This window comes from Caulobacter sp. UNC279MFTsu5.1 (genome assembly GCF_900114015.1).
Taxonomy (GTDB): Bacteria; Pseudomonadota; Alphaproteobacteria; order Caulobacterales; family Caulobacteraceae; genus Caulobacter.
The window spans coordinates 163,258-210,093 of record NZ_FORN01000005.1 but is presented as its reverse complement, the minus strand read 5'-3'; the positions used below and the strand labels follow the sequence as shown (position 1 = coordinate 210,093).

General features: G+C 69.4%; 42 protein-coding genes, 1 tRNA gene and 3 pseudogenes (1 of these 46 only partly in view). 19 read left to right on the top strand and 27 right to left on the bottom strand.

Annotated elements, in window-relative coordinates:
- Positions 1–901 precede the first annotated feature (901 nt).
- Both BM066_RS04665 and BM066_RS04660 read right to left on the bottom strand, forming a co-directional pair.
- Positions 902–1,495 (bottom strand): dihydrofolate reductase family protein, encoded by a 594-nt coding sequence (locus BM066_RS04665; RefSeq protein WP_089924633.1) that lies wholly within the window; start codon positions 1,493–1,495, stop codon positions 902–904.
- A gap of 94 nt (positions 1,496–1,589) precedes the next feature.
- Complete coding sequence (locus BM066_RS04660) at positions 1,590–3,494, bottom strand: hybrid sensor histidine kinase/response regulator (RefSeq protein WP_018061372.1); 1,905 nt, start codon at positions 3,492–3,494, stop codon at positions 1,590–1,592.
- A gap of 188 nt (positions 3,495–3,682) precedes the next feature.
- On the opposite strand from BM066_RS04660, the gene BM066_RS04655 reads away from it, so the two are divergent.
- Complete coding sequence (locus BM066_RS04655) at positions 3,683–6,607, top strand: M16 family metallopeptidase (protein ID WP_018061373.1); 2,925 nt, start codon at positions 3,683–3,685, stop codon at positions 6,605–6,607.
- A 50-nt stretch (positions 6,608–6,657) separates the two neighbouring features.
- Here BM066_RS04655 and BM066_RS26345 read toward each other — a convergent pair whose 3' ends face one another.
- Complete coding sequence (locus tag BM066_RS26345; RefSeq protein ID WP_018061374.1) at positions 6,658–6,795, bottom strand: hypothetical protein; 138 nt, start codon at positions 6,793–6,795, stop codon at positions 6,658–6,660.
- Positions 6,796–6,866: 71 nt separating this feature from the next.
- On the opposite strand from BM066_RS26345, the gene BM066_RS04650 reads away from it, so the two are divergent.
- Complete coding sequence (locus BM066_RS04650; RefSeq protein WP_089924630.1) at positions 6,867–7,838, top strand: LysR substrate-binding domain-containing protein; 972 nt, start codon at positions 6,867–6,869, stop codon at positions 7,836–7,838.
- Between the two features lie 51 nt (positions 7,839–7,889).
- A complete protein-coding gene (locus BM066_RS04645) occupies positions 7,890–8,099 on the top strand; it encodes a DUF3126 family protein (RefSeq protein ID WP_089924627.1) in 210 nt (69 codons plus the stop codon).
- 151 nt (positions 8,100–8,250) lie between these two features.
- Here BM066_RS04645 and BM066_RS04640 read toward each other — a convergent pair whose 3' ends face one another.
- On the bottom strand, positions 8,251–9,519 hold the full coding sequence (locus tag BM066_RS04640; protein WP_089924624.1) for an MFS transporter: 1,269 nt from the start codon (positions 9,517–9,519) through the stop codon (positions 8,251–8,253).
- Positions 9,520–9,588: 69 nt separating this feature from the next.
- Between BM066_RS04640 and BM066_RS04635 the strand changes: the two genes are divergently transcribed.
- Positions 9,589–10,203 (top strand): TetR/AcrR family transcriptional regulator, encoded by a 615-nt coding sequence (locus BM066_RS04635; protein WP_089924621.1) that lies wholly within the window; start codon positions 9,589–9,591, stop codon positions 10,201–10,203.
- The gene (locus BM066_RS04630; RefSeq protein ID WP_089924618.1) at positions 10,200–10,883 is read left to right on the top strand and encodes a GNAT family N-acetyltransferase; all 684 of its coding nucleotides are present in this window, start codon (positions 10,200–10,202) and stop codon (positions 10,881–10,883) included. The genes BM066_RS04635 and BM066_RS04630 overlap by 4 nt, the downstream gene beginning before the upstream one ends.
- A gap of 201 nt (positions 10,884–11,084) precedes the next feature.
- Here the strand turns inward: BM066_RS04630 and BM066_RS04625 are convergent, their stop codons facing one another.
- The 4 genes from BM066_RS04625 to BM066_RS04610 form a co-directional block, all read right to left on the bottom strand.
- Positions 11,085–13,073, bottom strand: coding sequence for an OPT family oligopeptide transporter (locus tag BM066_RS04625; protein ID WP_089924615.1), 1,989 nt, complete (start codon positions 13,071–13,073; stop codon positions 11,085–11,087).
- Positions 13,074–13,178: 105 nt separating this feature from the next.
- The gene (locus tag BM066_RS04620; RefSeq protein ID WP_143093650.1) at positions 13,179–13,487 is read right to left on the bottom strand and encodes a hypothetical protein; all 309 of its coding nucleotides are present in this window, start codon (positions 13,485–13,487) and stop codon (positions 13,179–13,181) included.
- An 86-nt stretch (positions 13,488–13,573) separates the two neighbouring features.
- On the bottom strand, positions 13,574–13,900 hold the full coding sequence (locus BM066_RS25830) for a hypothetical protein (protein WP_143093649.1): 327 nt from the start codon (positions 13,898–13,900) through the stop codon (positions 13,574–13,576).
- A gap of 114 nt (positions 13,901–14,014) precedes the next feature.
- The gene (locus tag BM066_RS04610) at positions 14,015–14,800 is read right to left on the bottom strand and encodes a PhoH family protein (RefSeq protein ID WP_089924606.1); all 786 of its coding nucleotides are present in this window, start codon (positions 14,798–14,800) and stop codon (positions 14,015–14,017) included.
- A 315-nt stretch (positions 14,801–15,115) separates the two neighbouring features.
- Here BM066_RS04610 and BM066_RS04605 point away from each other — a divergent pair, with 315 nt between their 5' ends.
- Positions 15,116–15,646: a gamma carbonic anhydrase family protein gene (locus BM066_RS04605; RefSeq protein ID WP_089924603.1), complete on the top strand. Its 531-nt coding sequence runs from the start codon at positions 15,116–15,118 to the stop codon at positions 15,644–15,646.
- A 69-nt stretch (positions 15,647–15,715) separates the two neighbouring features.
- Positions 15,716–17,812, top strand: a complete 2,097-nt coding sequence (locus BM066_RS04600) for an ATP-binding protein (protein WP_089924600.1) — start codon at positions 15,716–15,718, stop codon at positions 17,810–17,812.
- Between the two features lie 98 nt (positions 17,813–17,910).
- On the opposite strand, the gene BM066_RS04595 is transcribed toward BM066_RS04600, so the two are convergent.
- Positions 17,911–19,539 carry an ABC-F family ATP-binding cassette domain-containing protein gene (locus BM066_RS04595; RefSeq protein WP_018061166.1) on the bottom strand — a complete coding sequence of 543 codons (1,629 nt, stop codon included), beginning with the start codon at positions 19,537–19,539 and terminating at the stop codon, positions 17,911–17,913.
- Between the two features lie 156 nt (positions 19,540–19,695).
- Here BM066_RS04595 and BM066_RS04590 point away from each other — a divergent pair, with 156 nt between their 5' ends.
- Positions 19,696–21,360: a choline dehydrogenase gene (locus tag BM066_RS04590; RefSeq protein ID WP_089924597.1), complete on the top strand. Its 1,665-nt coding sequence runs from the start codon at positions 19,696–19,698 to the stop codon at positions 21,358–21,360.
- 121 nt (positions 21,361–21,481) lie between these two features.
- Here BM066_RS04590 and BM066_RS04585 read toward each other — a convergent pair whose 3' ends face one another.
- On the bottom strand, positions 21,482–22,030 hold the full coding sequence (locus BM066_RS04585) for a PAS domain-containing protein (RefSeq protein WP_089924594.1): 549 nt from the start codon (positions 22,028–22,030) through the stop codon (positions 21,482–21,484).
- 185 nt (positions 22,031–22,215) lie between these two features.
- On the opposite strand from BM066_RS04585, the gene BM066_RS04580 reads away from it, so the two are divergent.
- Together BM066_RS04580 and BM066_RS04575 are read left to right on the top strand one after the other, a co-directional pair.
- Entirely contained in the window at positions 22,216–23,169 is a 954-nt protein-coding gene (locus BM066_RS04580) for a hypothetical protein (RefSeq protein WP_089924592.1), read from the top strand.
- 163 nt (positions 23,170–23,332) lie between these two features.
- Complete coding sequence (locus tag BM066_RS04575; RefSeq protein WP_018061106.1) at positions 23,333–23,857, top strand: hypothetical protein; 525 nt, start codon at positions 23,333–23,335, stop codon at positions 23,855–23,857.
- Positions 23,858–23,895: 38 nt separating this feature from the next.
- Here BM066_RS04575 and cysE read toward each other — a convergent pair whose 3' ends face one another.
- Together cysE and BM066_RS04565 are read right to left on the bottom strand one after the other, a co-directional pair.
- Positions 23,896–24,726 (bottom strand): serine O-acetyltransferase, encoded by an 831-nt coding sequence (gene cysE, locus BM066_RS04570; protein ID WP_018061107.1) that lies wholly within the window; start codon positions 24,724–24,726, stop codon positions 23,896–23,898.
- A 109-nt stretch (positions 24,727–24,835) separates the two neighbouring features.
- Positions 24,836–25,584: pseudogene (locus tag BM066_RS04565) on the bottom strand (NUDIX domain-containing protein).
- On the opposite strand from BM066_RS04565, the gene BM066_RS04560 reads away from it, so the two are divergent.
- Both BM066_RS04560 and BM066_RS04555 read left to right on the top strand, forming a co-directional pair.
- The gene (locus BM066_RS04560; RefSeq protein ID WP_089924587.1) at positions 25,535–26,152 is read left to right on the top strand and encodes a nitroreductase family protein; all 618 of its coding nucleotides are present in this window, start codon (positions 25,535–25,537) and stop codon (positions 26,150–26,152) included. The pseudogene BM066_RS04565 and the gene BM066_RS04560 overlap by 50 nt on opposite strands.
- Before the next feature lie 303 nt (positions 26,153–26,455).
- Positions 26,456–29,296: a TonB-dependent receptor gene (locus tag BM066_RS04555; protein ID WP_177218375.1), complete on the top strand. Its 2,841-nt coding sequence runs from the start codon at positions 26,456–26,458 to the stop codon at positions 29,294–29,296.
- 67 nt (positions 29,297–29,363) lie between these two features.
- Here BM066_RS04555 and queF read toward each other — a convergent pair whose 3' ends face one another.
- Complete coding sequence (queF, locus tag BM066_RS04550) at positions 29,364–29,819, bottom strand: preQ(1) synthase (protein WP_019848146.1); 456 nt, start codon at positions 29,817–29,819, stop codon at positions 29,364–29,366.
- A gap of 90 nt (positions 29,820–29,909) precedes the next feature.
- On the opposite strand from queF, the gene BM066_RS04545 reads away from it, so the two are divergent.
- Positions 29,910–30,713 carry an SDR family NAD(P)-dependent oxidoreductase gene (locus BM066_RS04545; RefSeq protein ID WP_089924584.1) on the top strand — a complete coding sequence of 268 codons (804 nt, stop codon included), beginning with the start codon at positions 29,910–29,912 and terminating at the stop codon, positions 30,711–30,713.
- Between the two features lie 255 nt (positions 30,714–30,968).
- On the top strand, positions 30,969–31,682 hold the full coding sequence (locus tag BM066_RS04540; protein ID WP_089924581.1) for a TorF family putative porin: 714 nt from the start codon (positions 30,969–30,971) through the stop codon (positions 31,680–31,682).
- 67 nt (positions 31,683–31,749) lie between these two features.
- Here BM066_RS04540 and BM066_RS04535 read toward each other — a convergent pair whose 3' ends face one another.
- Both BM066_RS04535 and BM066_RS04530 read right to left on the bottom strand, forming a co-directional pair.
- Positions 31,750–33,018 carry an MFS transporter gene (locus tag BM066_RS04535; protein ID WP_089924578.1) on the bottom strand — a complete coding sequence of 423 codons (1,269 nt, stop codon included), beginning with the start codon at positions 33,016–33,018 and terminating at the stop codon, positions 31,750–31,752.
- Between the two features lie 163 nt (positions 33,019–33,181).
- A complete protein-coding gene (locus tag BM066_RS04530; protein WP_089924576.1) occupies positions 33,182–35,596 on the bottom strand; it encodes a TonB-dependent siderophore receptor in 2,415 nt (804 codons plus the stop codon).
- Positions 35,597–35,720: 124 nt separating this feature from the next.
- Here BM066_RS04530 and BM066_RS26860 point away from each other — a divergent pair.
- A pseudogene (locus BM066_RS26860) lies at positions 35,721–35,819 on the top strand (hypothetical protein); the annotation flags it as partial.
- A 44-nt stretch (positions 35,820–35,863) separates the two neighbouring features.
- On the opposite strand, the gene BM066_RS04525 reads toward BM066_RS26860, so the two are convergent.
- Positions 35,864–36,595 (bottom strand): GntR family transcriptional regulator, encoded by a 732-nt coding sequence (locus BM066_RS04525; protein ID WP_369823222.1) that lies wholly within the window; start codon positions 36,593–36,595, stop codon positions 35,864–35,866.
- Between the two features lie 195 nt (positions 36,596–36,790).
- Here BM066_RS04525 and BM066_RS04520 point away from each other — a divergent pair, with 195 nt between their 5' ends.
- Complete coding sequence (locus BM066_RS04520) at positions 36,791–37,285, top strand: pyridoxamine 5'-phosphate oxidase family protein (RefSeq protein ID WP_018061069.1); 495 nt, start codon at positions 36,791–36,793, stop codon at positions 37,283–37,285.
- Between the two features lie 5 nt (positions 37,286–37,290).
- Here the strand turns inward: BM066_RS04520 and BM066_RS04515 are convergent, their stop codons facing one another.
- A complete protein-coding gene (locus BM066_RS04515) occupies positions 37,291–38,094 on the bottom strand; it encodes a MetQ/NlpA family ABC transporter substrate-binding protein (RefSeq protein WP_089924573.1) in 804 nt (267 codons plus the stop codon).
- Positions 38,095–38,244: 150 nt separating this feature from the next.
- Between BM066_RS04515 and BM066_RS04510 the strand changes: the two genes are divergently transcribed.
- Complete coding sequence (locus tag BM066_RS04510) at positions 38,245–38,493, top strand: hypothetical protein (protein ID WP_019848154.1); 249 nt, start codon at positions 38,245–38,247, stop codon at positions 38,491–38,493.
- A gap of 25 nt (positions 38,494–38,518) precedes the next feature.
- Here the strand turns inward: BM066_RS04510 and BM066_RS04505 are convergent, their stop codons facing one another.
- The 5 genes from BM066_RS04505 to BM066_RS04485 form a co-directional block, all read right to left on the bottom strand.
- Positions 38,519–38,887: a hypothetical protein gene (locus BM066_RS04505; protein ID WP_089924570.1), complete on the bottom strand. Its 369-nt coding sequence runs from the start codon at positions 38,885–38,887 to the stop codon at positions 38,519–38,521.
- 153 nt (positions 38,888–39,040) lie between these two features.
- The gene (locus tag BM066_RS04500) at positions 39,041–39,706 is read right to left on the bottom strand and encodes a methionine ABC transporter permease (RefSeq protein ID WP_018061041.1); all 666 of its coding nucleotides are present in this window, start codon (positions 39,704–39,706) and stop codon (positions 39,041–39,043) included.
- Complete coding sequence (locus BM066_RS04495) at positions 39,703–40,716, bottom strand: methionine ABC transporter ATP-binding protein (protein WP_089924567.1); 1,014 nt, start codon at positions 40,714–40,716, stop codon at positions 39,703–39,705. Before BM066_RS04495 ends, BM066_RS04500 begins: the two co-directional genes overlap by 4 nt.
- A 95-nt stretch (positions 40,717–40,811) precedes the next feature.
- The gene (locus BM066_RS04490) at positions 40,812–42,923 is read right to left on the bottom strand and encodes an ATP-binding protein (protein WP_089924643.1); all 2,112 of its coding nucleotides are present in this window, start codon (positions 42,921–42,923) and stop codon (positions 40,812–40,814) included.
- A gap of 211 nt (positions 42,924–43,134) precedes the next feature.
- Positions 43,135–44,424 (bottom strand): Xaa-Pro dipeptidase, encoded by a 1,290-nt coding sequence (locus tag BM066_RS04485; protein WP_089924563.1) that lies wholly within the window; start codon positions 44,422–44,424, stop codon positions 43,135–43,137.
- Positions 44,425–44,604: 180 nt separating this feature from the next.
- Here BM066_RS04485 and BM066_RS04480 point away from each other — a divergent pair.
- Positions 44,605–44,691, top strand: a tRNA-Leu gene (locus BM066_RS04480).
- 5 nt (positions 44,692–44,696) lie between these two features.
- On the opposite strand, the gene BM066_RS04475 is transcribed toward BM066_RS04480, so the two are convergent.
- The 5 genes and pseudogenes from BM066_RS04475 to BM066_RS27320 all read right to left on the bottom strand — a co-directional run.
- Positions 44,697–45,146, bottom strand: a complete 450-nt coding sequence (locus tag BM066_RS04475; protein ID WP_089924560.1) for a hypothetical protein — start codon at positions 45,144–45,146, stop codon at positions 44,697–44,699.
- A gap of 68 nt (positions 45,147–45,214) precedes the next feature.
- On the bottom strand, positions 45,215–45,559 hold the full coding sequence (locus BM066_RS04470) for a hypothetical protein (RefSeq protein WP_089924558.1): 345 nt from the start codon (positions 45,557–45,559) through the stop codon (positions 45,215–45,217).
- An 80-nt stretch (positions 45,560–45,639) separates the two neighbouring features.
- Entirely contained in the window at positions 45,640–45,798 is a 159-nt protein-coding gene (locus BM066_RS26340; protein WP_177218370.1) for a hypothetical protein, read from the bottom strand.
- Entirely contained in the window at positions 45,759–46,124 is a 366-nt protein-coding gene (locus BM066_RS04465; protein ID WP_018061035.1) for a hypothetical protein, read from the bottom strand. Before BM066_RS04465 ends, BM066_RS26340 begins: the two co-directional genes overlap by 40 nt.
- Before the next feature lie 181 nt (positions 46,125–46,305).
- A pseudogene (locus tag BM066_RS27320) lies at positions 46,306–46,497 on the bottom strand (LuxR C-terminal-related transcriptional regulator); the annotation flags it as partial.
- Positions 46,498–46,652: 155 nt separating this feature from the next.
- On the opposite strand from BM066_RS27320, the gene BM066_RS04455 reads away from it, so the two are divergent.
- Positions 46,653–46,836 carry the 5' portion of a helix-turn-helix domain-containing protein gene (locus BM066_RS04455; protein ID WP_255367470.1) on the top strand. 167 nt of this gene lie beyond the right edge of the window, so only the first 184 of its 351 coding nucleotides appear in the window; it begins with the start codon at positions 46,653–46,655; its stop codon lies off the right edge, out of view.

The following is a 46,836-nucleotide window of genomic DNA, read 5'->3' as shown; positions in this document are numbered from 1 at the left end:
CGACCCTGTGCGGACACTGACCGGCTATCTTCTTTTGCGGCCAAGAGCGCGGGCTTCCGCAAGGAAGGGGGTAGCCGAGCTAGCCAGATAGACCCGCGACACATGGAATTCGCGTGGGTCTTGAGGAGACGGCGATGGATTGACCCAACCAAACACGAGGTAGGAGGCGCTCAAGCTGAGGCGTCTGGCTCTGACCCCACATTCGAAATCGTTTGAGACGGCAACATGCCGTGCAAACAGTGAAAATGCTGGCCAAACGTCAAATGGCTCAGGGGGCGGTCCATTGCGAACGTCGAAAAGCGCGGATTTTTCCACCCAGGTTCGCTTTGGCGGACCTTTAATGACTTCTGAAACTGTAAACCGGACCGACGACGAAGGGTTGCAGGACCCATTTAATAGTGCGGCGGCGTTTTGTTTCTTCCGATAATCCTCAAGCGCCTTACCACTGCTTGTTCCAGGCGCCAATGGAGGCGGCGGTGCGCGAAGATAGTCGCACGGCATGGCCCAACCTCGGGGAGGTCCAGGTTCAGACACTCGGACGAGATATACAGCATTCGCATTTTGGAATTCGGATCGAAACTCGGCTGTCCATCCTTCTCGGATAGCTAGGGGGCCAATCTCGACGCACTTCCGGGCGGATGCCGTTCCGTAGCTGATCGACAGCACGGCCAGACTTGCCAAGGCTATGCCAAGGGCTCTCAAGATCATAACTCCGGTCGGTGCGTCCCAGCTTTGGTTAGCACCTATGCCACGCGATGTCCGACATCCACCCCGAACAGACCATCGACATGTCCGATTTCAGCGCCAGCGACCGGGGCTTGCCGGTATCCGTGCATCCCCCTCATTTCAGGGCGAGAATGACGGACTCGTTTGGGGGCCCGGCTGAAGGGCGGCGACGGGGTCAGGCCGGCCGATAGGTCTGGGCCACCGCGCCCCCTGGAAAGGCCTTCGAGCTCACCAGCTTGAGCGGCGCCGGCGCGGCGAGGTCGGAGAACAGCGGCAGGCCCTTGCCCAGCGCCACGGGGGCCACGAGCAGGACGAACTGGTCGACCAGGCCTTCCGCGACCAGGCTGCGGGCGAAACGGACCCCGCCGTGGGCGATGATCGGCTTGCCCTCCTGGGCCTTCAACTTGGCGACTTCCTCGGCCAGGTCGCCGCTCGCCACAGAGGCCTCCGTCCAGCTTTCCGCGCCGGGCTGAAGCTCCGCGGACGGTGGGCTCTTCACCTTCTCCAGGATCGCCGGCCCCTGCCGGGAGAAGACGACCTTGGGAATCTGGTTCATCGGCGGCGCGAAGCGGTCGGTGGAGATCGGCCAGTAGCCGGCCATGGTCTCGAAGCTGCGGCCGCCCATGATGTGCAGGCCGGCGGTCCCGATGAACGCCACGCTCCAGGCCTTCGCCTCCTGGTCGGCGCCGAACATCCAGGTGTTTCGGCCCTCCAGGTCGCTGACGAAGCCGTCGACCGAGATGGACATCTTCAGGATCAGGTCTCTCACGGTTGCCTCCTCTTGGCGGTTCCAGCTCGAGGACGTACCGGATCGACCACTTTCGACAACGCGCGATCGATTTTTCCGCGCGGACCCGCGCCCGTCAGCCTTCCCGCCCCGCCGCGCCCCACAGCGCCACCTTGCCCAGCAGTTCGCCAGCGGCGATCGGCTTGGCGATGTGATCGTTCATGCCGCAGGCGCGGTAGGTCTGGACCTGCTGGGCCAGGACATTGGCGCTGAGCGCGATGATCGGCACGTCGGCGGCGGGTCCGGGCAGACCGCGGATGGCCCGGGTGGCGCTGACCCCGTCCTGGACCGGCATCTGCACGTCCATCAGCACTAGGTCGTGCTCGCCGCGCGCCGCCCGCGCCACGGCCTCCGCGCCGTTGACGGCCAGCTCGACCTGGTGGCCCGCCGACCGCAGGATCGTCCCCACCAGCTCGCGGTTGGCCTCGTTGTCATCGGCCAGCAGGATGCGCACGCCGCGCGCCTGCGCCTCGGGGACCGCCGCCTCCGGCGCCGGTTCGGCGTCGGCGGCGGCCGGCAAGGGCAGCACGCACCAGAACCGCGAGCCCTCACCCAGCCGGCTGGAGACCCCGACCTCGCCGCCCATCGCCCGGGCCAGGCAACGGGTGATCGACAGGCCCAGGCCGGTGCCGCCGAACCGGCGGGCGACGGCGGCGTCGGCCTGGGTGAAGCGTTCGAAGACGCGGTCGATCACGTGCTCGGCCATGCCGACGCCGGTGTCGGTGACCGACAGCTCGATCCGCGCCGCGGCCTCCTCCCCCCCGTCGGGTCCCTCCGGGGGATCCAGGCGCCGGACGGCCAGGGTCACCGAGCCCTCGGTCGTGAACTTCACCGCGTTGCCCAGCAGGTTCAGCAGGATCTGCCGCAGGCGTTCGGGATCGCCGATCACGAAGCGGGGCGCGGCCGCGTCGACCTCCTTGACCAGCGCCAGGCCCTTGCGCCCGGCCTGGACCTCGACGATGCCCAGGGCCTGGTCCAGCACGGCCTCCAGCGCGAACGGCCGACGGTCCAGCTCGACCCCGCCGGCGTCCAGCTTCGACAGGTCCAGCACGTCGTTCAGCGTCGACATCAGGGCCTGGCTGGCGTCCTCGATGCGGCCCAGATGGCGCCGCTGCTCGGGACCGAGGGCCGCGCCGCGCAGCAGGCCGGCGAAGCCGATCACGCTGGTCAGGGGCGTGCGCAGCTCGTGGCTCATATTGGCCAGGAACTCTTCCTTGGCGCGGGCCGCGGCCTCGGCTCGGGCGTGGGCCACGGCCAGCTCGCGGCGGGCCTCGATCTCGTCGGTCATGTCGACCTGGTTGACCAGCACGCTGACCGCGCCGGTCGCCGGATCCAGGGTCCGGCGGGCGTCCAGGCCGTGCCACAGAGCCCGGCCGCCGACCGCCACCTGGCAGGAGCCGACCCAGGAGCCCTGCTCCAGGGCCGCCTTCCAGGGGCCGGCGGCCTCGCGCGGATCGACGAACATCTGGTCGAAGGCCGTCTGCTCCGGAAAGGCGGCCAGGCAGCTGGGATTGGCGAACAGTCGGCGGCCCTTGGCGTCGAACAGCCCCACCAGCACCGGCGTGTGGCGCAGAGCCTCGGCGGCGCGCTGCTCGTCGGGCGAGCGGTCGTCGCACACCGCCTCGCACAGCATGGCCTCGCCGCCGTCGCTCAGGGTGATGGCCGAGATCGTCGCCTGCACCGAGACGGGCTGGCCCAGCGGGTAGAAGGTCCAGCGCTCGGTCACGGCCTCGCCGGCGTCCACCCGCCGGGCCAGGGCGTCCATGCGCGCGCGAACGGCCGGGGACTGAACCGAGAAGTCGCGGGCCAGCAGGGCCTCCAGGCTGTCGGCGCCCCACAGCGCCACCGCCGCGGGGTTGGCGTAGACCTTGCGCTTGCGCAGGTGGTCGAACACCCAGACCGGCCGGCGCAGACGGTCCAGCCCCGCCGTGTCGAACGGCAGGCCGGGCGCGGGTACGGGCGTGGGACTGGCGAAGGACATGACCCGATGGTCTTACACAGGGTCTGCAAGCTAGCCCATCCGCGCGACGATTTGACGGGCGTTCGCGCGGACCTAATGTCGCATGGCCGATATCGAAGCGTGACCGTTCCGCCCCACCCACGCCTTGCTTGCGCCACGCGCTTTGGCCAAGGTGCCCGACCTTCCAACGCTCTGCTTCAAGGTCGCACATGATCCGCGTTTCGCGCCTGGCGCTCGTTCTCTCGGCCGGGCTCAGCCTTTCCGCCTGCGCGACCCTGTCCCACCTCAAGCCCGGCGGCGGCGACAAGGCCTCCGCGCCGTCGTCGGCGCCCAAGGCTCCAACGGCCCCCGCCAAGGCTTCCGGCGCCCCGACGATCGACCTGGTCAAGGCCGGCCAGTGGCCGCAGGCGGTGTCGGACGTCGCGCCCGATCCGCGCGTGCGGTTCGGCGTACTGCCCAACGGCATGCGTTACGCGATCCAGAAGAACGCCACCCCGCCCGGCCAGGCCGCCCTGCGCCTGTGGTTCGACGCCGGTTCGCTGGACGAGACCGACGAGCAGCAGGGCCTGGCCCATTTCCTCGAGCACATGGCGTTCAACGGCAGCAAGAACGTGCCCGAAGGCGAGATGACCAAGATCCTCGAGCGCCATGGCCTGGCGTTCGGCGCCGACACCAACGCCTCGACCAATTTCAGCGAGACCACCTACCAGCTGGACCTCCCCAAGACCGACGACGACACGGTCGACACCTCGCTGATGCTGCTGCGCGAAGCGGCCGGCGAGCTGACCATCGCCCCCGACGCCGTCGACCGCGAGCGCGGCGTGGTGCTGTCGGAGGAGCGCACCCGCGACAGCCCCGGCTATCGCACCTTCGTCAACACCTTCGGCTTCCAGCTGCAGGGCCAACGGCCGCCCCAGCGCCTGCCGATCGGCAAGACCGAGATCCTCAGGACCGCCCCGGCCCAGCGCATCCGCGACTTCTACCAGGCCTGGTACCGGCCCGAGAACGCCGTGGTGGTGGCCGTGGGCGACTTCGACGTCGACGCCATGGAGGCCAAGATCAAGGCCAAGTTCGGCGACTGGAAGGGCCAGGGCCAGCCCGGGGTGAAGCCCGACCTAGGCCCCGTGGCCAAGCGCGGCCTGACCGCCAAGGTGCTGGTCGAGCCCGGCGCCCAGACCTCGGTCCAGATGGCCTGGGTCCTGCCGCCGGACCTGGAGCTGGAGACCCGGGCCAAGGACAAGGAAGAGCTGGTCAAGGCCCTGGGCTTCGCGGTGCTGAACCGCCGGCTGCAGGTGCTGACCCGTTCGGAGGCCCCGCCGTTCATCGTCGCCGTGGCCATGCAGAACGACCAGGAGCACGCCGCCGACATCACCACCCTGGCCGCCACCGTCCAGCCGGGCCGCTGGAACGAGGCCCTGACCGCCCTGGAGCAGGAACAGCGCCGCATCGTCCAGTACGGCGTGCGCCAGGACGAGCTGGACCGCGAGATCGCCGCCATGCGGGCCGGCTTCGTGGCCGCCGCGGCCGGCGAGGCCACCCAGCGCACCACGGCCCTGGCTAGCGCCATCGTCGGCACGCTGGACGACCGCGAGGTGGTCACCAGTCCGTCCCAGAACCTGGCGGTGTTCGACGAGGCGACCAAGGGCCTGACCGCCGACAAGGTCTCGGCCCTGCTCAAGGCCCAGTTCGCCGGTTCCGGTCCACTGATCACCATCCCGACCCCGACCGCCATCGACGGCGCGGAAAAGGCCGTGACCGACGCCTACGCCGCCTCGGCCAAGGTGGCGGTCGCCGCCCCAGCCGCGCCGGGCGTCACGGCCTGGCCCTATGCGGCCTTCGGGCCGAAGGGCGCGGTGACCTCGCAGACGGAGGTCGCCGACCTGGACACCGTCTTCGTGCGGTTCGCCAACGGCGTGCGCCTGACCGTCAAGCCGACCAAGTTCCGCGACGACCAGATCCTGGTGAAGGCCCGGATCGGCCACGGCCTGCTGGACCTGCCGCCCGCCAGCCAGAGCCCGATGTGGGCGGGCTCGGCCTATGTCGAGGGCGGCCTCAAGCAGATCAGCGCCCAGGACATGGAGCGGGTGCTGAACGGCAAGGTGTGGAACGCCGGCCTGGGGATCGACGACGACGCCTTCAGCCTGTCGGGCCGCACGCGGCCGGAGGACCTGGACACCGAGCTGCAGGTCCTGGCGGCCTACGCCACTGAGGGCGGCTGGCGCCCCGAGGCCTTCAACCGCGTCAAGACCTACTACGGCACGATCCACGACCAACTTGAGTCCACCCCTAGCGGAGTGATCGGACGGGATCTGGGCGGGCTGCTGCACGGCGGCGACGGCCGCTGGACCTTCCCCACCCGCCAGCAGATCGCCGGCGCGTCGCTGGACCAGCTGAAGGCCTCGCTGTCGGGCCCGCTGGCCGCCGACTCCATCGAGGTGGTGATCGTCGGCGACATCACGGTCGACAAGGCCCTGGCGGCGGTGGCCCAGACCTTCGGCGCCCTGCCGACCCGCGCCGACACGCCCGCCCCGGCCGGGGCCGAGAAGGTCCCCTTCCCCGCCCCCTCGCCGATCCCGATCGTCCGCACCCACAAGGGCCGGGCCGACCAGGGCTCGCTGTTCATGGCCTGGAAGACCGACGACCTGTTCAGCGACCTGCAGCGGGCCCGCAACACCCAGATCCTGGCCCAGGTGATGCAGCTGCGGCTGACCGACGAGCTGCGCGAGAAGCAGGGGGCGACCTATTCGCCCTCGGCCTCGGCGACGGCCAGCGTGGCCTTCACCGGCTGGGGCTATCTGGCGGTCAGCGTCGAGACCCCGCCCGACAAGATCGACGGCGTGATCGCCAGCATCCGCCAGATCGCCGCCGACCTGCGCGACAAGCCGGTCACCGCCGACGAGCTGGAGCGGGCCAAGAAGCCGCGCATCGACCAGATCGAGAAGGCCCGCGAGACCAACGAATACTGGCTGGGAGTGCTGTCGGGCGCCCAGACCGACCCGCGCCTGCTGACCGCCACCCGCTCGGTGCTCGCCGGCCTGCAGCGTGTGACGGCCGCCGACGTCCAAAAGGCGGCCCGGACCTTCCTGGGCGACGACAAGTCGTGGACGATGGTCGTCAGGCCGGAGGGGAAATAACTTATAGTTCCGCTCATCCCGGCGAACGCCGGGATAAGCGGTTGTTTGAGTTACCGGCAGGCGATCAAATGAACCTGATCCCGTCGCGCCTCGGCCTTCGGCGCCGCCAGGACCCCATAGGCCACCAAACCCCACACCGCCAGCACGGCCAGCCATTGGACGGGTGTGACGGGGGCGGAACGGTTCATGCCCCTCGTATCCCCCGGTTGCCCCGGCCGGAATAACGACTTATCAGCGGGCGTCTGTGAGGTTTCGTCACATGGTCGCCCGCTCGCTTCCTCCGCTGAACGCCCTGCGCGCCTTCGAGGCGTTCGGCCGGCGCGGCCGGATGACCCTTGCGGCCGACGAGCTGTGCGTCACCCACGGAGCGATCAGCCGCCAGATCCGCCAGCTGGAGGACCACCTGGGCGTCGCCCTGACCGAGGGGCCGCGCACCGGGCTGCGGCTGACCGAGACGGGCCTGAAACTGGCCCAGGGCCTGACCCGGGCCTTCGACCTGATCGACGACGCCCTGCCGCCGGCGCCCGACGGCGACGACGCGGCCCTGGTGGTCTCGTGCCTGCCGACCTTCGCCATGAAATGGCTGATCCCGCGCCTGCCCGATTTCGTCGCCGCCCATCCCGAGGTTCAGGTGCGGATCGTGGAGTCCAACGGACCGTTCGACTTCCGCGCCGACGGCGTCGACCTGGCTGTCCGCATGCGCCTGCCGGGCGCCCCGCCCTCGCCCGACGCCGACGTCGCCCCGTTCCTCAAGCACTATGTCGGCCCGGTGGCCTCGCCGGATCTGGCCGCCCAGGTCCGCGACCTGGAAAGCCTGGCTCGGCTGCCCCGGCTGCACACCCGCACCTTCCTGGAGAGCTGGGCCGAATGGGAAAGCGCGGCGGGCCTGACCCTGCCGTCGGCCGCCGTGAACCGCCAGTTCGACCACTATTTCTACATGCTCGAAGCGGCCGCCGCCGGCCTGGGCGTGGCCCTCAGCCCCTTCGCCTTCGTGGAGAACGACCTGGCCGCCGGCCGCCTGGTCGCGCCGCTGGGCCTGGTCCCGGGCCAGGCTGAGGTCTGCGCCCTGACGCCAAGGGGCAAGGCCACCCGCGCGGCCCGGCGGTTTCGCGACTGGCTAGTGAAGCAGGGCGCGGCGACGCCGCCGCCGCCCGGTTTCGCGCCGGGTTCTCAACAGCTGGTCGAGCCAAGCTCCGCAAAACCCCTTACACTTTCGCGCCCGGCCCTCTAGTTTCCGCCGATCCCCCGCGCCCCGCGCGCCCCATCGATATCAGGAGCCGTCATGGACGCCGCCACCATCGCCAAGCTCGAAGGCCATCTGAAGCGCACCTTCGGCAACCCGCACATCGCCCTCAAGGCCCGCCCCAAGCAGAAGGACTCCGCCGAGGTCGAGGTGAAGGGCGAATTCATCGGCGTCATCTTCCAGGACGAGGACGAGGACGGCTCGTTCATGTTCGAGATGGCGATCCTGGCGGAAGACCTGGACGGTTAAGGGCCTTTCCCTTGCGGACGTTGGAACGCCCCCTCCGTCCGCTTCGCGGCCACCTCCCCCGTTTCACGGGGGAGGAGAAGGTCGCTTCCTCCTCACCCGCAAAGCGGGGGAGGTGGCGCGATGCGAATACGCATCGTGACGGAGGGGGCGTCTAGACGACCGCCGCCGTCACCAAACTCCGCCGCACCATCAGCGACGCCCCCGCCGCGATCAGCCCGGCGACGCCGGCGATCACGAACGCCTCCAGATATTGCCCCGACTGGGCGCGGATCACCCCCGCGCCGATCGCCGCCGTCGCGGCGCCCAACTGGTGGCCCGCCCCGATCCAACCGAACACGACGGGACCGTCGCGGTCGCCGAACGCCTCGGTGGCCAGGCGTACGGTCGGCGGCACGGTGGCGATCCAGTCCAGGCCGTAGAACACCGCGAACACCGACAGGCTCATCAGCGAGAAATCCGAGAACGGCAGGTAGATCAGCGAGAGCCCGCGCAGGGCGTAGTACATGAACAGCAGCTTGCGCGGATCGTAGCGGTCGGTCAGCCACCCCGATGCGGTGGTGCCGAACAGGTCGAACAGGCCCATCAGCGCCAGCAGGCCGGCGGCCCGGACCTCGGGCAGGCCGCGGTCGCCGCAGAAGGCGATCATGTGCACGCCGATCAGGCCGTTGGTGGTCAGGCCGCAGATGAAGAAGCCGCCGAACAGCAGCCAGAAGGTGCGGGTCCGGCTGGCCCGGTGCAGGGCGCCGAAGGCGGCGGCCAGGGCGTTGGAGGCCGAACCCTTGGGCGGCGGGGTCCAATCGTCCGGCGCGCCGAACGGGCGTTGGCCGATGGCGTCGGGGCTTTCGGGGATCAGCAGCCAGCAGATCGGGGCCATGATCGCGGCGACGGCGGCCACGGTCAGCACCACCGGCCGCCAGCCGCCATGGTCGGCGATCCAGGCCATGGCCGGCAGAAAGACCAGCGAGCCGGTCGCCGTGGCCGCGGTCAGCAGGCCCAGCATCAGGCCGCGCCGCTCGACGAACCAGCGATTGACGATGGTCGCGCCCAGCACCATGGCCACCGCCCCGCTGCCGATCCCGGCCATCACGCCCCAGGTGGCCACGTACTGCCAGCTCTGGGTCATGAAGGCCGACAGGCCCGTGGAGACCGCCATCAGCAGTAGGGCCAGGCTGATCGTGCGCCGCACGCCGAACGACTGCATCAGGGCGGCCGCGAACGGTCCGGTCAGGCCGTAGAGGAAGATGCCGATCCCCGCGGCCAGCGAGATCGCGCCCCGATCCCAGTGGAAGGCCTTCTCCAGCGGCAGAATCAGAACGCCCGGCGCGGCCCTGAGGCCAGCGGCCGATAGAAGAGCAAGAAACGTGGCCGCCGCGACGACGAAGGCGTAGCGGTTTCCGAGGGTGCGGCGGAGGATCTGCATGCGATGTAACCGATCGGTACGGGGCTTGTCGCCCTGCATACGTACCGGTAAGTAACATCGTCAAGCGCCATGGCCCAAAACGACGAAAAAATTCCCGAACACCATCTGCCCTACGGTCCCGGACCGCGGGCGGCCGAGCGCATCTTCGAGACCGCGCGCGACCTGTTCTATCGCGAGGGCATCCGGGCGGTGGGCGTCGACGAGATCGTCACCAAGGCCGGCGTGACCAAGCCCAGCCTCTATCGCGGCTTCAAGTCCAAGGACGAGTTGGTGGCCGCGGTGCTGCGCGAGGTCGAGGTCGGTTTCTGGGGCCGCTTCGACGCGGCCGAGGCGGCTTTCCCCGGCGACGCCAAGGCCCAGATGATCGCCTTCTTCGAAGGCCTGGCCGCGCGCTCGGGCGGAGCCGACTATCGCGGCTGCGCGCTCAGCAACGCCGTGGTCGAGTATCCCGACCGCGACCATGCCGGTCGGGCCGTGGCCCAGGTCCACAAGCAGGACCTGCGGGCGCGCCTGCGGGCCAAGGCCGTGGAGATGGGCGCGTCCGACCCCGGCGCCCTGGGCGACGCGATGATGCTGCTGGTCGAGGGAGTGTTCACCTCCAGCCAGATGTTCGACGACGACGACAAGCCGGCCCTGGCCGTGGTCGGGGCGGTCAAGGCGCTGATCGAGGCTTATTGCCGATGAGCCATCCCCTCGACCGCCCCGTCTGGTCCGCCTTCACGGGCCGCCAGTCGCATCTGGCCCTGCGCGACGGAGCCGCCCTGCGGGTGCATCCGGACTTCGGCCTGTTCGCGGCGACGGCGGACGACGCGTCCGAGAGCCTTGAGGCCCTGGGCCGGCTGGTCCGCGCCCATGGCGGCGAGGTCGGGCTGGTCGAGCGGTTCGACCCGCCGCCGGTTCCCGGGACGACGGTCGTCAAGAGCGCCCTCTGCTGGCAGATGGTCGCCGAGGCCTTGGCCGCGCCCAAGCCGGTCGATTTCCAGATCCAGCCCCTGACCGACGCCGACGCGCCGGAGATGCTGGCCCTGGCCGCCCTGACCGCGCCGGGACCGTTCTTCTCGCGCACCCACGAGCTGGGCGAATTCGTCGGGGTGAAGGTCGACGGCCAGCTGGCGGCCATGGCCGGCGAGCGCCTGCGGCCCGAGGGCTTCACCGAGGTCAGCGGCGTCTGCGCCCATCCCGACCATCGCGGCAAGGGCTATGCGGCGCGGCTGATGCTGCACGTGGCCCACAAGATCGTTCAGCGCGGCGAGACGCCGTTCCTGCACAGCTACGCCGACAACACGGGGGCCATCGCACTCTACGAGGCGCTGGGGTTCCGGTTCCGGTGCGAGCAGGTGCTGACGGTGCTGGCGGCGGCGTAAGCCCCTGCCTCCCCGAACGGTTGTCATCCCGAAAGCCTCGCAGAGGCTGTCCGGGACCCAGGGGACTGGGCGACGCGGTGCGATTCACCTGGATCCCGGACAAGCGCTGCGCGCTTTCCGGGATGACAACTTGGGGGCCGGAAACAAAAAGGACCCGGAGAGCTTTCGCCCTCCGGGTCCTTTAAGCGCACGGGCCCGAACCTACGCCTGGATCTTGTTCGCCGACCGCCGCGCCCAGCCGTACAGCCCCGCCACCACGACCGCCGCGGCGATCAGGGCGAAGATCATGCCCACGTGCTCGGACGGCGCGAAGGGGACCTCCAGCGGGCCGGGCTTCTGGGTGGCGACGATCAGACCGGCCAGGGCGACGTTGAACAGGCTCTCGCCGACGATGAAGCCCGAGGCGATCAGCACGCCCAGGCGCTTGGCCGCCTCGCCCATCCGGTCCTTGTCGACCATGCGGTCGTAGAGCCAGCCGATCACGGCGCCGACCACGACCGGGGCGGTGACGGCGCTGGGCAGGTAGATGGCCAGACCCACGCCCAGCGGCGGCAGGCTGAGGCGGCCGTTGCTGGACCGGCGCAGGACGATGTCGACGATCACCAGGCCCAGGCCGATCAGGGCGCCGTAGCCCAGCAGCCCCCAGTCCAGATCATGGGCGATCACGCCCTTGGCCAGGGTCGAGATCAGGGTCGCCTGCGGGGCGTTCAGCGGCGTGGAGCCGGCCACGGTGCTGAGATTGGCCGCGCCGGCGAAGCCGTTCGACTGGTTCAGCAGCTCCAGGACGAAGGGGATGACGACGGCGCCGGCGACGACGCCGATGATCAGAGCCACCTGCTGCTTCCACGGCGTGGCGTCGACCAGTTGGCCGGTCTTCAGGTCCTGCAGGTTGTCGTTGGCGACCACGGCCACGGCCAGCACCATGGTGGTGACATAGAGGGCGTAGGCGACCAGGGCCTTGGCGATGTCGGGGCCGATCACCCCGCGGCCGACGACCCCGACCATCAGCGAGGCGCCCAGCACGGTCAGGATGGCGATGCCCGAGACGGGGCTGTTGGACGAGCCGATCAGGCCGGCCATGTAGCCGCAAACGGCGGCGGCCAGCAGGCCGGCGACCAGCACGTAGCCGACGCCGATGGCGACCAGCGGCGCGGCCAGGCTGGTGATCGGTCCGCCGGTCAGGAAGTTGGCCAGGAACCAGCCGGCCGGGGCCAGCAGCAGCAGCGAGACCAGGCCGACGATGCCGATCGGGATGTCCTGTTCGGTGCGGGCGATGACCGCGCCGCCGACCTTGCGGGCCTTGCTGGCCTCGAAGGCCGAGATCAGGCCCGACCAGATCGGCAGGGCCAGCTTGCCCAGGGTCCAGATGGCGGCGGCGCCGATGACGCCGGCCCCCATGAACCGCACCTCGGTCTTCCAGACGGTCAGGGCGTGGGTGGCGACGTCGACGCCCGGCATCGGGTGGTGGGCGGTCATGATCGGCACCAGCACGCCCCAGGCGATGGCCAGGCCGGCGAACATCGCCACCCCGACCGTGATGCCCATCAGGTGGCCCGCGCCCATCAGGGCCAGCGAGCTGGAAGCGCCTAGGCCGGTGGCGCCGGCCCCGGCCTTGAAATAGCCGGCCACCTCGGCGGCGAAGATCTTGGCGGCGGCCAGGGCGGCGAACAGGGCCGAGGCCACGGTGCCCAGCACCACGGCGACCAGGCCGGCCTGGCCCTCGGCGGCGCCGGCCCGCGAGCCGGTGCCGACCTTCAGGACCTCAGCGGCGGCGACGCCCTCGGGATAGGGCAGGTCGGAATTGGTCACCAGGGCCCGGCGCAGGGGGATGGTGTACATCACGCCCAGAACGCCGCCAACCAGGCAGGCCCCGAAGGTGGTCAGGAACGGCACGTGGCTCCACCAGCCGATCATCAGCAGGCCCGGCAGCACGAAGATCACCGACGACAGCGTCCCCGCCGCCGAGGCGATGGTCTGGACGATGTTGTTCTCCTGAATCGTCGCGCTCTGGAACGCGCGCAGCAGGGCCATCGAGATGACGGCCGCGGGGATCGAGGTGGCGAAGGTCAGGCCCACCTTCAGGCCCAGATAGACCTGGGCGGCGGTGAAGACGAGGGTGATAAGGATCCCGAGAAGGACCCCCCGGATAGTGAACTCCGAACGGGGAGTCGCGGCGGCGTCGGACGACATGAAGGGTCCCAAAGCAGTTAAGGCGGTCGGACCTTGCACGTCCGACCGCCCCGAACTCAAGTCTGTTCCGCCATTCGCCGAGTCTTTAGGCGTTTTGTCCGGGCTTTAGGGCTTGGCCGTCGTGGCGACGGGAGCGATGGTGTTCGCGGTGCGCACGGGCGCGCAAACCTCGCTGACACGTTGCATTATGACCGTGTCGTCGCTGACGGAGGCTTGCTTGATCGCCTCGTCGCACCTGCCGTCGTTGATCAGCTTGGCCAATTGTCGGGCCTTGCGCAGCCTCGCGGCGTCGGCGCTGACCTGCTGCCCCCACCCGGCCGAGCCGGGGCTTTGATAGCTCATGGCCTCGCGCTTGGCGCCAGACGTCTGGGCGCCGGCCGAACCGGCCCAGCAAAGTCCCGCTACGACGGCCAAGGCGGCCCAGCTCTTCAACCTCGATAAAGTCATACCCACATCCACCAAAGACAAGCGGCGCCGGGCCGCCCGACGTTCTTTCTGGCTCAGCGGATGACCGCCCGCTGTTCGACACGGCTCGCGCAAACCTCGACCGTACGTTCGGTCAGCCTGTTATCCTCGCTGGCGAGCGCCATCTTCACGGCGGCGTCGCACCGATCCGCGTTGATCAGGGTCGCGACCTTCCTGGCCTTGGTGATGCGCGCGGCGTTGAACGACACCTGCTGGGCCATGGCGTAGCCTTCCGCCGGCCGGCCTGCGGAAGGCGAGGTTTGACGAGGGTTGACACCGCTTGTCTGAGCGTTGGCGAAACCCGCCCCCCCGATCACTGAAGCGATAAAGAAGGCGGCGAAAAGCCGAGAGGACTGGATCATCTTGGAGACCTTTTTTCCGTCCGCACAGGACAACCCAACCTTGTGCTCGCGTCAAGATCTCGCGAGGGCCGCGAAGGACGGCCAGGGCGGCGACCGCCGCCCTGGCCGGGGATCTCAGAGCACGCCCAGCATCTCCGCGACCAGCGGGTGGCGGACGATGTCGCGGTCGGCCAAGCGGACCACCGCGATGTTCTCCACCGGCTCGAACTTGGCCGACACTTCGGCCAGGCCCGAGATGCCCGGCAGCAGGTCGGACTGGTTCGGGTCGCCGGTCACCACCATGGTCGAGTTCCAGCCCAGGCGGGTCAGCAGCATCTTCAGCTGCATGTAGGTGCAGTTCTGGGCCTCGTCGATCACCACGAAGGCGTTGTTCAGGGTGCGGCCGCGCATGAAGCCGACCGGGGCGATCTCGATCGCGCCCTCGGCCATCAGGGCCCGCATGCGCTTGACCGACAGGCGGTCGCTCAGCGCGTCGTAGAGCGGGCGCAGGTACGGCGCCAGCTTGTCCTCCATGTCGCCGGGCAGGTAGCCGATCGACTCGCCGGCCTCGACCGCGGGGCGCGACAGCACGATGCGGCCGACCTTGCCGGCCTCCAGGGCCTCCACGGCCTTGGCGATGGCGATGTAGGTCTTGCCGGTGCCGGCCGGGCCCAGCGCCATGATCAGGTTCTTTTCGTCGATCGCCTCCATTAGGCTGGCCTGGCCCGGCGATTTGGGTTTGATCGTTTTGAGGTAACTCTGGTCCCGATCCTCGTGCCCCGGATTGCCCAGCGGCGACCAAGCTTGGCGATGCTCCACCGGCAGGCGGCGCACCTTGGCGTCGTCGTCGTAACGGCCGGCGTCGTTCGCGCCTTCGCGCACCATCCGCTTGAGAGCTCGCTTGGTCATGTAAGCCTCCATTCAGGCATGAAAAAAGGACGTGGCCGGATGGCGACGTCCTTGGAGCAGGTGGGGAGGAGAAAAACGGAAACGCGAGCGCGGCCGGGCGGTTCGGAGCTTGCCCCCGAAGGCGGTGATGAACGCCCAAACCCCAAAACCGACACCCAAGGTCTCCGTTACCGGGAGGCCGCGTTCGGCGATCGAGCGCGGCTCGGATACGAGAAGAATGACTCCCGATATGGGAGTGTTCCCCCTCGAATCGCACAAATACAATGGGGCCCACATGGTTTATGAGCCGTTAAGGCTCCGCCTGCTTCTAGAACACGAGGTGTACGGATGACTGTCTATTCCTTGGGCGCCGCAAGTCCCTCGCTTCCCGCGGAAGGCGAATATTGGATCGCGCCGAGTGCCCAGGTGATGGGAAACGTCATCCTGCGGAAGAATTCCAGCGTCTGGTGGGGCGCAATAGTTCGCGGCGACAATGATCCGATCGAGATCGGCGAGAACAGCAATGTTCAGGACGGCTCAGTACTTCATACCGACGTCGGCAGCCCGCTGACCATCGGAGCCAACGTGACGATCGGTCACATGGTGATGCTTCATGGCTGCACGATCGGCGACGGCTCGTTGATCGGCATCGGCGCGATCGTCCTGAACGGCGCGAAGATCGGCAGGAACTGCCTGATCGGCGCCGGCGCCCTGATCACCGAGAACAAGGAGATCCCCGACAATTCGATGGTCATGGGCGCCCCCGGCAAGGTGGTCCGCGAGATCGGCGAGGGCCACGCGCTAATCCTCCAGGCCTCGGCCCTGCACTATGTCGAGAACTGGAAGCGATATCGGACCGAACTTTCGCGGAAAGATTGAGCCCACACGCCGCTCGCTTAACGAAATACCGACGGTTTTCGGCTATTCTCCGGCCGAGGGGGAGTCTTTATGGTCGCGAGCCTGTGGCGAGATTGGAAGCCGGCGCATCGTCGCCTGGCGATCCTGACGATCGCGTATGTGACGGGCATGGCCTACAGCCTGTTCCTGGCGGGCGCCTCGCAGCACATCCCCACCATCTGGACCGCCAACGCGGTGCTGATCGCCGGCCTGCTGCTGCTCAACCGCCGGCAGGGCGCGGTCCTGCTGGCCCTGACCGCCGCCCTGCACGTGGCCATCGAGCTGTCGATCGGCGATCCCCCACGCTTTGTGCTGATCGTCGCCGGGCTGGACACCCTGCAGACGGCGGCGACGGCGGCCCTGCTGCGCCTGATGCACGCGCCGATCCGGGTGCGCTCCATGCGCGGCTTCCTGGTGCTGATGGCCGCCTCGACGAGCCTGACGGCCGCCAGTTCGATCCTGGTCAACGGCCTGCTGTCGATCAGCATGGGCGGCGCCTTCTGGCAGGGCTGGACCGAGTGGACCACCTCCAACGTGCTGGGCGTGGCCATCGCCCTGCCCACCCTGCTGATCCTGTTCGACCGCCGTCATGGCGAGGCCTTCCGCGTCGGCCTGGCGGAATCGCTGCTGGTCCTGGCGCTGGTGCTGGCCACCACCGTGACCGTGTTCACGGTCGAGGCCAATCTGGAGGTGCTGCTGTTCGCCCCCGCCCTGCTGGCGGTGTTCCGCGGCGGGCCGCGGGCGGCGGCGGTGCTGGTGACCGGCTCGCTGGCGGCCACCATACCGACGGTGCTGCACAGGACCGGGCTGGACCCCGCCGTCGCCGTCCCGCCGCTGCGGGACGCCCAGATCTTCCACCTGGTGCTCTACGCCGTCTGCCTGGCCGCCGCCCTGGCGCTGAACCAGCAGAAGCGGCTGCAGGCCCTGCTGGTCCGCCGCCAGGCCGTGGCCCGCGCCGCCCAGGCCAAGGCCCTGGCCGCCAGCCAGGCCAAGTCCGACTTCCTGGCCACGATCAGTCACGAGATCCGCACGCCGCTCAACAGCATCCTCGGCTTCGCCGCGATCGTCGGCGACGACCCGGACCTGTCGTCCGAGAATCGCCGCCGCCTCGACCTGGTCGGCCGGGCCGGCCGCTCGCTGGCCGAGATCGTCAACGACCTGCTGGACTTCGCCAAGGTCGAGGCCGGCCGCCTGGACCTGGCGCTGGCCCCCGTCTCGCCGGCCGCCCTGCTGCGCGACGCCGTCGCCATCGTCGCCCCGGCCGCCCAGGCCAAGGGCCTGCCGCTGTCGGTGAGCGTCGAGACCGTCGGCGACGGCGACGAAGCCGTCCTGCTGGCCCTGGACGAGACCCGCCTGCGCCAGATCCTGCTGAACCTGCTGGCCAACGCCCTGAAGTTCACGGCCCAGGGCCAGGTCGCCGCGCGGCTGGTCATCGGCCCCGGCCTCGGCGAGCTGCGGTTCGAGGTCGCCGACACCGGCATCGGCATCGCCCCCGAGGTCCAGGCCCGCCTGTTCCAGCGCTTCAGCCAGGCCGACGGCTCGATCAGCCGCCGCTACGGCGGCGCGGGGCTGGGCCTGGCGATCAGCAAGGCCCTGATCGACCGGATGGGCGGGGAGATCGGCGTCGCCAGCACGCTGGGCGAAGGCTCGGTGTTCTGGATCGAACTATCCGCGCGGGCCGTCGCCCCCGACCAGGCCCCGGCTCCAGCCCCGGCCGCGCTCGAGGCCGAGCGGCCGCCGCGCGTGCTGCTGGTCGACGACCATCCGATGAACCGCGAGCTGGGCCATGCCCTGCTGACCCTGGCCGGCTGCGAGGTCTCCACCGCCGACGACGGCGCCCAGGCGGTGGACGCCGCGCGGCTGGGCGGTTTCGACCTGATCCTGATGGACGTGCACATGCCCGGCATGGACGGCTTGGCCGCCGCCCGCGCCATCCGCGCCCTGCCCGCCCCGCACGGCGCCGTGCCGATCATCGCCCTCAGCGCCGACGTCCTGCCCGACCAGATCGCCCGCTGCCGGGCGGCGGGCATGGACGACCACGTGGCCAAGCCGATCCGCCGGGAGGAGCTGGTGGCGGCGGTGGGACAGGCCTTGGGGGCTGACCGGGAAGAGCGCAAGGCGATGGCAAGCGTCCAGCGCGGTTCCTGATCCGGAACGGCGCGACGACGCCGGCAAGGTCCGGTTTCCGGCCTGCCTGAGCGGATCGACCGTCAAGGCGATGCCGTGGTCCTGAGGAGCGGGCGCTTCTACCCGCCCGGGTGCAGCCCCGGCGCTTCCTGGCCCGTGCGGGTGACGTATTCGGTATAGCCGCCGCCGTACTGATGGACGCCCTCGGGCGTCAGCTCCAGCACGCGGTTGCTCAGGGCCGCCAGGAAATGGCGGTCGTGCGAGACGAACAGCATGGTGCCCTCGAAATCCGCCAGGGCCGCGACCAGCATCTCCTTGGTCGCCATGTCGAGGTGGTTGGTCGGCTCGTCCAGCACCAGCAGGTTCGGCGGATCGAACAGCATCTTGGCCATGACCAGGCGCGCCTTCTCGCCGCCGGACAACACGCGGCAGGGCTTTTCGACATCGTCGCCGGAGAAGCCGAAGCACCCCGCCAGGGTGCGCAGCGCGCCCTGCCCCGCCTGCGGGAACGAGCGCTCCAGGGATTCGAAGATCGTCTCTTCGCCGTCCAGCAGGTCCATGGAGTGCTGGGCGAAATAGCCCATCCTGACGCTGGCGCCGATATTGACCACGCCCTGGTCGGGCTTGGTGTCGCCGGCCACCAGTTTCAGCAGCGTCGACTTGCCGGCGCCGTTGGCGCCCAGGACGCACCAGCGCTCCTTGCGGCGCACCAGGAAGTCGAGGCCTTCATAGATCGGCTGGGCGCCGTAGCCCTTATGGATGTTGCGCAGGCTGATCACGTCGTCGCCCGACCGCGGCGGGCTCTGGAACTCGAACTGGACCGCCTGGCGACGGCGCGGCGCCTCGACGCGTTCGATCTTGTCGAGCTTCTTCACCCGGCTCTGGACCTGGGCGGCGTGCGAGGCGCGCGCCTTGAACCGCTCGATGAACTTGATTTCCTTGGCCAACATGGCCTGCTGGCGCTCGTACTGCGCCTGGCGTTGCGCCTCGCCGAGCGCGCGCTGCTGTTCGTAGAAGTCGAGATCGCCCGAATAGGTAATGAGCGAGCCGCCGTCGATCTCCACTACCTTGCCGATGATGCGGTTCATGAACGCGCGGTCGTGCGAGGTCATCAACAGGGCGCCGTCATAATTCTTGAGGAAGGCCTCAAGCCAGATCAGGCTTTCCAGGTCCAGGTGGTTGCTGGGTTCGTCCAGCAGCATGCCGTCGGGCCGCATCAGCAGGATGCGGGCCAGCGCCACGCGCATCTTCCAGCCGCCGGACAGCAGGCCGACATCGCCGTCCATGCGTTCCTGGCTGAAGCTCAGGCCGGCCAGCACCTCGCGCGCCCGCGCTTCCAGCGCGTAGCCGTCCAGTTCCTCGAAGCGCCCCTGCACCTCGCCATAGCGTTCGAGGATGGCGTCCATCTGGTCGGCCTGGTCCGGATCGACCATGGCCGCCTCGAGCCTGGCCATTTCGGCGGCCAGCGCGCTGACGGGACCGACGCCGTCCATCACCGCGGCGACCGCGCTCTGGCCCGACATCTCGCCGACATCCTGGCTGAAATAGCCGATCGTCATTCCGGGATCGATCGCGACCAGCCCGTCGTCGGGTTGCTCCTGACCGGTGATCATGCGGAACAGCGTCGTCTTGCCGGCGCCGTTCGGGCCGACAAGCCCGACCTTCTCGCCCTTCTGAACGCCCATCGAGGCTTCGATGAACAGGATCTGGTGGCCGTTCTGCTTGGAGATGTTGTCGAGGCGGATCATGGGCGGTCTGCTAACGCGGGTGGAAGCAGAACGCCAGCCTTGGAGCGATGCCAATTCCAGGCGCGATGATCGGGCGCACCGCCCCTTGCCCCTCGCCCGAACCCGCGTCACTCTCTGCCTGAACAACGATAACAAATCAGGGAGGCGACTTCGGCCATGGCTAGCGCGCGCTACGACTACGTCATCATCGGCGCCGGCTCGGCCGGCTGCGTCCTGGCGAACCGGCTGACCGAGGATCCGGCCGTCAAGGTCCTGCTGCTGGAGGCCGGCGGCAGGAACAGCTCGATCCTGGTGCGGATGCCGGCCGGGGTGGGCGAACTGATCAAGGCCAAGGGTGAACAGAACTGGGGCTTCTGGACAGAGGCCGAGCCGCACCTGAACGACCGCAAGCTGTGGTGGCCGCGCGGCAAGGGGCTGGGCGGCAGTTCGGCGATCAACGGCATGATCTATATCCGAGGCCACGCGCGCGACTACGACCAGTGGCGGCAGATGGGGCTGGCGGGCTGGTCCTATGCCGAGGTCCTGCCCTATTTCAAGCGCTCGGAAAGCCACCACGGCGGCGGCGACGCCTATCACGGCGGCGCGGGCCCGCTGCACGTGTCGCGCGGCGAGTCCAAGAGCCCGTTCTACCCCGCCCTGATCGAGGCCGGCCGCCAGGCAGGGCACGCCGTGACCCAGGACTTCAACGGCTACCGGCAGGAGGGCTTCGGTCCCTACGACCTGACGATCCGCGACGGCAAGCGGTGGAGCGCGGCGGCGGCCTATCTGACGGCCGCCCTAGCCCGGCCCAACCTGACCTGCGTCACCGGCGCGCGCACCACCCGGATCCTGGTCGAGAACGGCCGGGCGATCGGCGTCGAATACGGGGTCGGGACCAGTTCGGAGCGGCTCGTCGCCCATGCCGACGCCGAGGTGCTGCTCAGCGCCGGGGCGGTGCAGTCGCCGCACCTCCTGCAGTTGTCGGGGATCGGCGATCCGGACGACCTGAAGGCCCAGGGGATCGCCACGGTCCATGAGAGCAAGGGCGTGGGCGCCAACCTGCAGGACCACCTGGACGTCTGCCTGTCGTGGACGACCAGGAACTTGGTCACCGCCTATTCGGCCAACAAGGGACTGAGGAAGCTGGGCACCGGCCTGTCCTACATGCTGCTGGGCCAGGGCCTGGGCCGCCAGCAGTTCCTGGAGAGCGGCGCGTTCCTGAAGTCGCGCCCCGACCTCGACCGGCCCGACCTGCAGATCCACGGCGTGCTGGCGATCATGCAGGAGCACGGCAAGGTCCAGGTCGAGAAGGACGGCTTCACCCTGCACGTCTGCCAGCTGCGTCCGGAAAGCCGGGGCAAGGTCGGCCTGCGCTCGGCCGACCCGTTCGACGACCCGACCATCCTGGCCAACTACCTGGCCGCTGAGGAGGATCGCCGCGCCATCCGCGAGGGCGTGAAGATCGCCCGCGACGTCGCCGCCCAGGCCGCCCTCGACCCCTATCGCGAGGCCGAGTACGCGCCCGGCGCGGCGGTGAGGACCGACGCCGAGATCGACGCCTGGGTCCGCGCCAAGGCCGAGACCATCTACCACCCGGTCGGAACCTGCCGGATGGGCGCGGCGGGCGATTCGCTGGCGGTGGTCGACGACCAGCTGCGGGTGCAGGGGCTGCAAGGCCTGCGAGTGGTCGACGCCTCGGTCATGCCCACCCTGATCGGCGGCAACACCAACGCCCCGACCCTGATGATCGCCGAGCGCGCGTCGGACCTGATCCGCGGCAAGGCGGCCCTGCCGGCCGTGGAGGTCCCGGTGTTCGGGGACGGGCGGGCGGCGGCGGCCTAAACGCGCGAGAGGCCCCTCGATGGGAAGGGGTCGCCCCGCGGCGCCCCCTTCCCATCCGCGGCGCGCCCCTGGTCCCGCGCGCCGCCCTTTCCGCCCCCCGACGGAAAGCTCGTGATGTCCCTCAGGCGATCCGGCGCCCGTGCAGCGTCGCCAGCCTCAGGCGCGGCGCCTCTTCGTTGGCCGGGCCCAGGGCCTGGATCCTGCGCACGCCCAGCTCCGAGGCCGGACGGCCCATCAGCCGCTGCATCATGGCGATGGGCTGGTAAAGACCCAGGAAACGGTCGGCCTGGCCGTCGGCGCCGGTCATCGGGGCCAGCAGCACCTCCATGCCCACCGACGGCGCCCCGATGGCGCGGATGTCGGCGGTGACCACCACGGGCTCGCCCCGCCGACGCGCGACCTCCAGGGCCGACTTGACCTCCAGCCGATGCGACAGCGCCCAGAAGCCCAGGGCGTCCTCGCCGCGCAGGTCGCGGGCGTGCAGGTCGGTGACGAAACCGCCGGCCAGCCGCACCGGATAGCGGCCCTTGGCGTCGCGCCCGAGGATGAACACCTGCGGCAGCAGATCCAGGAAATCGCCCGGATTGACCGCGGCGCGCGCGGGCACGCCGTCGTTAACGGCCTTGCTACGCCAATAGTCTATCAACCGTTCCGTGCTTGGATGGAACATCGTCGTTCCCCTGGCGAGCTCGCTCGCGGTCCTTTTCGACCGCATCGGGCTTGCAGGGAGAACCGGGCCAGCCCCAGGACCGTGCCGTCCTGGGACAGTTTCCCGGTGAAGCGGTGGGCATGGCGTGAATCTTGCTTGGCCGCGGGCCACGCGGCACGCCGATGTGTTGTGAAGGGAAGAGGCCGATGAAGGCGCCGAAAATGACCTTGCCCAAGCTGTGGATCAGCTTGGCCGCCGGATTGGGGGCGCTCGTGCTCGGCGGCGTCGCCTACGCCCAGTGCAATAGCGGCTGCACGCCGCCGCCGCCGCCCTGCTGCGCGCCGCCGCCGCCCCCGCCGCGTCCGCCCACCCCGCCCGGCTGCAACACCTGCGGCGGCGGCGGCCACAACGTCTATGTGCCCGGCATCAACATCCACGTCGGCGGTTCGGTGATCGTCAACGCCAACGCCTCGGCGACCAGCACGGCCACGGCCGGATCCAGCGCCGGCGCCGGCGCCGGCGCGGGGGCCTCAGCCGGCTCGACCGTCTATTACGGCGGCGGCACCCATGGCGGCTACTATTCGGGCCCGGTCTCGACCGGCTACATCCAGGGCCTGAACGTCGAGGGCGGCGAAGCCCGCCGTCGCGCGTCCTACGAGGCCACCCGCACCCGGTTCAAGCGCGTGGTCATCCGCGCCGTCTGCCTGGACGACCGCGACATCCCCCACCCGGCCTCGCAGGTCACCCCCGACCGCGACATCGACAGCGGCTATGACGGCGAACTCTATCGCTGCATCGCCGGCTCGCGCATGCAGTACGTGGTCGGCGCCTACGAAGGCTACAGCGCGGCCAATTTCGGCGGCGAGACCTATGTCTGCGGCAAGAACGAAGCCCTCTACTACGGCGGCGGCGCGGGCGGCGGCTCGGGCCTGGCCGGCGGCCCGGACGGCCGCGGCGGCGCCCTCTCGTGCCGGCCGCAACGCCCGGCCCGCGACTGCAACGAGCGCTCGCTGTTGCGCCGCTACGGCGCCGGCGTGAAGGTCCTGACCATCCTGACCACCGAGAAGTACACCGCCTATCGCGAGGAGACGGTGCGCGAGTCGAGCGCCTCGGGCCTGAGCCTCAGCCTGGACGGCGGCGTCGGCGGGGTGGTGTACTAGGCGCCCGCTTCGACTTTTCGAAACACGAAGGGCCGCTCCTCCGGGAGCGGCCCTTTTCTTTTGGCCGCGCCGCTCGCATCCACGACTTTGTCGCGAGACCCGTCCCAGCGGTTGCTATCCTAGGTGAGGAATCATCGCCGATGGGCCGACCGTGAGAAACAGGATGCTCCATAAGCTTTTCGTCGTCGTCGTCGCTTCGGGAGCGTTCCAAGCCGCTCACGCCACGGCCGAACCCTTCTACGACGCCGCCCTCTGCAAACCGCCCTATACGACGACCTCGGCGACGGCGCTGTATGAGGCGGCCGAGAAGCTGGCCAAGCCCGACACCTCGTTGCTGACGGCCTATGTCTACAAGCTGCCGCGGACGATCGGCCAGGACGGCTTCACGACCAGCGAGGTGGTGTTCGCCGGCACGTCGGTCGGCGTCCTGATCCAGGGCCAGCAGGCCGAGGCGCTGGCCCAGCGCTACCAGCTCCAGCGCGAGCGCTCCAACCTGCTGGGCGCTTCCACCAAGGGCTATGCGCGCGAACTGCCGGCGGCGGAGCAGCCGCAGCCCGACGCCGGAACGGTTTCGATCGTCGCCCGCGAGAGCCCGTCCTTGCCCGGCAAGACGCTGCTGGCCTGCGAGCTCGTCTCGACGGCGGACCGGGCGGCCCTGGAGGCCTATGAAAAGTCCAAGGGCCAGTAGCGCGCTCGGACGCGTTCCTGTCGGAAGGTCCGCCCGACCTAGATCACGTAGTCGTAGACCACGTCGGCCAGGGTGTGATCCATCGTCCGGGCCGGCTCTTCGCAAGTGGGGCAGTTGACGATCCGGGCGGGCACGCCGGCGGCCGTGCAGTGCGGCGGCACGGGCTTGAGCACCACCGAACCCGAGGCGATCTTGGCGTATTCGCCGATCGCGATATTGCCCAGCACCTTGGCGCCCGCGCCCAGCAGCACGCCCCGGCCGATCTTCGGGTGGCGGTCGCCGCGCTCGGCGCCGGTGCCGCCCAGGGTCACGCCGTGCAGCATCGAGACGTCGTCGCCGACCACCGCGGTCTCGCCGATGACGATGCCGGTGCCGTGGTCGATGAATACGCCCTGGCCGATGCGGGCGGCCGGATTGATGTCGACCTGGAAGACCTCGCTGGCCCGGCTCTGCAGGTAGAAGGCCAGGGTTTCGCGGCCCTGGCTCCACAGCCAGTGCGACACGCGATGGGTCTGCAGAGCCAGGAAGCCCTTGAAGAACAGGAACGGCTGGACATAGCCCTTGGTGGCTGGATCGCGCTCGAACACCGCCACCAGGTCGGCCTCGGCGGCGGCCACCAGCGACGGGTCGCTGTCGAAGGCGTCGGCGGCGAATTCGCGGGCGGTCATGGCCCGCATCTCCTGGTCACCCAGCTTGCGCGCCAGCTGGAAGGTCAGGGCGTCGGCCAGGTTGTCGTGACTGAGGATCACGGCGTTGAGCAGCGAGGCCAGAGCCGGCTCGGCCTTGGCGGCGTGTTCGGCCTGGTTGCGCAGCGCGGCCCAGACGGGCGGCGTGGTTTCCTGCGTCACGACCTCGAGATGCTTGGCCACCGGGCTCTCCTCTCCCACGCCGCCTATAGAGCATCTTTTTGAGAAATGCTCCAGGCGCCCAGGTTTCAACGGCTGGCGCGCGAAACCGTTCGCGCACTTAAGGCCGCCGTCAGGCGAGCACAAGCCTGGCCAGATCGGCCGGCAGTTCGCCCTTCACCGCCATATGGTGCACCCGCAGCAGTAAAGCCACCGTCAAGGAGTCCGGCATGTGGCCGGACACCGCCGCGTCGAGGGCCTGGCCGAACGGAACACGGGCCATCGCCAGGTCTTCGGTCTCGTCCGGCGCGGTCGCCGTCGGCGTCAGGTCCAGGGCCAGATAGCCGTGGCAGATCTCGTCGGTGATCGAGTTGGACAGCTCCATGGTCAGGATCAGCCGCCAGTCGGCGGCCTCCAGCCCGACCTCCTCGGCCAGCTCGCGCTTGGCGCCGTCCAGCGGGTCCTCGGCCAGCGGCGCGCCGCCTTCGGGAATCTCCCAGCTGTAGTTGGCGTGGGGAAAGCGGTTCTGGCCCACCAGGGTGACCGTGCCGTCGGCGTGCAGCGGCACGACGCCGATCGCCCGGTTCTTGAACGCCACCTTGCCGTACAGCGCCGGCCGACCGGTGGGGGCGATCGCCTGATACTCGGTCAGGGTGATCCAGGGATTGTCGTAGACGACCGTTTCGCGGGTCACGGCCCACGGCGTCCCGTGCGGTTCGAGCCATGCTGGCCTAGGCTTGGCAGGTTTATCGGTCATGCGGACGGCTCGCGGCTTGTGGCGGCCGAGGCTCGGCCATAGGTGTGCTGCTTATCGTGCTTCCCGGAGGTCGTCTTGGCCGGTTCAGTTCCCCCAGCCCCAGAATTCGGCGAAGTGCTGCCGATCGAGCCGTCGCCGGCGGTGCTGGACTTCCTGGCCAGGCGACGCTCGGCCTCGGCCATGAGCCTGACCGCGCCGGGCCCGGACGACGCGCAACTGGCCGACCTGCTGCGGCTGGCCGCCCGGGTGCCCGACCACGGCAAGCTGGCGCCCTGGCGGTTCGTGATCCTGCGCGGCCCGGCCAAGGACGTCTTCGCCGAGCGGATTACGGCCTTGGCCGACAGCCAGGCCAATCCTGTCAAGGCCAACGCCGCCCTGCGCAAGCTGACCCGCCCGCCGGTCGCCGTGGCCGTGATCTCGCGCCATATCCCCGGCGAGATCCCCGAATGGGAGCAGCGCCAGAGCGCCTCGGCCGTCTGCCAGCAGATGCTGCTGGCCGCCGCCGCCATGGGCTGGGGCGCCAACTGGATCACCGACTGGTACTCGTACGACCCGCGCGCCAAGGCCATCCTCGGCCTGGCCGACGACGAGCTGGTGGCCGGCTTCCTCTATCTGGGCACCTCGACCGAAGCCCCGCAGGAGCGGGCGCGGCCGGATGTGGGCGCGATCACCACCGAATGGTCCGCTGGCTGAAAGTCGCCTCCGGCGCCTGTTGCGTTTTCGCACCGGTCCGACGCCTTTAATTCGAGCCCGCGCCGCCGGAACAGCGGCCCAAGGCCATAGAATCGCCATTCCACTCGTCTCAAATCCCAAGGCGTGGGACTTGCGGGGCGCAGGCTTTGTCATGCATCAGCCGCGACATCTTATGTAACAGTCCTGCATCAAATCGACCTTAAGCATCCGTAACTTGTTGCTAGGCCTTGCATTGCCTAAGGCCAAGCTGGACGATGTCTGCGTACCTGCACGCCGACCCGAACTTTACGGCCGACGGGGTTTATGACGCTCTCTCTCCTGATCCTTGGCATGACCACCGCCCTGGACGGCGCGCCTGAAGCCGCGCCCGCCCAGCAAGAAACGGCGGCGCGGGTCCAGCGGGCGCCGCAGCAGGCCGGGCCGGCCGGGGCCGATCCGTACGCCGCCGAGGTCGAGGCGGTCGAGGTCGTGGCCGGCAAGCCGCGCGGCTCGGTCGAGGGCGACATCAAGCCCGATCTGACGCTCAACCCCGCCCAGATCCGCGCCTATGGGGCCGGCAGCATCTCGGAGCTCCTGGCGTTCCTGGAGCCGCAGCTGCGCACCAGCCAGAGCCGCGGCGACGGCCAACCGGTGATGCTGATCAACGGCCGCCGCATCTCGGGCTTCCAGGAAATCCGCGACATTCCGCCCGAAGCCATCGAGCGCTTCGAGATCCTGCCCGAGGAAGTGTCGCTGACCTACGGCTACCGCGCCGACCAGCGGGTGGTGAACATCGTCCTGCGCCGCCGCTTTCGCGCCCTGACCACCGAGGCGGGGGTCAAGGTCCCGACCGCCGGCGACCGCACGTCCACCGACCTGCAGAGCACCTTCTTCCGCGTCCAGGGCGACAATCGCTGGCTGTTCAACGGCAAGGTCTCGCACGACACGGCCCTGTTCGAGAACGATCGCGACATCGTGCGCACGCCGTCGGGCCAGCCCTACGACCTGACCGGCAACGTCACCGGCCTCAACCGCCAGCCGCCCGACATCGCCAATGGAATTTACTTCCAGCCGATCGATCCGAACCTGACCGCCCTGGTCGGCGCTCCGGTCACCGTCACGCCCGTGCCGACGGCGGCGCTGGGCGGCCCGGCGACCCTGGCCGACTTCGCGACCGGCGCGGGTACGGCGGCCACCGACGACCTGACCGCCTGGCGCAGCCTGGCGCCTCGGGGAACCTCGACCTCGCTGACCGGGGCCCTGACCCGGCCGGTGGGCAAGGCCTCGCTGGCCACGCTCAGCGGATCGTTCGAGGATTCCACCTCCTACGCCTATCTCGGCCTGCCCGGCGTCCGCCTGGAGGTGCCCGAGACCAATCCGTTCTCGCCGTTCAGCCAGGACGTCCAGCTGTACCGCTACGCCGACGACTACGTCGCGATGGCCCGCAAGACCGACACCCAGAAGGCGACCGTGTCGGCGGCGGCCAACGGACGGATCCGGGACTGGCGCTGGAGCGCCACCGGCGGCTACGTCTATTCGACCAGCGACACCACCACGGGCCGCGGGCTGGACGCGGCGGCCTTCGCCGCCGGCGTCGCCGCCGGGGACCCGACGCTCAATCCGTTCGGCGCCATCCCCTCGAACCTGCTGGCCCGGGTCTCGCCCGACACCGCCAAGTCGACCTCGAACACCGCCAACGCCGAGGTGGTGTTCGTCGGCGACCTGCTGCGGGGCCCGGCCGGCGGCGTGTCGACCACCTTCAAGGTCGGCGCCGACACCCTGAGCCAGGACTCCCGCAGCACCCGCCGGGGCGTGGTGACCGACCGCGGCATCTCGCGCACCAGCGGCAACCTGCAGGCCAGCATCAACGTGCCGATCGCCGACCGCGCCAAGGGCGTGCTGCCGGCGCTCGGCGACCTGTCGGTCAATTTCAACGGCGAGTACGAGCAGCTGTCCGACTTCGGCGGCCTGGCCACCCTGGGCGCCGGCGCCGACTGGTCGCCGGTCGATCCGGTCAGCTTCCTGGTCAGCTACACCAGCGAGGACGGCGCCCCGACCCCGTCGCAGTTGAACGACCCGATCCTGTCGACCCCGAACGTCTCGATCTACGACTTCAAAACCGGCCAGTCGGTGCTGGCCACGCGGATCGAGGGCGGCAACCCGGACCTGGTGTCGGACAGCCGCCAGGTGGTCAAGCTGGCCGTCAACATCAGGCCCTTGCCCAAGGACGCCAAGACCAACCTGCAGATCAGCGCCAACTACACGGCCACCCGGATCGACGATTCGATCAACAGCTTCCCGGCCGTCACCGCCGACATCGAGCGGGCCTTTCCCGATCGGATCGTCCGCGACGCCGGCGGCCGGCTGATCTCGGTCGACTCGCGGCCGGTGAACTACGCCAAGTCCGAGCAGGAACAGATCCGCTGGGGCTTCAACCTGTCGCGCCCGTTCGGCAAGCCGCGCACCGACCTGCCGGGCTTCCCGTTCGGCGGTGGGCCGCCTCCGGGCGGCGGTCCCCGGGGCCCCGGCGGCGGTCGCGGACCTGAGGGCGGCCCGGGCCCCGGCGGCCCCGGCGGCGGTTTCCGCGGCGGCGGCGGCTTCCGCGGCCCGCGCCCCGGCCAGGGCCAGTTCCAGGTCTCGCTCTATCACACCTGGAAACTGAAGGACGAGGTCACCATCCGCGACGGCCTGCCGGTTATCGACCGCCTGGACGGCGGCTCGGGCGCGGGGCCCGAGCACGAGGTCCAGCTGCAGGTCGGCGTCTTCAAGAGCGGCATGGGCGCGTTCCTGAACGGCAGCTGGCGCAGCGGCTATCGCCTGAACGGCGCGACCGCCCAGCAGGACCTGTTCTTCAGCGACCAGTCGACGTTCAGCCTGAACCTGTTCGCCGACCTGTCGGCGCGCCCGGACCTGCTGCGGGCCCACCCGTGGCTGCGCGGTTCGCGGGTGCAGCTGCAGGCCCAGAACCTGTTCGACACCCGCCAGGACGTGCACGATCGCCTCGGTTCGACGCCCCAGGCCTACCAGCCGGATTTTCGCGACCCGATCGGCCGGACGGTGCGGATCAGCTTCCGCAAGCTGATCGGCCCGCAGCGTCCGGTGCAGCCGCCTGGCCAGCGCCCGCCGGCGGTTCCGACCCCGCCGCCGGCGCAACAGCCGCGCTGAACATCCAAAGAAAAAGGGGCGCGTCCAGCCGGACGCGCCCCTTGCTTTTCACTGTCCCGAAAGCCGGTCAGCCCCGGCCGCGATAGGGCGCCACGCCCTGGTCGGGGACCCACAGGCCCTCTGGCGCCGGGCCGGTCTGCCAGAACACGTCGATCGGAATGCCGCCGCGCGGATACCAGTAGCCGCCGATCCGCAACCAGCGCGGGGCGGCGATCTCGACGATCTTGCGGCCGATCTTGACCGTGCAGTCCTCGTGGAACGAGCCGTGGTTGCGGAAGCTGGTCAGGTAGAGCTTCAGCGACTTGCTTTCGATCAGCCAGTCGCCCGGCGCGTAGTCGATCACCAGGTGCGCGAAGTCGGGCTGGCCGGTCACCGGGCACAGCGAGGTGAATTCCGGCGCCACGAAGCGGGCCAGGTAGGTCACGTCGCTCTGCGGGTTGGGCACGCGCTCGAGGACGGCCTGGTCGGGGCTGGCGGCGGGCTCGACCACCTGGCCCAGCTGGGTCACATGAAGTTCGGTCATGGGCGGTCATCTAGGCCCCGCGCCCCGGCGAGACAAGCGCGCGCGGCGTCGCTATCGTCGCATCAAACAGATGTTGGACGGGAAAGAACGATGGGCGGACGCGACTTCGACGGCTTCACAGTGGTGGTCACCGGCGCCTCCACGGGGCTGGGCCGGGCCATGGCGGTGGAGACCGCGCGGCGCGGCGCCGGCCTGGTGGTCGTCAACTTCGCCCGCAGCGCCCAGGACGCCGAGGAGACCGCCCGCCTGGTCGAGGCCGAGGGCTCGAAGGCCGTCCTGGTTCAGGGCGACGTGGCCCAGGACGCCGACTGCCGCCGGATCGTCCAGGCGGCGGCGGGCACGGGGCGCATCGACGCCCTGTTCAACAACGCCGGGATCACCAAGTTCGCGCCGAACCACGCCGATCTCGACGCGGTCGACGCCGAGGACTTCCTGCGGCTCTACGCGGTCAACGTGGTCGGCGCCTTCCAGATGGTCCGCGCGGCCCGCAGCCTGCTGGAGGCCGCGCCGCAGCCGGGCGCGGTGGTCAACACCGCCTCGATCGCCGGCGTGGTCGGCAACGGCTCGTCGGTGCCCTACGCCGCCTCGAAGGGGGCCCTGACCACCATGACCCTGTCCCTGGCCAGGGCCCTGGCGCCGCGCATCCGGGTCAACGCCGTCTGCCCCGGCTTCATCGACACCCCGTGGTTCGGCAAGGTGATGGACGAGGAGCGCATTGACAGGTTGCGGGAGCGCTCGATCGCCGCCGCGCCGCTGAAGGTCGCCTCGACCGCCGAGGACATCGCCGGCTCCGCCGTGTTCCTGGCCTCGCCCGCCTCGCGGCACGTCACCGGCGAAACCCTGCTGGTCGACGCCGGCCTGCACCTGGGCGGAGCGAGTCTGGCGATGCGCTAAAGCCGCAGGTAAAGCCGAAACAATCTTTCCGTTGACACTGTGGCGCCCCACGCCACTTCTGAAGCAAAATCGTCACACTCCGCCCAAACTTTGCGCCGGCGGAGTGCTTTCTGCTGGCGATTTGACCAGCAAGATTGCAACTAAGGCCTGGTCGACAACTACTGCCGCCGTGCTCAACGCGCTTGCAGGCGTCGCTGACCGGCGAAGGCTCCAAGTCCCTCCGCCGGCAAAACAGAAATAAAGGGGATAGAACACATGAAGTTTCTGAAACTGGCGCTGGTCGCCGCCGCTGCTTCGGTCGCCATGGGCGGCGCCGCGATGGCTGAAGAGCTGAAGCTCTCGTACAACGTCGGCGTGGCCAGCGACTACATCTTCCGCGGCATCAGCAACACCAACACCAAGGGCCAGGTCTTCGGCGGTGTCGACGCCACCTACGGCATCGGCTATGCGGGCGTCTGGACGTCGAACGTCGATTTCGGCACCCCGAACCCCGACCAGGAAATCGACGTCTACGCCGGCGTGAAGCCGACCGTCGGCCCGGTCAACCTCGACCTGGGCGTGATCTATTACGGCTACACCAAGGATAAGAACGGCGCTCCGGGCGCGTTCAGCTACACTGAAGTCAAGGCTGCGGCCTCGACCGCCGTGGGTCCGGCCACCGTCGGCGCCGCCCTCTACTACTCGCCCGAGTTCCCGGGCGACGGCGGCGAAGCGCTGTACTACGAACTGAACGGCTCGGCCCCGATCGGCGAGAAGCTGACCCTGAGCGGCGCCGTCGGCCGTCAGGAAGTCGACGCCTCGACCTATTACGGCGGCGCGACCGACAGCTACGTGACCTGGAACGCCGGCGTCACCGCCGCGATCAACGACCACGTCAGCGCCGACATCCGTTACTCGGACACCAACAAGAGCAACTACGGCGAGATCTATCACGCGACGGTCACCGCCTCGCTGAAGGTCGCGTTCTAAGCTTCTCACGAACGCCTGATGAAGCCGCCCCGACCTTGGTCAGGGCGGCTTTTTCTTTGGGCGCTATCTAGACGGCCGGCTTCTGTCGCGGCGGTCGCATGAACAGCGCCGCCAGGAACACCACCGCCGTCAGCGCCGCGAACAGCTGGAAGGCCGGGCTGAACGAGCCGACGCGGTCGCGGATGGCGCCGCCGATGACCGGCCCCGCCGCCGACACCGCCCCGACCAGGCAGGTCAGGGAGAACAGCTCGACATTGTTGCGCCGGCCGAAATAGTTCAGCAGCAGCAGGCTGACGGCCAGTACGGTCAGGCCGAAGCCGATCCCCACCCCGACGGCGTAGAGCGTCAGCAGCAGCGGCGTGGTCGCGCGCGACAGGGCCAGCAGTCCGACTACCAGCAGCCCTTGGGCGAAGACCAGCAGCCAGCGGGGATCGACGCGGTCGCCAATCGCGCCGCCGCCCAGGCGCGCGACCACCTGCATGCCGCCTTCCAGGCTGAGCATGCCGGCCGCCACGGCCCCGGCGACGCCCAGCTGGGTCAGGTGGGCCTGGGTCAGGCTGGCGGCGCTGATTCCCGCCAGTAGGTGGCTGAAATAGGCAGCCAGCAGCACGTAGAACTGCGGCGTGCGCACCGCGTCGCGGACGCTCCATTCGTGGTCGGTATGGTAGACGTGGCCAGGCGTCTTGCCGGCCTTGGCCTCGGCGTCCAGCTCCAGGTCCAGGGCGGCGCCGGCCTGTTCCAGCCAGCGCGGCCCGCCCACGGCGACGGCGCAGACTAGGCCGACCAGACCCACGACCGCCGCCTGCAGGGCCCAGTACAGCCGCCAGTCGTCGTGGGTCGCCGAAAGCGCGCCGACCACCATCCACGGCCCCGCCACCCCGCCCAGGGCGCCGAAGGTGAAATAGATCCCGAACGGCAGGGCCCGCTCCTTGAAGATCGCCGACAGCACGTGGGTGCCGGGGATCAGGGCGGCCATCTGGAAACCGATCCCGCACAGGGCCGTGCCCAGGAAATAGATCGGCAGGGCGTGGACCCGCGACAGGCAGAACAGGCCGCCGGCCATCACCGCCACCCCGACCAGGATCGCCCCGCGCACGCCCATCCGCCGGATCAGCAGGGCCGGCAGCCAGGACGACAGGCCGGTGAACACCCCCAGGATCGTGAACCCCAGGAAGGCGTGCTCCCAGCTCCAGCCCAGCTCCGGAACCATGGCCGGGATCACCACCCCCAGCGACGAATAGGTGGCGGCCGTGATCAGGAACAGCAGCAGGCTGAAGACGGCGACCAACAGCCAGGGGCGGAAGGAAAAGGGCGCTGAGATTTCAGATTTTGGCATGCCGTGCTTTCCATTCGAGGCGCGAGAGACGCCCCCTCCGTCACGATGCGTATTCGCATCGCGCCACCTCCCCCGCGATGCGGGTGAGGAGAAAATATCATCTCCTCCCCCGTGAAACGGGGGAGGTGGCCGCGAAGCGGACGGAGGGGGTCCCGCTGTATCGTCAAAAGCTCCGCTTCAGGGTCACGCGCCATTCCCGTCCCCTGCCGGGCAAGGCCCCGAGATTGGCGTAGGTGTCGGCGTCCGGGGTGAAATAGAGCTTGTCGAACAGATTATCGATGTTGAGCTCGGCGGTGTAGGGCCCGCGCGTCACATAGGCCGAGGCGTTGACCACGGCGTAGGCGGGATAGGTCACCGCGTTCTGCACCGTGCCCGAGGCCTTGGTCACGTGGGTGACGCCCAGGGTCACGCCGGCCTGCCCCCAGTCGTGCTTGTCGCTGGTGTAGGCGCCGTACAGGCTGACCACCGACTTGGGGATCAGGGTGTAATCGTAGTCGCCGCCGCGCCCCGGCAGGCTGCTGAACGTCCAGACGACATAGCTGCCGCCATAGGCCTGGGTCCCGGGCACGCCCGCCGCATAGGCCGGGATGTACTGGAACGACTGGTCCGGCCCCTTGACCGTGGTGTGCTGTGCGTTGCCCGTGGCGGTGAAGCTCAGGTGCTCCGAAGCCAGCCAGCGGACTTCCAGCTCCACGCCCTTGGCGCGCGTGCCCTGCACCACCGGTGTCAGGCCCGACAGCTGGGTGCGGTTCTGGCGGTAGGCGGCCAGCGAGCCGACCAGGGTTCCGCGCAGCAGCTGGAACTTCACCCCGGCCTCGGCCAGATCACTGTCCGACAGCCACGAGCCGTCGGCGACCAGGCCCGGGGCGATCTCGCCGGCCTGGCTGACCTCCAGGGCCGAGGCCTTGGCGTAGCTGACATAGGGCATGAATCCGATCGGGGCCTGATAGGTCAGGCTGGCGCTGTAGGTCCCCTTCCCCCGGCTGTCGGTCTGGCGGCCGGCGACGGTGAACGGCAGCGCGCCGGTGTCGTGCGCGGCCACGTCGTACCAGTCGTAGCGACCGCCCAGGGTCAGGGTCAGGCGCTGGCCGAACTTCACGTCGCTGGTGAAAAACAGGCCGGTCTGGCTCCAGGCGCCGCGGTTGTCGTTCTCCCATTCCAGGCCCTGGACGCCGGCCGATTCGAGGCTGAACGGACTGTCGATGATGTCGTTGGGCCGGGCCCCGACCGAGATGTCGCGGCGGTCGATGGCGATCATGCCGCTGTTGAAGCTCTCGCGGCGGCGGCCGGAGAAGTCGCGGTAGCCGGCCCCGACGATGGTCTGCGCGCTCACCGCCCCGAAGTCGCGCTTGAAGGCGTAGCTGGCCCGCGCCTCCCAGACCGAGCTGTCGAACCAGGCGGGATAGCCGTACGAGACGAAGCGCTTGTTCTCCTGGTCGTCGTAGAACAGCTGCAGCTTCAGCACGCTGTCGTCGCCGAACCGCTTGGCCAGGTCGAAATAAAGGGTGTTGGTCCAGGTCTTGGAGAAATCGGCGGCGCTGACATAGACGGTGCGCGGGTCCAGCTTGGTGGTCCCCACCCCAGTGTCCAGCATATGGTTGGCGTCGGTGGCGGGGGAGCCGAAGTACGGAATGTAGAGGGCGCTGCCGAACGGGTAGAAGCCGACCTCGCCAGGGGTGATCCGCCCATTGCCGTCGGCGTCGACCAGGGTGGTGTCGCGGCCGGTGACGTAGGTCCGGTGGTCGATCAGGTCCTGGGTCAGGCGGTTCCAGCCCGGCGTCTGGATGTCGCCGGTCGAGTGATAGGCCATGCCGCCGAAGGCCGTGCTCCAGCCGTTGTTCAGGTCAAAGTCGGCCGAGACCTCGGCCAGCTGCCGCTTGGGGTGGAGCCCCCGATAGAAGCTCTTGGAGTCATCGAGCTCACCATAGGCGTAGATCCCGCCGTCGGCCGCGCCCAGCTTGACCGGCAGGGCGACCTGGCCGGTGACATTCTTCTTGTCGTAGGCCCCGAAGGTGGCGGTCAGTTCGCCCTTGGGGTCGGTCAGGAACCGCCCTTCGTCGCGCGCCGACTTGGGGATGAAGTTCAGCATGCCGCCGACCTTGCCCGCGCCGTAGATCGGAGTGGGCGGGCCACGCACGATCTCGATCTGGGCCGCGCCGCCGATCGGGGTCGAGTAGGTGCCCCGGTTCTCGACTCGCTTGAAGCCGCGGAAATAGTTCTCGGCCAGGGTGCCGCGGATGTTGAGCGCCCCTGGCACGCCGTAGAAGCTGGCGGTGTAGGTCCCTGGCGAGACCGCCGTCAGCCCGTCGATGGTCTCGATGCCATAGCGGGTCAGGGTGGTGTCGCTGACGAAGCTGGCCGAGCGCGGGGTCTCCAGCAGCGACTTCTCCAGGCCGAACACCGTGGCGCTGGGCTGCTTTTCCAAAAGACCGGCCTTGTCGCGCGCCTGGACGATCACCGCGTCGACGGCGTCGGCCTGGGGCGCCGCGTCCTCGGCCCCATCGCGCGCGAAGGCCTGGCCCGAGGCGAAGACGCCGACGGCCATGGCGGAGGCGAGCAGGCAGGCGCGGATAGACATCACGAAAGCTCCAGGTCCGCCGAGGCAGGGGCGGCGAAGCTAGCCAATGGAATGTTACGCAACGTTCGTCAAAACGTTATGTAACATTTCAGAGAGAATTATATTGCAGCGGATATTAGCTGCGCTGAAGACGCCCCCACCGTCACGCCGCGTATTCACGGCGCGCCACCTCCCCCGCATCGCGGGTGAGGAGGATGCGGCGCCGTCCTTCTCCCCCCCCTGAAACGGGGGAGGGGCCGCGAAGCGGACGGAGGGGGCGTCTCCGCCCTACCCCTCGACCATCGGTCGGGTGGCCTCGGGCATGATGTTGAGCACGCGCATCATGGCCAGCCTGGCGCCTTCGACGTCGCCGCGGGCGATCACGTCGGCCACGGCGCGGTGCTGCTCGACGTCGGCGATCAGCTCGGCCTCAGTGGCCGCGCCGAACGAGAACACCCAGTAGCGGGCGGCCTTGTGCTGCAAGGGGATCAGGATGCGGGCCAGGGCCATGTTGCCGCCGGCCCGGGCCACGGCGGCGTGGAAGCGCTGGTCCATGGCCACCAGGGCCGGCAGGTCGCGGTCGCGGGCCGCCTGCTCGCCGCCGTCGAAGGCCGCGCGGATGGCGTCGGCCTCGGCTTTGCTGGCGTGCTTGGCGGCCAGGCCCGCGCAGTGCGGCTCGATCAGGGCCCGGGCCTCGTAGCCCTGGCGCAGTTCGACCAGGTCCAGCGGGGCGACGGTGGTGCCCGAACGGGCCCTGCGGATCACCAGGCCCTCCAGGGCCAGCCGCCCCAGGGCGTCGCGCACCCCGGCCAGCCCGGCGTCGTAGCGCGCCGCCAGCGACTGCTCATCCAGCCGCGCGCCCGGCGCCAGGCGTCCCAGGATCAGGTCCAGCAGGATGCGCTCGTAGACCTTGGCCTTCTGCAGGTCGGGCGACCAGTCCTCCAGGCCCGAGGACGAGCAGACGTCCAGCACCAGCATCCGCTCGCGGCCACCCGCGGCCAGGGCGTCGTCGGGGGCCATCAATTGTCGCAAGGCGGAGCTCCGAAGATTATCGAGCCCTGATATGTAATGTGAAATGTCAGATTAGGCCAGGACGCGATTCAGCAAGAGCCAACGGGAGGCCGGCGTTCGTGTTATCCTGGCGCGCTCCGTCTTCGCCAAGATCTCTGCGGCCCCGTACAGGGACGCTGTCGGCGAGCGAGCAGGAGACGCGCCATGCCGTCGACAGACATCGACGCCGATGCCCTCAGGGAGACCGCGCTGCGGATCCTCTCGGAAAACCGGGTCATGGCCGTGGCCACCCTGCGCCCGGACGGCTGGCCGCAGGCGACCCTGGTCGGCTACATGCATGACGGCCTGACGCTGTATTTCGCCATCGCCCGCGACGGACAGAAGCTCGCCAACATGCAGCGGGATCCCCGGATCTCGATCGCGATCGGGCGGCACAACGGCGACGGCCCCGATCTTCGCGGCTTGTCCCTGGCGGCCAAGGCCGTTGAGGTCACCGACCCCGGCGAGGTTCGCCGGCTCAACGCCATGCTCGTGGCGCGCTATCCCGAGCAGGAGGTCTTTACGCCCCAAGGCGCCTCGGTGGCCGTGATGAGGGCCACGCCGCTTGTGATGTCGGTGATTGATCCCCACAGCGGCCTGGACCGCCCCGTGCTGCTGCGGGTGGACCCGCTGACCAGCGCGCTTCAGCCGACCGAATAGGCGCCCTAGAACGCCGGCACCACCGCGCCGTGGTACTTCTGCTCCATGAACGCCTTCACCTCGGGCGAGGTCAGGGCCTCGGCCAGCTTCTGGACGCGCGGATCGTCCTTGTTGTCCGGGCGGGCGACTAGGTAATTCACATAGGGACTGCTCTTGTCCTCGATCAGCAGGGCGTCCTTGGACGGGTCCAGCTTGGCGTCCAGGGCGTAGTTGGTGTTGATCACCGCCAGGTCGACCTGGTCGAGCACGCGCGGCAGGGTCGCGCCTTCCAGCTCCTTGAACTTCAGGTTCTTCGGGTTGGCGGTGATGTCCTTCAGGGTCGACAACGCCTTGTTGGGGTCGGCCAGGGTGATCACCCCGTTGCGCGCCAGCAGCAGCAGGGCCCGGCCCTCGTTGCTGCCCTCGTTGGGAATGGCCACGACGGCGCCGTCGGGCAGTTCGCCGATTGCCTTGACCTTGCGCGAATAGGCGCCCAGCGGCTCGATGTGCACGCCGATCACCGGGATCAGGGTCGTGCCCTTGTCGGCGTTGAAAGTCTCCAGATACGGCAGGGTCTGGAAGTAGTTCACGTCCAGGCGCTTCTCGGCCACCTGGATGTTGGGCTGGACGTAGTCGTTGAAGACCTTGATGTCGATCTTCAGCCCCTCGGCCGCCAGCTTCGGCTTGATGAACTCCAACACCTCGGCGTGGGGCACGGCCGTGGCGGCCACGGTCAGGGTGTCGCCGGCGCCGCTGGCGGCGGGCTTCTTGCCGCAGGCCGCGAGGGACAGGACGGCGAGGCTGACGAGAAGGGCGCGGCGGGCGACCATGAACGGCTCCGTTAAGGCGACTGGATGGGTAGGGTATTGCCCGCTTCCCGGCGGATCGGGAAATCAGTTTTCCTGAACCGGCGCGCAGAGTCTTGGATCATTTCGGCCTCGCGTCTTGACCCAGGAGCCGAACAGGTCGCCTGGGTAGGGATGGCCCGAGAAACCGTCTACATCGTCCAAGCCTACAAGGCCGGCCGCGGCAAGGGCCTGAAGGCCGAGCAGCAGGTCGGCTGCAAGGACGCCGAGGAAGCCCGCCGCAAGGCCGAGCGCCTGGCCCCGCTGCGCGAAGGCGTCGTCGCCTTCGCCGCCTCGGCCGACGTCGAGCTGGGCGACTACGACGAGAACCCGCAGATCCTGTTCAAGGCGGGGCGGCTGCCGTTTCCGTTCGATCAGGGCTGACCAAACGCCGGGATGAGCGGTTTGTCTATTCCGGATCGTTCGCCGGCTCTTCCGGCCCGGCGATAGTCCAGCTGGATAGGAAGTCCGGGTTCTCGACCGTCTCGCCGTCTGTCAATGGATAGAGCCCCGGCGCGGCCGCGACGATGTTCGAGGTCTGGGGCGGCAGGGTGGTGGTGTCGCCGTCCTGCGGGCCCAGCAGGTCGAGCAGGATCCCCTCCTCGGCGTCGGCGGTGATCACCACGCCGTAAAAGGCCTCGCGCCCCTCCAGCTCGCCCTCGGCGTCCAGGAAGGTCAGGTTCACCAGCATGATCTTGCCGACCAGACCCTGGGCGAAGCTTTCGTCCCAGTGCTCGGGCGGCGGAGCGGACAGGATGGGGATGTCGTCGTCGGTCATTCGCGGGGTTCTAGTCGTCGCGGGACGTCTTGGGAACGTCGTGCGTCCTTCGAGGCGCGCTCAGGAGCGCGCACCTCAGGATGAGGACCGCTATTGCCGAGTTCCTCATCCTGAGGTGCGTAGCGAAGCGGAGCCTCGAAGGACTCAAGTCGCCTACCGGTGCGAAACCTTCCGCACCACCGCGTCCCCCACCATCTGCAGCGCCTGGACCAGCACCAGCAGCAGCACCACGGTCACCACCATCACGTCGGTCTGGAAGCGCTGGTAGCCGAAGCGGATGGCCAGATCCCCCAGGCCGCCCGCCCCGACCACGCCGGCCATGGCGGTGTAGGACACCAGGGCGATGGCCGTCACGGTCGCCGCGGCGATCAGGCCGGGCATGGCTTCGGGCAGCAGCGCGCCCAGCACCACCTGCCGGCGCCTGGCCCCCATGGCGAAGCTGGCCTCGATCACGCCCTTGTCGACCTCGCGCAGGGCCGTCTCCACCAGCCGGGCGAAGAACGGCGCGGCGCCGGCCACCAGCGGCGGGATCGCCCCGGCCACGCCCAGCGAGGTGCCGACCAGGGCCACGGTCAGCGGGATCATCACGATCAGCAGGATCACGAACGGCACTGAGCGCAGGATGTTGATCACCAGCGACAGCACGCCGTTGGCGATCCGGTTGTGCAGCATCTGGCTAGGTCCGGTCAGGAACAGGATCACGCCCAGCGGCAGGCCCAGCAGCACAGTCAGCACCATCGAGCCGCCCAGCATCGACAGGGTGTCGAGCGTCGCCTGGCCGATCTCCGACCAGTCGATGTTCTCCATGAAAGCGCTCATCGCCCCGCCTCCGCGACCAGATCCACCCGGACCCCGTCGGCCTGGAAGCGCCTGATCGCCGCCTCGACGTCGCCGCCGGTCAGGGACAGGGTCAGCTGGCCGTACGGCGTCTCGCGCAGGCGGTGGATGCGGCCGCCCAGGATCGAATAGTCGACGCCGGTCTCGCGGGCCACCGCCCCCAGGATCGGCCTGTAGGTCGCCTCGCCGCGGAAGGTCAGGCGCACCACGCGGCCGTCGACCGCGGCGCCGGCCTCGCCGGGAACGCCATCGGCCTCCGTCACGAACCGCCGGGCCGTGGCGCTGGCCGGGTGCAGGAACACCTGCTCGACCGGGCCGGTCTCGACCACCTTGCCGCCCTCCAGCACCGCCACCCGGTCGCAGACGCGGCGGACCACGTCCATCTCGTGGGTGATCAGCACGATGGTCAGGCCCAGCTCGCGATTGAGATTGGAGACCAGCTCCAGGATCTGTTCGGTGGTCTCCGGATCCAGCGCGCTGGTCGCCTCGTCGCACAGCAGCACCTTGGGGCCGGTGGCCAGGGCGCGGGCGATCCCGACCCGCTGCTTCTGGCCGCCCGACAGCTGGGCTGGATACTTGTTGGCGAAATCGGTCAGCCCCACCCGCTCCAGCAGCTCGGCGGTACGCGCCTTGACCTCGGCGTCCGAACGGCCGGCCAGCTTCAGCGGGAAGGCGACATTGCCGGCCACGGTCTTGGACGACAGCAGGTTGAAGTGCTGGAAGATCATGCCGACCCGGCGGCGCAGGGACCGCAGCCCCTCGACGCCCAGGGCCGCGACGTCGTCGCCGTCGACCACGACCTTGCCGCCCGACGGCTTCTCCAGGCCGTTGATCAGCCGGATCAGGGTGGACTTGCCCGCCCCCGAGGCCCCGATCACCCCGAACACCTCGCCGGGCGCGACCGACAGGCTGACGCCGGCCAGGGCGGCGCGGTCGCCCCCCTGCTTTCCAGGTCCCGCATAGGTCTTGGAGACGTCTTCGAAGGTGATCACGGGCGCGGCCTTGAACGGGGGTCGGTCGGCGCGAACGCCGCGAGCCGCACGATTTAGGCGCTGCCGGGCCAAAGGTGAAGCCGGGCCGCCCTCTTTCAGCCCGCGCGGCGCGCGCGCCCGTCCAGCGCCTGGTCGATTCCGCCGATCAGGTCGGCCGCGGTGACCGGCTTGGCCAGGTACAGGTCGGCGCCGGCCAGCAGGGCGTCGTGGCGGTGGTGGACCATCGCGTTGGCGCTGAGCATGATGATCGGAACGGGCGCGCCCGCCTGGCCATGCTGTTCCAGCCGCCGGATGGCCCGGGTCGCCGCCACGCCGTCCATGACCGGCATCTGCATGTCCATCAGCACCAGGTCATAGGCCCCGGCCTTGAAGGCCTCGACCGCCAGGGCCCCGTTCTCGACCACCATGACCTCGACGCCGTGCGGCTCCAGAATCAGCTGCACCACCTTCTGGTTGACGGGGTGATCTTCGGCCAGCAGCACCCGGAGCCCCTCGGGCCGGTCGGCCGGCGACGCGACGCGCCCGGCCTCGCCGGCGACCACGGCGCCAAGGCCGTCCGCCCGCTCCAGCGGCAGGACGACCCGGAACAGGCTGCCGCTTCCCGGCCGCGACCGGGCCGAGATCTCGCCGCCCATCATCTCGACCAGGGTCTTGCTGATCGACAGGCCCAGGCCCGTGCCGCCGAAGCGGCGGGTGATCGTCGAGTCGGCCTGGCTGAAACGCTGGAAGATCATCTCGGCCTGCTCCGCGTCGAAGCCGACGCCGGTGTCCTCGACCTCCAGCACCAGGCGCACGCCCAGTTGGTCCTTCGCCGTTTCGACATCGATCCGGGCGACGATCCCGCCGTGGTCGGTGAACTTCAGGGCGTTGGACAAGAGGTTTCCCAGCACCTGGCCGATGCGGACGCTGTCGCCCAGGAAAGTTCCGCAGGCGCCTTCGCTACGCTCGACCCGGAAGGCCAGGCCCTTGTCCCCGGCGCGCAGCCGGGTCACGTCCAGCGGACCGTCGATGGCGGCGTCGAGGTCGAACACGCCGGTCTCGATCGTCATCTGGCCCGCCTCGATCTTGGAGACGTCGAGGATGTCGGACACCAGGCGCTCCAGGGTCGCGCCGGAGCAGCGGATCAGGTCGACCATCTCGCGCTGGGCCGGCGTCAGCGGCGTGTCGCCCAGGGTCGCGGCGATGCCGATGACGCCGTTCAGCGGCGTGCGGATCTCGTGGCTCATATTGGCCAGGAAGTCGCTCTTGGCCTGGTTGGCGGCCTCGGCCGCGCGACGGGCCGCGGCCATGTCGGCCTCGTCGCGCAGCCGCTCGGTGACGTCGCGGGCGACGCCGAAGATCAGGTCGCCCGACCGCCGCGCGCGCCATTCCAGCTGGCGGTACTCGCCGTCGCGGCGGCGGTAGCGGTTCACGAAGCCGGTCACCTCGCCCGAGGTGTTGGCCTGGTTCATGTGCGCCTTGGTGGCGGCGACGTCGTCGGGATGCAGCAGCGGCAGCAATGGCGCGCCCACCAGCTCGTCGATCGAATAGCCCAGCACCGTCTCCCAGGCCCGGTTCAGCTTGACGAACCGCCCCTGCAGGTCGCGGATGCAGAGCATGTCCAGCGACACCTCGAAGAAGGTGGAGAGGTTGCTGGCCGTCTCCAGGGCGCTCTGGGCGGCGTGCAGGGCGCGCGCCTCGCTGGCGATCAGGGTGTCCTCGGCCCTCTGCCGATCGATGGCGATCGCCGCCAGCTCCGCCGCCGCCTCGATGAAGGCCACGTCCTCATCGCTGGGGGTGGTGGGCTGGCGGTGATAGAGGGCGAAGGTGCCGACCACCGCGCCGCCGGCGCTGCGGATCGGTTCGGACCAGCAGGCGGCGACCCCGGCCTCGGCGGCCAGCGCCTTGTAGTCCCGCCACAGGGGGTCGGTCTGGATGTCCTCGACAATCACCCGGCGGCCGGTGAAGGCCGCCGTGCCGCACGACCCCGTGGACGGGCCGATTCGGACGCCATGGATGGCCTGGTTGTAGAAATCGGGAAGGTTCGGAGCCGCGCCGAGCAGCAGGCGCTCGCCCTCGGCGTCGAGCAGCAGGATGCTGCAGACGGTGCTCGGATCCTCGGCCTCCACCGCCTGGACGATCGCCAGCAGCGCCGTGCTCAGGGAATTGCCGCCGGCGATCAGCGTCATGGTCCGGCGAAAGGCGCGGTGGGCGGAGGTCAGGCTCATGATCCGGAGCGGCTCCAGCAACGACAGGACACCGGCCTAGCATCCGCGCGATACCTTGACGTTAAGCTCCGCGCCGCCACCCCCGCGACATTCTGTAGCAGCGCGGCAATCCAGAGCATTTTCGAGCGAAGTGGACACCGGTTCGCGTGAAGAAAATGCGTTGGAATAAAGATCTAGAGTGCGGCCTGATGAGATCAGGCCGGCAAGCGCTCTAGGGCCGCACGACCACCGCCCCGCCCTTCATCACGAACACCGGCTCCTCCAGGGTCGTGATGTCCTCCAGCGGATCGCCGAACACCCCGATCAGGTCGCCGTAGCGGCCCACGGCCACCTGGCCGACGTCCTTCTCGCGGCCCAGGGCCTGGGACGCGGTGATCGTCGCGGCCTGGATCGCCTGCAGCGGGGTCGCGCCATAGCGGACCATCACCGCGAACTGCTTGCCGTTGCCGCCGTGCGGATAGACCCCGGCGTCGGTGCCGTAGATCATCTTCACCCCGGCCTTCAGGGCCTTGCGGAAGTTCTCGCGCTGCACCTCGCCGATATCGCGATCCTTGCGCAGATTGTCCTCCAGCACGCCGTTCCGGGCGCCCTCGGCCTGGGTGTAGTCGGTGTTGTAGATGTCCATCGAGAAGTAGGCGCCCTTCTGGACCGCCAGCTTGATCCCCTCGTCGTCGACCAGGCTGGCGTGCTCGATGGTGTCGACGCCGGCGCGGATGGCGTCCTTGATGCCCGCCGCGCCGTGGGCGTGGGCGGCGACCTTCAGCCCGGCCATGTGGGCCTCGTCGACGATCGCCTGCATCTCGGCCAAGGTCAGCTGCTGCTGGCCCGGCTCATCGCCGTGCGAGAACACCCCGCCGGTCGCGCAGATCTTGATCACCTGGGCGCCGTACTTCTTCAGCGTGCGCACCACCTTGCGCCCCTCGTCGGGGCTGTCGACGTTGTAGGGGCTCTTCTGGTCCATGGACGGCGGGAAGAAGGTCTGGTCGCAGTGGCCGCCCGTCGCGCCGATGGCGTAGGTGGCGGTGACGATGCGCGGGCCGGGCACGTAACCCCCGTCGATCGCCTCGCGCAGGCCCACGTCGTCGAAATTCTCCGAGCCCACGTTGCGCACGGTGGTGAAGCCGGCCTCCAGCGTGCGCTTGGCGTTGGCGGTCTGCACCACGCTCCAGAAGGCGTCGCTGTACTGCAGACCGTTGTAGCCGCCGATCTCGGCGACGCTGTCCAAGTGCACGTGCATGTCGATCAGGCCCGGCAGCAGGGTCGCGTCCGGCAGGTCGACCACCGTCGCCCCGGCCGGAACCGCGTCGCCCGCCTTGCCCACGGCCGAGATCCGCCCGTCGGTGATCACCACCTGCGGCCTGTCGACATACTTGCCGGCGGCCACGTCCAGCAGGCGCGCGGCGCGCACCACCTCGACCTCGGCGGCATGGGCCGCGACCGCGGTCAGGGACGCGGCGCAGGCCGCCGCCAGGAAGGCCAGAGCGGCCCGTTCACGCTGCATGATCACTATCCCCAGTCCTCGCCCCGTCCTTGGGCGATCGAGACCGGCGACGCTATCACGCCTTGGCCGTGCGTCGAGCCGCGACGGTCCAGTTTCCACCGCGGCGCCGCGAAGGCGGGCGCCGGTCTCGCGCCCACCCTTGGCGAGGCCCTTCCCCCATCCTATACGGGCAGGACCAGCGCGGGCGTGGCGAAACTGGTAGACGCAGCGGACTTAAAATCCGCCGGCCGCAAGGCCTTGCCGGTTCGACCCCGGCCGCCCGCACCAGCGCCCTAGCCGCCTCGCCGCTGCGTGCGCCACCGCTCCCACCCCGCCTGGGCCACGCCGACCGCGAAGGCCGCCAGTTCGGCGTCGCTCCACAGGTAGTAGGCGGAGAAGAAGCTCCACTGCATCAGGGTCAGGTCGATGATGAAGGCCACGTGGGTCAGCACGACCAGCAGCTGGAAGGCGGTCATGAACAGGATCCAGACCCGGCGCTCGAACGCGCACAGGCCGATCAGGATCAGCAGGTAGACGATGTCGACCGTGAAGATCCCCCACTGCACCGTGGCGCGATCGGGGAGCTGGACGGCGGCCGAAAGGAACCAGGCGGCGACGGTGGCCACGGCCAGCCCGCGCTCCAGGCGCCGGCCGACCAGCAGGGCCAGGGCGCAGATCGCCAGCATGGCCACGGCGGCGATCTGGGTCGGCAGGATCGAGAAGAAGTTGGAGAAATGGAACATGTCGCCCCCGCGCCGGGAGCGACATGTGTCTCACGAATCGAGGCCCCGCCAAGGGGCCTCGCGGGCGGTCAGGCGCTCTTGACCTCCTGCAGGTGGCCGGTGCGCGGGAGATCGCCCGTGCTCTTGTCGCCGCCGCCCACCAGAGTGACTCGGCGCAGCCCGACCTGGTCCTTGGCCTCGGCCAGGGCCTCGTGGGCGGCGATCAGCGAGCGGCGGGCGCTGGCCATGCCGGAGGCGGCCTCCAGCACGCGGTCGACGGCCTGCTGGCCGACGCCGGCGGCCAGGCCCGCCTCGAGCCGGGCGCGCGGCATGGCGGCGATCAGGTCGCCCATCAGGGCCAGGGTGGTGTCCACGGCCTCTTCGGTGGTGAACAGACAGTTGGCCAATTGCTCGGCGACGATGCGACGCTTCATGTGACGTGCTCCCCCAGCGCCCGAGGGCGCGTTGCTGATGACGGACGCCCGGCGCCCGTCGCGGGGTTCAGCCCCGAGGGTCAGCCGTAGCGCAGGACTTGGAAGAAGTGAGCGACTTGCCGGGTCCCCAGGAGGCCGCCGATCAGCAGGCTGCAGGCGGCGGCGATGGCGAGGACGAGCAGCAGGCGGACGGCGGGGTTCAGGACATGGTCGTGCCCTCCGCCCAGGCCTCGCGCCATTTCGCGTGGAAGGTCTCGTCCAGGACCGTGGCCGTGACGATCAGGATCTCGCGCAGCACCATCTCCGGCGGCTTGGGGCTGGCCTCCTTGCGCACCGCCGAGACCAGGTCCCGGACCATCGGCGCCAGGGCGTCCGGCGCCAGGCTCAGCAGCTGGCGCTCCAGCTCCGTCCAGGCGAAGACCGGCATCGACGGCCGGTTCGCCAACGGCGGCCAGTCGCGGTCGAAATTGGCCGCCGCCTCGCGGATCTGCAGCGCCTTGCGCACCAGCAGGCCCAGGCGGGTCCCCGCCAGGCTGGTCGCTTCGTTGTCGTTCACCACGCTCATGTTCACGGTCTTGATCCGTCTCTTGGAATGTCGAGACGGCAGCAGACGGCGATGGCGGGACCAGCGACAGTCCCATTGAGTCGCTGTGGGATTCAGTCCCATAGCCCGGAGAATCACTCCCCGGTGTCGCGCGGGCGGTCGGCGGCGCGGCGTGGTCGTGGGCGGTCAGCATCCGGGCCGCCGCGCGCCGGCCGCTGACGCCCAGCTTGCGGCAGGCGCTTTCGACCAGAGCGTCGGCGCGCGACTTGGAAACCCCCATCAGCGGGCCGATTTCCTTGGAAAGCCTATGTTCCGCGACCCAGCGCAGGGCCTCCCGCTCCCGCTGGGTGAGCAGTTCGATATTGGGCGCCGAGGGGGTCGAAGGCCTGTCCATCACGTTCGAAACGATCGTCGCCGCGCCCGACGCGCCACGCATGGTGCAAGAATGCATTGCGGCTGGCCAAGGCCAAGCCGATAGTTCCGAAATCGCCATTTCAGCGGGGGGCGGCTTTGAATACGCCGACTGGTCCAGATCCTATCGACGTCGCGGTGGGCACCCGCATCCGGGTCCAGAGACGCCACATGAAGATCAGCCAGGATGAGCTGGCCCAGGTGCTGGGCCTGACCTTCCAGCAGGTCCAGAAATACGAGCGCGGGACCAACCGGGTCTCGGCCTCGATGCTGGTGCGCATCGCCGCCAAGCTGCAGACCACGGTCGGCAGCCTGGTGGGCG

Coding starts and splice junctions, on each gene's coding strand:
- BM066_RS04660 (WP_018061372.1), bottom strand. CDS start 3,494: ATGTCCTTCGCCAGTCCCACGCCCGTACCCGCGCCCGGCCTGCCGTTC.
- BM066_RS04655 (WP_018061373.1), top strand. CDS start 3,683: ATGATCCGCGTTTCGCGCCTGGCGCTCGTTCTCTCGGCCGGGCTCAGC.
- BM066_RS26345 (WP_018061374.1), bottom strand. CDS start 6,795: ATGAACCGTTCCGCCCCCGTCACACCCGTCCAATGGCTGGCCGTGCTG.
- BM066_RS04650 (WP_089924630.1), top strand. CDS start 6,867: ATGGTCGCCCGCTCGCTTCCTCCGCTGAACGCCCTGCGCGCCTTCGAG.
- BM066_RS04645 (WP_089924627.1), top strand. CDS start 7,890: ATGGACGCCGCCACCATCGCCAAGCTCGAAGGCCATCTGAAGCGCACC.
- BM066_RS04640 (WP_089924624.1), bottom strand. CDS start 9,519: ATGCAGATCCTCCGCCGCACCCTCGGAAACCGCTACGCCTTCGTCGTC.
- BM066_RS04635 (WP_089924621.1), top strand. CDS start 9,589: ATGGCCCAAAACGACGAAAAAATTCCCGAACACCATCTGCCCTACGGT.
- BM066_RS04630 (WP_089924618.1), top strand. CDS start 10,200: ATGAGCCATCCCCTCGACCGCCCCGTCTGGTCCGCCTTCACGGGCCGC.
- BM066_RS04625 (WP_089924615.1), bottom strand. CDS start 13,073: ATGTCGTCCGACGCCGCCGCGACTCCCCGTTCGGAGTTCACTATCCGG.
- BM066_RS25830 (WP_143093649.1), bottom strand. CDS start 13,900: ATGATCCAGTCCTCTCGGCTTTTCGCCGCCTTCTTTATCGCTTCAGTG.
- BM066_RS04610 (WP_089924606.1), bottom strand. CDS start 14,800: ATGGAGGCTTACATGACCAAGCGAGCTCTCAAGCGGATGGTGCGCGAA.
- BM066_RS04605 (WP_089924603.1), top strand. CDS start 15,116: ATGACTGTCTATTCCTTGGGCGCCGCAAGTCCCTCGCTTCCCGCGGAA.
- BM066_RS04600 (WP_089924600.1), top strand. CDS start 15,716: ATGGTCGCGAGCCTGTGGCGAGATTGGAAGCCGGCGCATCGTCGCCTG.
- BM066_RS04595 (WP_018061166.1), bottom strand. CDS start 19,539: ATGATCCGCCTCGACAACATCTCCAAGCAGAACGGCCACCAGATCCTG.
- BM066_RS04590 (WP_089924597.1), top strand. CDS start 19,696: ATGGCTAGCGCGCGCTACGACTACGTCATCATCGGCGCCGGCTCGGCC.
- BM066_RS04585 (WP_089924594.1), bottom strand. CDS start 22,030: ATGTTCCATCCAAGCACGGAACGGTTGATAGACTATTGGCGTAGCAAG.
- BM066_RS04580 (WP_089924592.1), top strand. CDS start 22,216: ATGAAGGCGCCGAAAATGACCTTGCCCAAGCTGTGGATCAGCTTGGCC.
- BM066_RS04575 (WP_018061106.1), top strand. CDS start 23,333: ATGCTCCATAAGCTTTTCGTCGTCGTCGTCGCTTCGGGAGCGTTCCAA.
- BM066_RS04555 (WP_177218375.1), top strand. CDS start 26,456: ATGACGCTCTCTCTCCTGATCCTTGGCATGACCACCGCCCTGGACGGC.
- queF (WP_019848146.1), bottom strand. CDS start 29,819: ATGACCGAACTTCATGTGACCCAGCTGGGCCAGGTGGTCGAGCCCGCC.
- BM066_RS04545 (WP_089924584.1), top strand. CDS start 29,910: ATGGGCGGACGCGACTTCGACGGCTTCACAGTGGTGGTCACCGGCGCC.
- BM066_RS04540 (WP_089924581.1), top strand. CDS start 30,969: ATGAAGTTTCTGAAACTGGCGCTGGTCGCCGCCGCTGCTTCGGTCGCC.
- BM066_RS04535 (WP_089924578.1), bottom strand. CDS start 33,018: ATGCCAAAATCTGAAATCTCAGCGCCCTTTTCCTTCCGCCCCTGGCTG.
- BM066_RS04530 (WP_089924576.1), bottom strand. CDS start 35,596: ATGTCTATCCGCGCCTGCCTGCTCGCCTCCGCCATGGCCGTCGGCGTC.
- BM066_RS04525 (WP_369823222.1), bottom strand. CDS start 36,595: ATGGCCCCCGACGACGCCCTGGCCGCGGGTGGCCGCGAGCGGATGCTG.
- BM066_RS04520 (WP_018061069.1), top strand. CDS start 36,791: ATGCCGTCGACAGACATCGACGCCGATGCCCTCAGGGAGACCGCGCTG.
- BM066_RS04515 (WP_089924573.1), bottom strand. CDS start 38,094: ATGGTCGCCCGCCGCGCCCTTCTCGTCAGCCTCGCCGTCCTGTCCCTC.
- BM066_RS04510 (WP_019848154.1), top strand. CDS start 38,245: ATGGCCCGAGAAACCGTCTACATCGTCCAAGCCTACAAGGCCGGCCGC.
- BM066_RS04505 (WP_089924570.1), bottom strand. CDS start 38,887: ATGACCGACGACGACATCCCCATCCTGTCCGCTCCGCCGCCCGAGCAC.
- BM066_RS04500 (WP_018061041.1), bottom strand. CDS start 39,706: ATGAGCGCTTTCATGGAGAACATCGACTGGTCGGAGATCGGCCAGGCG.
- BM066_RS04490 (WP_089924643.1), bottom strand. CDS start 42,923: ATGAGCCTGACCTCCGCCCACCGCGCCTTTCGCCGGACCATGACGCTG.
- BM066_RS04485 (WP_089924563.1), bottom strand. CDS start 44,424: ATGCAGCGTGAACGGGCCGCTCTGGCCTTCCTGGCGGCGGCCTGCGCC.
- BM066_RS04475 (WP_089924560.1), bottom strand. CDS start 45,146: ATGTTCCATTTCTCCAACTTCTTCTCGATCCTGCCGACCCAGATCGCC.
- BM066_RS04470 (WP_089924558.1), bottom strand. CDS start 45,559: ATGAAGCGTCGCATCGTCGCCGAGCAATTGGCCAACTGTCTGTTCACC.
- BM066_RS26340 (WP_177218370.1), bottom strand. CDS start 45,798: ATGGCGCGAGGCCTGGGCGGAGGGCACGACCATGTCCTGAACCCCGCC.
- BM066_RS04465 (WP_018061035.1), bottom strand. CDS start 46,124: ATGAGCGTGGTGAACGACAACGAAGCGACCAGCCTGGCGGGGACCCGC.